Raw genomic sequence first — 52545 nt, 5'->3', positions numbered from 1 at the left:
TTTAAGATGTGATTCACATCTTTTATTAGAATTTTCAGGGTTGTTTTACTGTTCAATTATCAAGCTTCTCTCAAGCGTTCCCGCTTGTCTGTTGTTCGCTTATCTTGCGCGACAACGATATATAATTTACCACGCGTTTCGACTTTTGTCAACACCTTTTTTGAATTTTTTTTATTTTTTTGTTTTTCTTCTGTTTTCTGCCCTGATATCATAGGACAAAGTCACCACGCATACTCTGTAAATAAGCATATTGCATCACTCCTTATATGATGTGAAAGGATACTGCCATGAAACAGTTTATTTCATCTTTGGAACAGGGATCGCTTCTTCAATGTAGTCTTTTCGTATTGTCTGTGATCCTGATCTCCGGAATCTCAATTGCATATGGACAGACTAAATTAAAAAAAGAAGCTATGACAACCTCGCAGAACATCTCCGCTTCACCGGCTCCTTCTGCCACTTACAGTAAAAGCAGCAAAAAACTTCCTATATATTGCGTAGACACTTCTGATAAGAAGATTGCGCTCTCATTTGATGCCGCATGGGGAAACGAAGACACGAAAAAGATCATGGATATTCTGGATAAGCATAAGGTTCATGTCACCTTCTTTATGACAGGCGGCTGGGTGGAGTCTTACCCGGATGACGTTAAAATGATTGCTGAACGCGGACACGACCTCGGTAATCATAGCCAGAATCATAAGCAGATGTCAAAGCTTTCTCTGGAAGAATGTAAGCAGGAGATCCAGTCCGTCCATGACAAGGTAAAGGAGATTACCGGTAAAGAAATGATACTTTTCCGTCCGCCTTATGGTGATTATAATGATACGCTGATCACCGCCACGGAGGAATGCGGCTATCACGCGATCCAATGGGATGTAGACAGCTTGGACTGGAAGGATTACGGAGTCGATTCCATCATTAAAACGGTCTGTGAGCACAAGCATCTTGGCAACGGTTCAATCATTCTGTGCCATAACGGTGCAAAGTATACAGCAGACGCACTGGACACACTGATAACAACATTGCAGGAAAAGGGCTATGAGTTTGTCCCTATCTCGCAACTGATCTATCCGGACAGCACCGAAATCGATACAGAAGGACGCCAGCATCCAGCCCGGTAACCATGCTTTTCCAAATATGTTATAGCGACAAAACTTTTTTGTTGTTTGTCTCATTCCGCGGATATTATCTCTTTTCTATTGGTATTGCCGCAAAAGACGTTCTTCAAAGTCCTTCTGCGGCAGAGGCTTGTCAAAGACATATCCCTGAATGATATGGCACCCCACCTTTTCAAGATAGTCGAGCTGCTGCTTTGTCTCTACGCCCTCTGCAACCATTTCCTTTCCAAGCTGGTGCAGAAGCTCGACAATGCTCCACAGCATCATCATATCTTTGTCTTTGCCGGCATACTCCTCCTCCAACGGAATAAAGGACTTGTCAATCTTTACAATATCTAAGTCTACCTTCTTCAACATATTCAATGAAGAAAATCCGGTTCCGAAATCATCAATAGCGGTATGGATCCCATATTTTTTAAAGCCTTCCACAATCCCCGACATGATCCCATACTGCTGGAAATCCTCACTCTCTGTGAGTTCCACCTCAATATAATGATGCGAAATGCCAAAATGGTCAATCACCCGGATAACATGCTCTACAAAATCCACCTCTTCCAGATGCTTCCGCGAGAAATTGACAGAGATGCATACGTTCTCTTCCCCTCGTTCTTCTCTTGACTTGATCAGGCGGCAGACCTGCTCAAGCACATAATAATCCAGCCTGCAGATGCTTCCCTCCTGCTCTAATTGCGGAATGAACTTAACCGGCGGCACCAGCTTTCCGTCCTGCACCCAGCGGACAAGTGCTTCCGCGCCACAGATTCTGTCGGTACGGCTGTCTACCTTGGGCTGATAATATACAACAAAGCCGCCCTGCTCCATAATAGAAGCAAAATTGGAGATCACATTCTGGCGTTCCATCATTTCCTGATAGATCTGATCGGAATACCAGACAACGCCGCCCACACCACAACTTCTTGCCTCCTGATAGGCAATGCTTCCTCTCGACATAACCTCTCTTACAGTAAGAACCTTTTCAAGACGGCTGACACCGATCGTCGCACCGAAGATAAAGGTTTGGGATTTTAGTTTATTGCTGAAGAACACCTTCATTTCCTGCAGCTCCCGAATAAACGCATCCGTATTCTCTGTCCGGACCAGAGCAACAAAATTATCACCTCCCAGTCTGGCAAGTTTTTCCTCCTCCTGCAAAAGAGCCTGGATCTGCGAAGTGTACTGACGCAGGATCAGGTCTCCCTCCGCGTAGCTAAAGACTTTATTGACATATTTAAAATTATGTATATTAAAAAATACCACACAATATCGTTCCAGTATGCCGCGTGCCATCAGCATCCCTGCAAAGCCGGTAAATGCATATGGATTGGCAGCCCCGGTCTCCATATCGGTATTTAGGATCTGCTCCAGAAAATTCTGTCTCATATTTCTGTCATACCAGAAAAATACGTCCCGAAGAAGGATTTCCAACTCGTCACGTCCGTAATCTGTCTGTTCCTCGTCCCATACAACATGAAACACCACATTTCCTCCGGTTGTAAAGGCAAACGAAAAGTCCGTGCTTTCTCCGAAGCCCTCCTTTGCTGCCAGCATGACACTGCGCTGCTCTCCGTGAAGCTGATAACGGTTCGGCGGGATCGTAAGTTCCATTTCTACCTTGATCAACCCAAACTCATCTGACACCAGAGCGATTGCATCCACAATATACTTCTCGCACTGCTTTAAGTCCACCGCCTCCTGATAAAGACAGTTCCAAAACTTCTTTATTGTAGGATTGAAAAATCCCCCGTTTTCCTTTTCCATCGCTTTCTCTTCTCCTTCCAGCCCTTCTGTATACCATTTTCTACTTATTTCATTTATTATATATGATATCTGCATTATCATTTAATGTCAACTAAATGTATTCTCATTTAGAAATCCGACACATTCTCATTTACTATTTTACTTTATCTGCAGAATGGTGTAGTATGTAATATGTGGCTTTTGCCACACAATTTATGTTATGGGGGATTTTATCATGAACAATAGAGATTCATTTAAGAATAGATGGGGGTTTATTCTTGCCTGTATCGGCTCAGCAGTGGGCATGGGCAATCTTTGGATGTTTCCAACCCGAGTCTCCATGTACGGAGGCGGTTCCTATCTCGTACCTTATTTCATTTTCGTTGCACTGATCGGCTCCACCGGAGTGATTGGGGAAATGAGCTTTGGACGTGCCACCAAATCCGGACCTGTCGATGCCTTCGGCACAGCCTGCGAAATGCGTGGTCACAAATGTATCGGACGTATCCTCGGATACATTCCGGTTCTCGGTTCTCTTGCCATGGCGATCGGTTACACCGTTGTGATGGGATGGATTCTCAAGTATATGATCGGTTCATTTACCGGAACGACACTTGCCCCGGCTGACGCAGAGGGCTTTGGCACAGAATTCGGCAGCATGGCAACCGCCTTTGGTAACAATTTCTGGCAGCTCCTCGCACTGGCTGCAGGAATGTGCATTCTAATGTTTGGCGTCAGCCTTGGTATCGAAATGGCAAACAAGATCATGATGCCTGTTTTTTTCTGTCTTTTCGTGATCCTCAGTATTTATGTGGCATTTCAGCCCGGTGCTGTGGACGGCTATAAATACATCTTCCGGATCAACCCAAAAGCTTTCGCTGATCCGACAACATGGATCTTCGCATTGGGACAGGCGTTTTTCTCCCTGTCGGTTGCCGGAAACGGCACTCTGATCTACGGATCTTATCTCTCCGATTCTGAGGATATTCCGGCTGCTGCAGGCAGAGTTGCCCTGTTTGATACACTTGCCGCCCTTCTTGCTGCAATGGTGATCATTCCGGCAATGGCGACAACCGGTGCCAGATTAAATCAGGGTGGACCGGGACTGATGTTTATTTATCTTCCTGCGTTATTTAAATCAATGCCGGGCGGACATCTGATCGCGATTATCTTTTTCGTTGCTGTCTTTTTTGCCGGTCTGTCCTCACTGATCAATCTGTACGAAGCACCGATCGCAACAATACAGGAGCTGTTTCATCTGAATCGTAAAATATCCTGCGGGATCATCGCTGTTATCGCACTCGCAATCTCCATCTGTATTCAGGGAATCGTATCCGACTGGATGGATATTCTCTCTATCTATATCTGCCCGCTTGGTGCCGGACTTGCAGGCGTTATGTTCTTTTGGGTTTGTGGTAAGAAATATGTAGAAACACAGGTAAATACCGGGCGCGAGAAACCGTTCACCAATAAGTTTCTTCCGATCTGCAAATACATCTACTGCCCGATCTGTATTCTTGTTCTGATCCTTGGCATCGCACTGGGTGGTATCGGCTGATATATGATTTTACTTTGTAAAAACTTAAAATACCCAGAAGACTGTGATCTGGAAATTGACTTGTCACTAACGGTTGGATGAACGTGCCTTCCCGTATTTGCCTCTGGGTGAATCCAGATGTTTCGAAAGGCACTTGCGCTCGCCACTACTACTTACGCCTTGTTTTGTAAGGCGTTATGTAGTGCTGCGTAGCGCATTGTAGCGCAAGCGTGCCGACCGAAATAACTGGATTCACCCAGAGGCCTAAACGATCCAGACACGTTCATCAATCCTTTGATTCTACAACGATCAAAACACCGGTGCGAAGAAGAATTTCTGCCTTATCCGATGTCTCATCCATCTCATTGCTGATTGCTCTGGCAATCCCTACTTCAAGCGTATAGTCCTCGATCAGGTATTTCAGCCCTCGCAGTGTCACTCCTGTCACGGTACTTGTCAACGGCAGTAAGGACAGATATTTTCCATACATATCCTGTCTTTCGATTGAAAGCGTACTGTCGGTCAAACGTATCCTGTTACGGCTGTCCACGATATATGCCGGAACCTTCTGCTTCAATGCAAGCATTAATATATTAATATTTGCCAGAAAATGATCCAGTCTTCCTCCGGTTGCTCCCAGAAAAGTGATCTCATCCGCTCCCTTTTCAAGGATCCACTCAAGAACAAGCTGCGTATCCACATAATCCTTCTCCTTGGGATAACGAACCCATTCGCAATGCTCGGAGCCTTCCACCTTTCCCTCACGGTATGCCTCGAGGATTTCAGGGGATACACTGTCAAAATCTCCCATAAAATAATGAACCGGCATACCAAGCCGGTATGCCGTGTTTAAACCGGAGTCCGCACAGACAACCGTATCATATTCTTGGGAAGCTGTGTACTCCTCCGCAAAATCCATATTTACTTTTCCACCTGTTATCAATAAAACTTTTCCAAGCATATTACTTCTTCCGTTCTTTCATAATCTCTCTTACTGATGACTCAAACTCTCTGCGGTCGCGCTGTTTCTGAATTTGCTTACGCTGAATATCATAAATATAACGGATCAGCTTCTGATCAGACTCCTCATAAATGCAGCCGTAATAATAGCGGTACTTGCGGTTTCCTTTGACTTGATCGTCCACCCGCACGACAACACATCGAACCAGCAGCGGACCGTAATCCGACGGAATCCTTGTGTAGAAGCGGTTATCCTTTTCCAAAAGCTCGTTGCTGTAAAATCCCATCCCCGTCTCACTGATATCATGCACAAAGCCGCGCGCCTTCTTCTCAACGGCTTCCTTCATCGGAACCATTCTGAGACGCTTTTCGATGAATATCTTGCCGGATCTGGAATCCTCTTCCCGCTCCAGCTCCACACCGTTCACGTCCACAAGTGCTTCGTACTCTTCCTTCACCAACGGAGCATACGACAGACGCTGTCTGTTGCCCGGCACCTGATAAAAAACGATATCCACATCCGCATCAATGGCTACCCGATACGCCTGACGACGATTAAACGACTGACCTTTGTTGACGATTTCAAAATAATGAACCGGTTCATCGTCCAGTTTACCAAGACCAGCCTTGACATTCAGCCATTCCCACATCTGATCCTCACTGCGGTAAACCAGACGTATGTTATCCTCCGGGCGAAATTTAAACGCTCTTCCCCCCGCCATGATTGCGGTCAGACACACTCTCTTGACCCCTGTCTTTTCCACCTTGCTGACAAGTCGATAACGGTATCCGTCACGATCCACATAGACCTCCAGCGTTTTGCCAAGTGCGATATTTTCAAGAAGCACCGGCGATCACCTCCTGTAAATCCCATACATTTTCTCTTATGTTACCACGAAAAACAGCCGTCCCGGCTACGGCAAGATCAGTTCCGTTCTGTATGATCTCGCACAGATTATCGCGTGTCACTCCTCCATCAAACTCGATCAGATAGTCATAACCATTCTCACGACGAATCTGATCCAGTTTCTTTACCTTTTCCAATGTCTCCGGTATCAGCTTCTGCCCGCCAAATCCCGGCTCTACCCCCATAACAAGAACCATATCGATCTGATCTAAATACGGCATCAGCACGTTAACATCCGTTCCCGGATTCACGCTGAGCGCTCTTTTGACCGGATACTGCTTCATAACAGTAATAGTCTCACCAATGTCACTGCACGCCTCGACATGAACCGTAATGCTGTCCGCTCCTGCCTCGACAAATTCCTTTATATATCTTGCCGGCTCTTTAATCATCAAATGCACATCAAACATCATCTGACAACCTGTACGGATTGATTTGATCACGGGCATACCAAAGGAAATCGATGGCACAAACACTCCATCCATCACATCCACATGAAGAACCTTCAAACCGCTTTCCTCGAGAGTATGCAGCTGCTCCCCCAAGTGCATAAAATCAGCCGATAAAATTGACGGTGCTAATTCGCTCATATAGTGATACCATGCCTTTCTTTGATTATACCCTAATATTTTTTCTGCTGGCGCAGTTCCTCATAAAACTGCTTGTAATTGTCGTAACGATCCCTGGATATCTCCTGCCGTTCCAGTGCATTCTTGACACCGCAGTCCGGTTCATTGATATGAACGCATCCCAGAAAACGACACTCTTGAGACGGCTCCGCAAATTCCGGATAATAATTTCGCAGCTCTTCCTTCTCAATTTCCGGAAGACGCAGCGAGGTAAAACCCGGCGTATCCATAATATAGGTCTGACCGCCAATACAAAACAACTCTGTATGACGCGTCGTATGGCGTCCGCGTTTGATCTTGCGGCTGATCTCTCCGGTCTCCATCTGAGCCTTCGGAAATAATATATTCATCACGGAGGATTTCCCCACTCCGGAAGGACCTGCCATCACGGTTGTCCTGCCCTCCAGAAGCTCTCGAAGCTCCTCCATACCTGTCCCATTTATGGTACTCGTCACAAGTACTCTTGCACCACAGGCCCTGTACTGGGAAACAATTCTTTTCGTCTCCTCTTCCTCCTGGTCATCTGATTTATTAAAGCAGATGATCACCGGAATATCCTGCGTCTGCATCATCAGCAGAAACCGGTCAAGAAGATTTAAGTTCGGCTTCGGAAAAGACAGTGCAAACACAACGACCGCCTGATCCACATTGGCAGATGCCGGACGGATCAATGCGTTCCTGCGCGGCAGTATCTCGGTGATATTGCCGGTTCCTGCCTGCTCATCCAACATCTCAAACTCCACATTGTCCCCGACCAGCGGTTTGATATTGCGGTTGCGGAATATCCCCTTTGCCTTGCATTCGATCAGTACATCGGCTGCTGCAGACTCTGGATGGATATAATAAAAGCCTCCGACCCCTCGTATAATCTTTCCTCTCATCATTTCGCCGTCTTCTGGAAGTCCACGGTATAGGTACCGATCGTCTGTCCGTCTTTTGTTACAGTAATCGTTCCGCTGTTCTCACTCCAGCCCTTAACAGGAAACTCCTTCGGGAAATCGTCGTAGCTTAACGTTCCGCTCCATACCGGCTGTGACTTGCCATCCTGTGTCAGTACCACCTTGATCATCGCCGGATCATCGTCCGGACTACTGAACGGATTATCCGCTACTGTAACACTTCCCTCATAGCTGTAGGAGGTGCTGTCACTCTTCGGTGTCGAGGTCGGCTCAACTGCCTTCGTTCCAAGACTGACGGAATATTCGACCACGCTACCCTTCTCTACCTTCGAACCCGACTTCTGTGTCTGACTGATTACGGTTCCTTTTGTTTTATCGGAATAAATATAAGTTACTTTTGACTTTAAGCCGGCGGAAGTCAGACGCTCCTGCGCTACAGACTCCTTCTTGCCGACCAGGTTTGGCACAACTGCCTGATTGCCCTCTGCCCCCATACTGAGTACGAGATTGACACTGGTTCCCTCATCTACACTGGAGCCGATTACCGGATCCGTGCTGATCACGTTGCCCTTTGCAACGGTGTTGTTATATTCCTCGGAAACAGATCCTACCTTGAGCTTTGCATTCTCGATCATAGTACGGGCATCTGCCTCTGTCTTATTGGATACATCCGGAATCGTCACACCGGAATCACCCTGACTGTAGTAAATAGTCACACGGGCACCCTCGTCTACTATCTCCCCCTCAGCAGGCTCCTGATCCGTAACGATGTTCGGATCTTCATCTGCCTCGATCGGCTTAAGCTGCCAGTGAAGATTCTTGTCGGTGAGCATCTGCTCCGCATCCTCCAGGCTCTTACCAATGATGCCCGGCACAACAACCTGACCATCCTCCGCAACAACTGCCGTTGCTGTCGGTGTCGCTGTCGCACTTGCCACATCCTTATCCTTGCCGGAATGTCCCCACCAGCCGGCGAACTTGCCGATGATCAGGACAACACCGATAATGATGATCACTGCCACTACGGCACTGCAGATTTTTAAGATCTTCTCCAACTTCGGATCGATCGCATCATCCTCATAATACGGTTCTTCCTCAAAATTATCATCTGTAACCGGATCCACTGCCCGGGATGCTTCCTTGATCGCATTTAACTCGATATCAGAAATCTTCTTGGTCGGAGAAGGATCTACAACCATAGATTCCAGCTTGACATATTCTCCATCCGGCTCGCTGACCGCACGCTTCAGATCAGCGATCAGGGCTGCTGCATTCAGATAACGCAGCTCCGGCTTCTTCTGCATACACTTGCGAACAATCTTGGATAAGCTCATCGGGATCTCCGGATCCAGTTCATGAAGAGGCGCTGCCTCCTCCTGAATGTGTGACAATGCCACTGCTACCGTGCTGTCCCCCTCGAAAGGAACATTGCCGGAGAGCATCTCATACATTGTAACGCCCAATGAATAGATATCGCTCTTCTCGTCACTGTAGCCGCCTCTTGCCTGCTCCGGGCTGATATAATGCACAGATCCCATTGCATTTGAGGTAATCGTATTGGAGGTGGCTGCCTTGGCGATTCCAAAGTCTGTCACCTTCACCTTGCCTTCCTTGGAGATAATGATATTCTGCGGCTTGATATCACGGTGGATAATATGATTGTCATGTGCAGCCTCCATCCCCTGTGCGATCTGCACAGCGATACCGACAGCTTCGTTGACCTCCAGTTTGCCCTTTTTCTCGATGAACTTCTTGAGCGTGATTCCCTCAACTAACTCCATCACGATATAATTGTAATTCTCATCCTCGTCAACATCATATACATTCACAATATTCGGATGAGATAATCCTGCTACCGACTGTGCTTCCGCACGGAACTTTGCCACAAATTTTGCATCACTGCTGTATTCCTGACGAAGTACCTTGATCGCAACAAAACGGTTAAGACGATGATCCTTCGCCTTATACACATCTGCCATTCCGCCGGATCCTACTTTATCTATAATCTCATAACGATCACTTATCATCATACCTGGACCTATCATGCTTTTCCTCCAATCTATACCTGAACGAGTACGGCTGTAATGTTATCGCTGCCGCCGTTATAATTTGCCTGATCAATCAGCTGATCTCCTGCTTCCTCCAGAGATCCTGCATGATGGATGATATATTCTATCTCCTCATCCTCCACCATATTCGTCAATCCGTCACTGCAAAGAAGGATCACATCTCCCTCTCTGACCTGAAGCTCAAAATAGTCTGCCTGCACCATCTCATCAATACCGAGTGCCCGCGTAATAATGTTCTTCTGCGGATGGACTCTCGCCTCGCTCTCGGTGATATTGCCTATCTTGACCATCTCCTCCACCAAAGAATGATCCGTGGTGATCTGCTGCAATTCATCTCTCAATAAATATAAACGGGAATCGCCAATGTTGGCAACATAAAGAGTATCCTCCTGTAATGTACATGCCACCATCGTGGTTCCCATGCCTTCAAATTCAATATCTTCCTTCGCCGACTCATAAACAGCGCGGTTAGCATATGTGATTGCCTCCTCAAAGATTGTAACCGGCGTCTTGCTGGCGCTTTCTCGAACCTGTGCTACCATATTCTCAATACATAATCTCGATGCACGGTCGCCTGCCTTGTGACCACCCATTCCATCGGCAACGATAAACAGATTCCGGAAACTACCCACTGGGCTGTCACTGCAAAACAAGCTATCCTGATTCATGGTCCGCTTAATGCCGACATCCGTTTTTGAATATGACTTCATGTAGTTTCCCCTCCTTTGTCTTTATTTGGTAACTGACTGCAGACGGTTCATAAGGCCGTCTGATTGTTTTCATTCGTATTTAATCATTAATATACATATTACATTTTACTATAGTGTCCCCAAAAAGGCAAGTAAAATCAGGGAAGCAGCAATATCAGCGATTTTTATTGCGCAATTGTCCACATGCTGCGTCAATATCGCTTCCCATTTCTCTCCGGATCGTCACATTAATATGGTGGCACTCAAGCACACTCTGAAACTGACGGATATTCTCAGGAACCGAGCGGTGTCCCATCCTTCCCTCCACTGCATTCAGAGGGATCAGATTGACATGACACAGCATACCGCGCAGCCTTGCGGCAAGCTCCAGTGCATTCTCTCTGCTGTCATTGGTTCCCTGTACCATTGTGTACTCAAATGTGATACGTCTGCCCGTCTCCTCAATGTACTTACGACACGCATCCATGATCTCGTTCATCGAGAAACGGTTTGCTACCGGCATCATTTCCCGGCGGATCTCATCGTTCGGTGCATGAAGCGAGATTGCCAGTGTGATCGTCAGCTCCTCCCTCATCAGATCATAGATCTTCGGCACAAGACCACACGTAGAGAGCGTAATGTTACGCTGACTGATATGAAGTCCGTTTTCATCGGACAGCATCCGGATAAAACGGATCACGTTCTCATAATTGTCAAGCGGCTCTCCAATTCCCATGATGATCACATTGGAGACTCGCTCTCCGATATGACGTTCAATCTCGTAGATCTGATCTAAGATCTCCGAGGTTGCCAGACTTCTTGTCAGTCCTCCCACGGTGGAGGCACAGAAACGGCAGCCCATCCGGCAGCCAACCTGCGAGGACACGCAGACACTGTTGCCGTGATGATATTTCATCAGCACCGTCTCCACCATATTGCCATCGGAAAGCTCCATTAAAAACTTGCGGGTACCGTCCTTTTTCGAGATCTGCTCTCGCCGGATCTGCACGCCGCCAAGACTGCATTTTTCCTTTAACCGGTCTCTGAAAGCCTTTGAGAGATTGGTCATCTCATCAAAATCTGTCACCAGTTTCTGGTGCATCCAGGAATAAAGCTGTTTTGCACGAAACTTCTTTTCGCCCATGGCTTCGATGAAGCTCTGCAGCTCCTTCATATCCATGCTTTTAATATCAATCCGCTCCATCACGCCTGCTCCTTTCTCCGAAATGCCGCCAGAAAGAATCCGTCTCCACCGGCAAGATCCGGCAAAACCTGCAGATATCCTTTCTCAGCACATTCCCCTAATACGCTCTCCGGCAAAAGTGTTTTCAGCATCACCGGCTCTAACGGCAGCTTTTCTGCGATCCATGCCGCCTGCTCCTCATTCTCTTCCGGAGCGATCGTACAGGTGCTGTATAAAAGCGTTCCGCCCGGCTTTAAATAACGGTATACATTCTTCAGTATCTTGCGTTGCTGCACAGCCAATGCCCGGATATCCTCCGGCTTTGTCTTATATTTGATATCTGCCTTGTGTCCGATCACACCAAGACCGGAGCATGGCAGATCCGCCACGACCACATCAGCGGTCTCTTCCCATTCCGGGATAAATTCCATCGCGTCATGCTTTTTGAGCTTCACATTATGAAAACCTGTCCGGATCAGATTCTGACGGATCAGTGTAACCTTTTCCTTGGTGAGATCGCACGCACGGATCAGTCCTTCCCCATGCATCTTGTCGGCAATGTGGATTGATTTTCCACCCGGTGCGGCACAGACGTCGATCACAACGCTGTCTTCGTTTACCGGTGCTGCCTCTCCCACGATCAGCGAACTTTCATCCTGCACCTGAACCCAGCCCTTCTCAAATGCCTCCAGTTCATTTAATCTGCCATAGTCACGGATACGCAGTGCATTCGGAAACAGTCTGCCCTCTTCTACCGTAACGCCCTGTTTACGCAAAGAAGCTACGATATCCTCCTTAGACGCTCTGGACAGATTACATCGCAGACTGATGCCGCGTTCCTCATCCAGAAAGCTTCTTAATATCGCCTCTGTTTGCTGTGGACCGTACTGCTCCATAAAACGTGTCACGATCCATTCCGGCATGGAGTACCACACACTGAGATGACGCACAAGATTCTCCTTTGCCTTCGGGTACGGTGTATCCTCATGAAAACGGACCACGTTGCGCAAAACACCATTGACAAAGCCCTTGAGCGGGATCAGATGATTCGTGCAGGCAAGCCTGACCGCTTCGTTACACGCTGCACTGTCCGGCACCTGATCCATATACATGATCTGATAGACCGCCAGACGCAGGATCTGCCGTACCATCGGCTTCTGCTTTGCCACCGGAAGTTTGGAGTAACGGTCGATTACATAATCGATCTCCACACAGCGCTCGATCGTTCCCTCGACAAGACGCATCAAAAACGCTCTGTCTCTCCGGTCAAGTCCCGTCTGTTGCTCCAATATGCGGTGCAGCACTTTATCACAGTATTCACCGTTATCCATTACTGCTGTCATCGCCTCCAGCGCAAGCTGTCTTACACTTCTTATCTGCCCGCTCCGGCTGCCCGCTCCGCCTGTCTTCTTTCCCGTGTACTGATTTTGTCTTCTCTCCTGTGGCATTCCGTCTGAATCCTCCATCTCTGTATTCGCATCTTTCCCGATGCCCTAACGATATACACAAACGAAAGAACCCTTAACGGGTTCTTTCACAAATAAATCCTCTTATCACGAAAGAATACTTTCCTCTGTCAGAGAATATCCCCGCAGAAACGCTTCTGTATCCATGCGTTTCTTACCCTCTAGCTGCAGAGAACGGATCACCAGAAGATCTCTTCCGGTCTGCACCGTAAAGTAATCCTTTCCAACCTCCACGATCTGCCCCGGCTTCGCTACCGGTGTCTGCTCCTGAGCCTTCACATCAGCATCCCAGAGCTTAAGCATTTTGCCATCCAGATGCGTATATGCACTCGGCCACGGATTTAAGCCACGGATCAGTCTTTCTATCACAATCGCATCCTTTGTAAAATCAATCTCCCCCAGTGCTTTGGAAAGCATTTTGGCATAGGTATGTTTCTCATGCTCCTGCGGTACCGGAGATAAGGTTCCCTGCTCCGCCTGCTCTAAAGCCTGTAATAAAAGTGGTCCTCCAAGCCCGGAAAGCTTGTCAAACAGACTTCCTCCGGTCTCCTTCGGATCGAGCGTATACTTCTCCACCAGAAGAATATCTCCGGTATCCAGTCCCTTATCCATCTGCATGATCGTCACGCCGCTTTCTTTGTCACCGTCGATCACGGACCACTGGATCGGTGCAGCACCGCGCAGCTTTGGCAGCAGTGATGCATGCACATTCATACAGCCGTATTTCGGAAGGTTTAATACGCTTTCCGGCAGAATCTGTCCAAACGCAACGACAACGATCACATCCGGTACAAGCTTCTCAAGCTCCGGCAAAAATGCCGGATCCTTTACCTTTTCCGGCTGCAGCACCGGCACATCTGCCTCCAGCGCCTTCTCCTTTACCGGGGATGGCTGCAGCTTACCGCTTCGTCCTTTCGGACGATCCGGCTGCGTGACAACACCGACCACTTCGTGACGGCTTTCTAACAATGCCGCAAGTGTCGGTACGGCAAAATCCGGAGTTCCCATAAATACTACTCTCATACTCTGTCACCTCTCCACAAGTCTATTCTTCTTCCAGATCAGAATTGTTCAGAAGCTCTCCCTCGACCAGAGAAACATAAAGCTCTCCCTCCAGATGAGCGATCTCATGCTGAAGTGCCCTCGCCAAAAGCTCCTCTCCCTCGACAATGATCTCTTCCATGTTCTCATTTAACGCCTTTACCTTGCAGTAATTGGCTCTTGTAACAATGCCCGTTTTACCAGGCACACTTAAGCATCCCTCGTAACCGGTCTGCTCACCGGACTTTTCGATGACCTCCGGATTGATCAGAATGATCGGCTGATCCCCCTCCGGTGACACATCGATCACAACGATCCGTTTCAAAACACCCACCTGCGGTGCCGCAAGACCAACGCCCTGCGCATCATACATAGTCTCTAACATATCCTCGATCAGTGTCTGTATTCTCGGGGTCATTTTCTTAACTTCCCTTGATTTCTGATATAATAATTCATCTCCAATGGTTCGTATTGTACGAATTGCCATAGTATTACCTGCCTTTCTCCGGGAAATGCTCCCTGACTTAAAGATTAAAATCAAACTGCAGTCTGCAGTCCCTGTATGTTTCCTGTGCCTTCATATATTGTTCCAGTCCATTCTTGATCTGACGCAGAATACGGTAATCTGCGCATTTAGCATAGATCACATACCGGTATACGTCCTTCGCTTTGGACAAGGATGCCGGTGCCGGTCCCAGTATGACTACCTGCTCATACCGTCTCATCTGCTCTGCCAGCCTGTCCGCAAGCTCCTGCGCATGTCCACGCTGTTCGGAAAGCACCAACACCCCTAGTATATTAGAAACCGGCGGATAATGCAAGATTTGTCTCTGGATCAGTTCCTGCTCGTAAAATCCAAGGTAATCCTGCTTCGCAGCCGAAACAATACTGTAATGCTCCGGCTGATATGTCTGAAGCACGACATCTCCCGGCTTCTCGCCGCGCCCGGCTCTTCCTGCTGCCTGTGCAAGAAGCTGATATGTTCTCTCTGCTGCCCGGAAATCCCCCACATTCAGGGAAAGATCCGCCGCAAGGATCCCTACAAGCGTTACATTCGGAAAATCATGTCCCTTCACGATCATCTGTGTTCCGATCAGAATATCGGCACTTCCCGCAGCAAAATCCCGAAGGATTTTTTCATGCCCTTCCTTGCCGGTTGTTGTATCCGCATCCATCCGTAGCACACGCGCCTGTGGGAAATGTTCGCGGACAAGCTGCTCCACCTTCTGCGTGCCGATGCCAAAGGTTCCGATATACCTCGACCGGCATTTCGGACACAAAGCCGGCATCGTTGCCTGATAGCCGCAGTAATGACACACCAGATGCTCGAGTCTGCCATAATGCATATGTGCTGTCATCGACACGGAGCAGTGCGGGCATTTGATGACCTCACCACACTTCCGGCAGGACACGGAACCCGCATAGCCGCGCCGGTTTAAAAACAGGATGATCTGTTCCTTTTTCGCAAGCCGGTCCTGCATAAGCTCCATCAGCTTTCCGCCAAAGATTGACCGGTTCTTCCGTTCCAGCTCCTCGCGAAGGTCCGTCACCCAGACCTTCGGAAGACTGGCTCCTCCCGCCCTTTTTGTCAGTGTAAATAGCGTATAACGCCCCTTTTGTGCCCGATAGTAGGATTCCAGAGAAGGTGTGGCAGAGCCTAAGATCACACTCGCACCGACCATAGACGCCCTATGTACTGCCACCTCTCTGGCGTGGTATTTCGGCGGCATTTCACTCTGATAGCTTGTCTCATGCTCCTCATCTATCACGATCAGTCCCAGATGTTCAAACGGCGTAAACAGTGCCGAGCGTGGTCCGATCATAATATCAATCTCCCCCGCCTTGGCACGTTCAAACTGATCAAACTTCTCTCCCTGGGAAAGTCTGGAGTGCATGACCGATACGCGCTCCCCAAACCTCCGGTAAAAACGGCTCACGGTCTGGAACGTCAACGCGATCTCGGGGATCAGCACGATCACCTGCTTATGCTCTGCAATCACCTTCTCAATGATTCCCATATAGACTTCTGTTTTGCCGCATCCTGTCACACCATGGATCAGGTATGTTTTACGGATACCCTGCCGGTAATCCCCGGTCACGGTATCTACAATCCTTCGCTGCTGGTCATTTAACACCGGTTGTTGATCTCTTTCACCTGCCCTCATGACCGGATTGCGGTACTGCCTTTCCTCCGTCACGGACACGATTTCCTTTTCCTCAAGCCCGTGCAGGACTGCCATCGTTGTACCAGCCTCCTGCTTCAGCCTTTCATAAGGAATTCCCTGCTCAAAATCCTCTTGATTAAGAAGTGCCTGCAGCACCCGGACTCTCGCCTGATTGTGCTTTTTTGCAAACTCCTGCATGGTCTGTTCCAGTTCACTGCGCGTCTGACAGGGATATACGGTTTTGCTTACTTTCTTTTTGATCTCACGCCGCACCGGAAGCACCGCTTTGATCGCATCGTTCATTGTGGAGCCGTAATTTTCTTTGATCCAATAAGCAAGGGAAAGCAGGTGTGATTCTGCAACCACTCCCTGCTTCACGATTTCCTTTATTGCTTTGGTTCTTTCCACGTCAAACTTTGCCTCACCGGACAGACCGATGATATAGCCCTTAAGCTCCCGGTTGCCGCTTCCAAAGGGGATGATGACCATCGCACCGATCACGGCATCATCGATCATCTCCTCCGGCACAATATACTGAAACGGACGATCCAGGCTTTTGACCGATATATCCACTATCACGTCAGCAAAAATCATAAATCTTCTTTCCCTTACTTAATAAAATTACCATCACGGACAACGTCAGCTACCAGCTCACGCTCATCCATATGATGCTTCTTTCCTTTGATCTCCTGATAATCCTCATGCCCCTTGCCGGCAAGCACGATAACGTCACCCTCCTTCGCATTCTCAATTGCGTAGCGGATTGCCTCCGCACGGTCAATGATCGTTACATACTTGCCATCTGCCTTCTGCACTCCGGTCACAATATCATCAAGGATCGCCTGCGGCTCCTCGTTTCTCGGATTATCTGATGTAACGATCGTCAAGTCTGCAAGTCTTGAGGAAACCTCGCCCATCTGAAATCTGCGGTCTCTGGAACGGTTGCCGCCGCATCCAAACAGGCAAACAAGTCTCTTTGGATGATATTCCTTCAAGGTTGACAGAAGGCTCTCAAGACTCATCGCATTATGTGCATAATCGATCATCAGTGTAAACTTTGATGATACGGGAACGATCTCTACACGTCCCTTAACACGGATCTTTGACAGAGAATCCAGAATTGTCTCCTCCTTCACGCCAAAATGTCTGCAGATTGCGATCGCCGTCATGGAATTATAAACGCTGAACTTGCCCGGAATATCGATCTCGACATCCATATCAAGCTTGCCGTTCATATGATAAGCCACACCGAGTGTACCGCCCTTATCCATCAAATGTACATTGGAAGCACGCAGATCTGCATCCTCTGAAAATCCGTATGTCTCCACCTCACAGGTATGTCCCTCTAATATCTCCTGCAGATGGGAATCATCGGCATTGAAAATACCCTGTCGGCACTGTTTAAACAGCAGGCTCTTACAGTGGATATAATCTGCCAGATCCTTATGCTCGTTTGGTCCGATATGATCCGGCTCCAGATTCGTAAAGATACCATAGTCAAACACAAAGCCGCTGACTCTGTGCAACATCAGTCCCTGGCTGGACACCTCCATGACAACACATTTACAGCCGGCATCCACCATCTTCCGGAAGGATTCCTGCACCACATAAGACTCCGGTGTAGTATTGGCAGACGGGATCTTTTCCTCTCCGATGATCGTCTCGATCGTACCGATCAGACCTGTCTTATAGCCGGAATGCTCAAGAATGGAACGAACCATATAGGTCGCTGTGGTCTTTCCCTTGGTGCCGGTGATACCGATCGTTGTCAGCTCTCTTGCCGGATGTCCGAAAAATGCTGCCGAGGTCTGTGCCAGTGCCAGTCTTGTATCCTCCACACGGATCACTGTCACATCCTCTGCCACATCCACGTCCCTCTGCACGATCAACACCGGGCAGCCGTTCTGTGTTACCTCCGCCGCAAAATCGTGTCCGTCTCTTACCGCACCACAGATGCAGACAAAAACAGCTCCCGGTGCTGCTTTTCTGGAATCATAGATCAGCGCAGAGATTTCCTGCTCTACATTTCCCTGTACAAGCTGATAGTCTACATCCTCCAACAATGTTTTTAATTGCATGATATCTCTTCCTTTCCATCTATCCTATTTTCTTAATCGATTCTTCGCTGAGCTCTCCATCGAAAACAACTGATGCCGGACCGGTCATCCATACCGTATCATTCGCGCGGTCATAGAAGATCTCAAGATCTCCTCCCAGCAAATGTACGGTCAGATGCTCATCGGTCTTTCCGTTTAATACGCATGCCACTGCAGACGCACAGGTTCCTGTTCCGCACGCAAGAGTCTCTCCGGAGCCGCGCTCCCACACTCTCATATTGATCTCATGGCGGCTTAATACCTGCACAAACTCGGTATTGATCCGGTTCGGAAACAATTCATGATTTTCAAAGGACGGTCCGATCTTTTCCAGATTGAGTGATGCCGTGTCATCCACAAATGTCACGACATGCGGATTCCCCATGGAAACGCCTGTCATACGGTAAACCTTTCCGTCTACCGTAACCGTTTCATCCACAAACTGCTCTTTTTCGGAGCGGATCGGGATCAGGGAAGGCTTTAAGATCGGAGACCCCATATTCACCTTCACAAGAGATACCTTTCCCTCCTTCACAGTGAGATCCAGATACTTAATACCACCTTTTGTCTCCACGGAAATACTTGTTTGGTCCGTCAGACCATAATCATAAACATACTTTGCCACGCAGCGGATACCGTTTCCGCACATCTCTCCTTCGGATCCGTCCGCATTATACATTGCCATCCGAAAATCCGCCTGATCCGACGGACAGATCAGGATCAATCCATCAGAGCCCACGCCGAAATGACGGTCGCTGACAAACCGGGACACTTTATCCGGATCCTCAAGCATTTTCTCCATACAATTTACATATACATAATCATTACCACACCCATGCATTTTCGTAAACTTCATAAATCCCCTTCCTTTCCGTCAGGTTTCCCTGCCGCATAAACAATATATTTTGTGTACACTCATTCTATATAACAATATACGCAACAAATATTCATTTATTGTCCCATACTTTGCAAATACTGCCATCATTGACCGACTGTGATCTGATACCCCATGCCATACCGGTTCACAATCTTAAACGGTGTTCCCTGTAATTTTCCACGAAGCTTGCGAAGCATTGTATTTAATGCATCTGTGGCCTCTTCCTTCTGATTCCATACCTGCCGCAGGATCTCCTGCAGCGTCACAACCTCCCCGGCATGAGTGAGCAGAAGATGAAGCAGCTGGTATTCTTTGCCGGTAAGACAAAGCGGCTTTCCCTGCCATTCATAGTCTCTTTTGTCCCGGCATTCCAAAAGACCATTCCGGTAATAAAACGGTCCGTTCTGTCCCCGGTACAGGCGAAATAATCTCTGCAGACGAAGAAGCAGTACATTGGACGCAGTCCCTGCCGGAACATAATCGTCCGCACCAAGCTCCAGACTTCGGATCTCCTCATAGCAATAAACACGCTCTTCATGCCCGACGACAACCACCGGACACTGCCACTTTATACGGAGTGTCTCCAGTCTGCGAAAGCCACTCTCCTGTCCATTCAGAAAAAGTACCACCGCATCTGCATCCTCTGTCTCCTCACGGACCACCGTCACGCCCTCCTGCTTCACCGCCCGGATCAGCCGCTCACCGCTGTCCGATTCGTCTGTGTATATCTGCAATCTCATAATGTGCCTCCTGCAGGCTCCTGCGATACTTCTCCAGCTTCCCTGCTCCCGTCTGACCACGCATTAACCGTCCTTTAAAGCAGTGATACTTCCTACGAAGCGGCTCCGGTGTCAGATCCGCCAGTACCATATCTGCTCCCGCCTGCACACCGCGCAAAACGCCTTCTCTGTCCGTAAGCTCTACCGTCTGTGATACCGGCAGATAAATATCCGGAAACGACAGACGCAGCAGGGACAGTATCAGATAGGTCAGATCCGGCATACCGTTACGCTCCTGCTCAAACGGCGTCCCGTTCGCCGCCAGAAAGGTATCGACCATCATGATATCCGGTGCAAGCTGTCTCAGAAACGCAAACTCGTCCGCCAGCTCTGCCACACGCTGATACGGTGTGCCGATCATAAAACCACTTCCCACCAGATAGCCAAGCTCCTTTAGCTCCCACAAGCATTGTTTCCGGCGAAGAAGGGACATCTGCGCCGGATGAAGCTTCCTATAAAAGCTGTCATTGGCGGTCTGATGACATAAAATATACCCGGTCGCACCGGCATCCCTCCATTTCTGATAAACTGCTCTTGACTTCTCGCCGAGGGACAAAAGTACCGTCACATCCTCCGACAGACTACAGATACGCCGGATCATGTCTGCAACCACATCCGGTGTATACCACAGATCCTCGCCACCCTGCAGCAAAAAGCAGGAAATTCCATGCTCCAATCCTTCCAGGCAGCACGCCACCACTTCCTCCGTGCTCATCCGGTAACGCTCAGCAAACCGGTTATCTCTGCGCATGCCGCAATAATAACAGTTATTCTTGCAATAGGAGGTCAGGTCAATGGTTCCCACCCACATAATGGATGAATCCGGTCTGCTTTTGCGGATCTGCTCCGTATAGCTGCACAAAAGCTGTAAGAGCTCCCCATCCCGGAAACGGATAAGCTCCGCATACTCGGCACTGCTTAACTGTCCCATCACACGCAGACGGTGTGCATACTCCTGCAGACCTTCATTCACTGTTCCAACGCCTCCTCTTCTTATGTTCTTACCTTTCATGATGCCATATTTTCTACAGAAACGCAAGAGGATACCCGGTCTCATCAACCCGGGTATCCTCTTCTTTTATTGTATGCCCCTTTATTCTTCAAACTGCTTCATCAGTCCACATATTGCTCTGTCTAACTCAGGCTTTAACTCCTCCAGACTACAGGGTGTTCCGTTTAAGATCACACTGTAGCAGGATGCACTAACCAGCTCCACGATCATATAGATCATCAATTCCCTTTGTCGGAAGTTCCTGTCGGATTCTCCCAGAATATCATCAAAGATATCCATACAGTTCATATTCCCCATATTGGAAATACGGATATGGGAAAACATCGCCCAACTGAGATTTTTGGAGATAAAACGCATCAGTGCCTTATTCTCATTTAACTGATCTACGACATGATTGACCAGAAAAATAACTTTATCTTCCAAACCGGAAAATTCCTGATTCTCCATTGCTTCCTTGGCACATTCAAAAAGCTTACTTGCTTTGTTGGCGATCAGACGATCCCTGATATCGTATTTGTCTTTGAAATAAAGATAAAAGGTTCCCTTCGCCATCTTTGCCTGCTTGGCAATATCGGAAATGGAGGTATTATTGATTCCCTTGGAGGTAAACAGCTCGAATGCCGACATCAGCAGAGCTTCCTGCTTCTGCTTCTTTTTTTCTGCAACACGCTCAGCCATATCATCCCTCATTTCTATCTGCCCGGACGTCATCTGTCGCCGGACATCTGAAGTTCTTTGATTAATCTTCGTCTGCTGTCAGCTCTTCGGTTGCCATGATGAACTTCACACTTCCGTCCATTCCATCCGCATTGCCGCTGAAGCTTGTGTAATCACCGGAGATACTGCTGATCTTGGAAAGTCTGTCGTTCAGATCATCTGCACTGTCTAACATTTCCGTTACCGCATCTGCGATCTTGCTGATACCCTGCTTATCGAACTCGTTCATACCGTTTTCAAGAGTAGAAGCACCATCATTAAGGGAAGAAATGCCATCTGAAACGGCTCCTGTTGCATTAACAAGCTTTGTCATACCGGCAAACAGTGTGCCGGTTCCCTGCTGAAGCTGCACTGCTCCCTTGCGAAGCTTGCTGCTGTTGCCAGTCAGTTTCTTTGCTCCCTTTGTAATCGTGGATGCATTCTTGATCAGTCCGGATGCACCATCGTTAAGTGCCTTGTTATTGTCCGTCAGCGTTCCTGCCGCTGTGTTCATCTGATTGATGCTGTCAGATAACTGTGTCACGCCTGCCTTCATCTGTGCATTTCCATCGGTCAGAGCCTTGGAGCTGTCACGAAGCTGTGATGCATAGCCGGACATTGTGCCGGCTGCCGTCTCCAGAGAAGCTGCACCTGTGTACAGATTCTGTCCGGTTGCAGTCTTGTCGGTTGCTGCCTTCATAGTTGCAAGAGCGACTGCCAGATCTGTCTGACCATTCTTATCGGCATCTCCATCTGCCTTGCCGTTTGTTGCTGCATCTACAGCATCGGCCACCTGCTCGCCGCCCTGAATATACTGGATCGCGCCCTGAAGTGCTGCGGCTGCCTGCTTTGCACTGGCATCACCGGCTGCTGCGGCTGCCTCGTACTGCTTCTCCATTGCCTCAAGACCTGCAACACACTGATCCAGCTCGTCTGTCTTCTTCAGCTTGTTCGCTGCTGCATTCAGGGCAGTAACACCCTGCTGTGCCTGACCAAGACCATCATCCAGCTGACCAATGCCCTCCTTTAAGCTCTTGGTTCCTGTCGTCATCTGATCCATATTGTCCTTTGCCAGAAGTTTATTAACAGAAGCCACATAGGTATCTACACCGCTCCCGAGCTTCTCATACTGTGCCGGAAGATCCTTTGTTGCGGTACGAAGCTGACCAATTGCATCAACCAGCTGGCTTGTTCCTGTCGTATACGCCTGCACACCCTTTGAAAGTGTCTTGGCACCCTTTACATAAGTGGTCACGCCATTAAGCAGCTTATCGGTTCCCTTTGTATAACTTACGATACCGGTCTTTAATGTACCGGCACCATCCTTAAGTGTACCTACGCCATCCTTGGCTGTCTTAACCGCATCTGCATATTCGGAAAAGCTGTCACTTAACTTCTCCGTACCTTCATGAAGCTTCTTACTTCCATTGACAAGCTGAGAAGAAGCATCGGTCAGATCATCAATCTTATCCGTAAAATCGTCCATATCATCAATCTTGTCAAAATCAAGCTCATTGAACAGCTGATTCGTTGCTACTGTATAAGTGGAATTCATCTCGAAATTCTTGACATCCGCCTTGATCGTAACAGTGTCGGTAATCTTGTCACTGATCTTTGAGGTATCGATATCCATATCATCACCAAAGTCAAGGTTATCCAGATCAAGACTTTCTGCCAGACCCGGGAATCCATAAGCAACAACAACATCATTGTCACCCTCAGATACGAGTGTACCATTGTCAATTGTTACATTTTCAAACTTATCAACCGGAAGGATCATTCCTGTCACCATCATAAACGGTGTATAAATATCTGTCTGCTTTCCCCCCAGTGAAACGGTCTGCTTAGAGTGGTTTGTATACTTGATCGTCATCTCGACCTTACCACTCTTACCGATCAGATCCTTCGGTGCTGTCTCCTTACCATCCAGCTTATAAGTAATATTCATGCTTACCGGCAGATTCTTGTCTGTCTTACCCTGATAATAAATATCCTTATCACCGGTATTCCATGTCAGGGAATCACCGCTCTGTGTGAACTTCTCATCACCCTTAACATTCTCAATATCCGTCAGATCAGATACATCCTTTACGGTTCCGTTAATGCCGGAGTTTTTCAGCCAGTCAGATACTACAACATCCTTTACCTGACCTGCCGCATCTGTATTGACATATACTGTTTCCTGCTTGGATACATCCTCCTTATCCAGTCCGCCTGACTCGCTTGTCTTAACCTTCTCTGTGCTTGACACACTTGCTGCCATGGCATCTACTGCGAATGTATGACCGGCATACTCCACACTGCCCGTCAGAAGACCTGCTGTCAGAAGACCTGTTAAGCCTAACGCTAAGATTCGTTTCATATTCTTTCTCATAACAATACATCCTTTCTGCTAATCCTCTTTACGATAACTTTTCTTTCTTTGCTGCCTTGTCTCGCTGAACAATTCCTGCCTTGCGCATATCCCAAGAAGTCCGCACGATCACTCCGTCAAACAGCCAGAGCATTGCAGGAAGGATGCAGATAACAACGATCATACTGATCACTGCACCACGTGCAAGCAGGGTTACAATTGATTTGATCATATCTATCTGTGAATACAGACTCACACCGAAGGTTGCGGCGAAGAATCCGAAACCACTTGTCAAAATGGACTTGATCGAAGTTCTGTGGGCAATTCCAACAGCCTCTGCTTTTGTCGCTCCGTTGATCCTTTCCTTGTGATAACGGCTCGTCATCAGAATCGCATAATCGACGGTCGCACCAAGCTGGATCGTTCCGATAACGATACTCGTTACAAACGCAAGCGATGTATTCGTGTAATACGGAACGGACATGTTGCAGGCAATTGCAAACTCAATAACCGATACGAGAATGATCGGAATTGAGATGGATTTAAAGGTAATCAAGATAATCAAGAAGATCGCCGCGATGGAGATCGTATTTACATTTTTCAGATCGACATCCGTTACATCCTGCAGATCCTTCATCAGCGGTGCCTCACCAATAACCATGGCACCCTTCTGATAGCTCTTTACGATCTTATTGATATCCGCGATCTGCGCATTGACCTCATCCGTCGCCGACTTGTAATCCGAGCAGATAAACATCAGCTCGTAATCCTTCGTCTGAAGGATATCCCGCAGGCTGTCCGGGATCATGCTCTCCGGCATGTTCGGTCCGATCAGCGAACTAAGACCGATCACCCATTTTACTCCATCAACCTCCTCGATCTTATTGCTCATGTTCTTTTTGTCCTTTGCGGACAGGTCGCCGTTTTTCATCAGAACGATATGCATATTACTCATATCAAATTCTTCGGAAAGCTTATCATTGGCGATTGCACTAGGGATCGTCTTTGGAAGAGACGAATCAATGTTATAGTAAATCTTGTAGTTGGCATTACCATAAGCTGCAGGCGCGATCAGCACAACAAACAGTGCCAGTGCTACCCAGTGATACTTCACAATTATCTTAGACAGACCGTCCAGATTTGGCAAGAGTGATTTATGAGAAGTTTTCTCAATTGCCTTGTCAAAAGTGAGGATCAATGCCGGAAGAACAGTTACACAGGCGATCACACCGATGATAACACCCTTTGACATAACGATTCCGATATTCGTACCAAGACGGAAGGTCATGGAGCAAAGTGCCAGGAATCCGGCGATCGTTGTCAGGGAGCTGCTCGATACGGATACGAAGGTATTCGTGATCGCATGCTTCATCGCACGCTTGTTATCGTCAGGGAATCTCTCCTTGTTCGCCTCATAGCTTTCCAGCAGGAAGATGGAATAATCCATCGTGACCGCCAGCTGAAGCACCGCCGCCAACGCCTGTGTGATGTACGAGATCTCACCCAGCATAAAGTTGCTTCCAAGGTTATACACGATCGACATACCGATCGTCGCCAGGAAAATTAACGGTGTCACAAACGACTCCATCGTGATCAGCAGCACCACAAGCACCAGAGCTGCTGCGATCATAACGTATACCGGCATTTCCTTGAGCGCCAGATCCTTGATGTCGGTAACGACACCGGACATACCGGCGGCAAATGCACTCTTTCCAACCGTCTTACGGATATTGGCGATCGCATCCATCGTATCATCCGCCGACGTCGTATTATCAAAGAGCGCGATCATCATCGTCGCATCTCCGTTAAAAAATGCCTTCCGAAGCTTATCCGGCATCATCTTGGTCGGCACGGAGATATCCAGTGCATCGTCATACCAGAGGACATCCTCCACATGATCGATCGCCTCGATCTTCTTCTCCAGGGCTGCCGCATCCTTCATCGACATATCCTCCACAACGATCATGGAAAAGGCACCCATACCAAACTCATCTACCATGACATCCTGTCCCTTAACCGTCTCAAGACTGTCCGGGAGATAACTCAGAATATCATAATTCACTCTCGTAGAAACATAACCGATCCCACTTGGAATCAGCAGGATCACAGCAAGCAAAATAATGATATTTTTATGCTTGGTGATAAATTCTGCAAGTTTCTTCATGACTTTCCTTCCTTTCTCTTTTCATTTTTCAAAAAATGACCGGTAGTCATTTTCTTTAATCTAAAGGGTACTATATCACAAAAATGACCATTGGTCAATATTCTTATTAACAAAAAAATGTCAATTATTTATCACTTATCCCGCAATCCTTTGTGCATATTTTCAACAAAAGAAGCCGGATGCTCTGGGATGCCCCAAAACACCGGCTTCTTGGTACAATTTATGCATATCCGGTCTGCACCGGACATTATATTACTCCTGTGTCAGAAGAAGCATGATCTCATTGCTGCGTGCAACAAAATCCGTCATCTCCTCTGCAGGAAGCGGCTTATTGGCAAGCATTGCCAGATCATAAAGCTGCTTGCAGAACATATCGACATGCTCTCCCTCTGTATGCTCAAGGATATACTTGACCAGAGCGTTGTTGGCATTTAAGATCAGAGTCTCTCCGCCGCCAAACATGCTCATATCCATGCCCATGCCGCCTGCGCTGTACATCTTCATCATATCCTGCATACGGCGTGTCTCCTCGGACAACGTGATCATAGAAGAGATATTCTCATTCTTCAGATTCTGGACCTGCACCTCAAGCTGATCCTTGCCGAGCGCTTTCTTGAAGACATCACTGAGTGTCTCTGTCTGCTTCTTTAATGTCTCCTCATCGCCTTCTTCCTTCATGGAATCGGAAATATCGGAATCAATTCTCTGGAAGTGTACCTTGACATCCTCACTCTGCTCTAACTGTGTGATGAATGGCTGGTCAATCGTATGCGCAAGGATCAGAGCATCCATTCCCTGCTCCCTGAACAGATTGATATACTGACTCTGCTGCTGTACATCCGTCACATAGTAAACGGTCGTCGGCTCCTCTTCCTTCGTCTCGGTCTCCTCGCCGGCTTCCTCCTTTGCGACATCCTCAGCATCCACAACCTCCGGCTGCTCCTCATCATTGCCCTTGACATTCTCCACATACTCCGGCAGGGTAATGAACTTATCGTCCAGATTCTTAAAGATGATAAAATCCTTCATCTTCTCCTGGAATTTCTGATCCTTCAGGCAGCCAAACTTGATGAATGGACTGATATCATCCCAGTATTTCTCGTAATTCTCGCGGTCAACCTTGTACATACCGGACAGCTTGTCCGCAACCTTCTTGGTAATGTAGTCAGAAATCTTCTTAACAAAGCCATCGTTCTGCAGTGCGCTTCGTGATACATTCAGTGGCAGATCCGGACAATCGATCACACCCTTTAACAGCATCAGAAACTCCGGAATAACTTCTTTGATATTATCGGCGATAAATACCTGGTTATTATAGAGCTTGATCACTCCCTCAAGATTATCATACTGTGTATTTACCTTCGGGAAGTATAAAATGCCCTTCAGATTAAATGGATAATCCATGTTCAGATGAATCCAGAATAAAGGCTCCTTGTAATCATTAAATACCTTACGGTAGAAACTCTTGTACTCCTCATCGGTACACTCATTCGGATGCTTCATCCACAGAGGTGTCGTATCACTTAAGGATACCGGACGCTTGTTGATCTTTGCCTTTTCCTTAGCCGGTGAGATCTCAACGGTCTCTTTCTCGCCGTTTTCATTCTCCTTCTCCTCGGTCTTTGCCTCCTCGGTAAACTTCTCAACAACGACATCATCCTCACGGATATCTGCTGCGTCGATCGTCTCGTACTCCTGCTCGGCTCCTTCCTTGGAAAGATAAATATTCACCGGCATGAAGGAGCAGTATTTCTCAATGATCTCCTTGATACGGTACTCATTTGCAAACTCTACACTGTCCTCGGACAGATACAGTGTGATCTTCGTTCCGACTTCCTTCTTATCTCCGTCAAACATTTCGAAATTGATGCCGCCCTCGGACTCCCAGTGAACCGGAACCGCATCCTTCTGCCAGGAAAGGGTATCGATTGTTACCTTGTCTGCAACCATAAATGCGGAATAAAAACCAAGACCAAAATGACCGATGATCTGATCCTCATTTGTCTTGTCCTTATATTTCTCCAGGAAATCCGTCGCACCGGAAAATGCAACCTGATTGATATACTCCTTAACCTCAGCCTCCGTCATGCCGATACCGGTATCGGTAAATGACAATGTCTTATGCTCCGGGCTTACCTCAACCTGAATGCTCGCCTTATAGTCCTCCGGGAAATCATACTCTCCCATAACCTCCAGCTTCTTTAACTTCGTGATCGCATCACAGCCGTTGGACACCAGCTCGCGAACAAAAATATCATGATCCGAATATAACCATTTCTTAATGATCGGGAACATATTCTCTGATTCAATTGATAAACTGCCTTTTTCCATCTGCATAATTACAACCTCCTGTTTCTTCCTTTATATGCATTCTGTCTGAAATGCAAAAAAATCTGCCATTTTGTCAATTAGCAATCACTCTTATCGACTGCTAACAATCATTCTGGTAGATATCTTAGTACGAAATAAAATAATTGTCAAGAAAAATTTAGCACTCTTTCATAAAGAGTGCTAAATTATGTATCTGATATTCTTCTGTGTCTACCGTGTTACTGCACCGGCGCTTGTCACTGCTGCACCGGAAGAAGGCTGTGCCGGTACCGGCGTATTCACTGCTGCCGGAACAGCTGTAGCTGTAGCCGCAGCTGCCTGATCGGCCATCACTGTCACCTGACAGACTGCACGTTTTCCATTCAATGTTGTAAATATAACGGAAACTGTTCCTTCCCTGTGTGCAGTAAGAACTCCCTTCGAGGATACGGACACCGTCTCTGTATCTGTACTTATCCAGGATCCCTTCTTATATACTTTCAACATCTTTGCAGGACTGACCGATGCCTTTAAGGTCTTTTTCTGTGCAACCCTCATCTTCAATGAAGAAGACATCTTTACCTTTGTCGGAACCTTGTCTGCTACAATAACCTTGACCAACTTTCTAAGTTTTTTGTTTTTCTTTGAAGTAACACGAATTGTTGTTACTCCTATTTTCTTTCCTTTGACCACACCCTTTTTGGATACGGTTGCGACCTTTCGGTTGGCGATCTCATACTTCACCGCCTTACTTGCTCCATTTGGCGCAATCGATGAAACACCCAGTGTCTGTTTCCCATGCACTTTCACCAGAACTGTGCTGTAGTTCAACGACATCATGATCGGCTTTGCTGCCGCAGCTGCTTTCCCCGGCATCTGTGCAGTAAGAACTGCCACGATCATTACAATTACCATCATTCGCTTCATAACGGATCTCATATTATTCCTCCATTTCTATCCGCCATCGCCCCATTTAATCCATTCTCCTGTCACAGTTCCCCTTGTTACTTCTGTGACGCTGCACATGCCAGAGCAGATGCGATCACCTTGTCCATATCAAAATACTGATATTGTCCCAATCTTCCCCCAAAGATCAGACCGCTCTCCTTCTCTGCCAGTGCATGATACTGCTGATACAACTCCGTATTTCTGGAATCGTTGACCGGATAATATGGTTCCTCGCCCGGCTTCCATTCGGAAGAATACTCTCTGGTGATCACCGTCACCGGCTGTGTGCCAAACGTGAAATGCTTATGCTCGATAATACGCGTGTATGGCACATCCGCCGCCGTATAATTCACCACGGCATTCCCCTGGTAATTCTCACAGTCTAACTTCTCTGTTTCAAACCGCAGAGAACGATACTGCAAATGTCCCAGACTGTATCCAAAATATTCATCAATCGGTCCTGTATACACCGTTGTATCCGCTTCAATCTGTTCACGAACCTTAAAATAGTCCGTATTGCACCGTACCTCGATTCCATCCAGAAGGCGTTCTACCATCTTCGTATAGCCATCTATCGGGATTCCCTGATAACGGTCATTGAAATAATTATTATCGTAGGTAAAACGCAGCGGCAGTCTCTTTATGATAAATGCCGGAAGCTCCGTACATTTCCTGCCCCACTGCTTCTGGGTATACCCCTTGATCAGCTTCTCATACACATCCGTTCCCACCAGACGGATCGCCTGCTCCTCAAGATTTGCAGGTTCACCGATCCCGGCATCCATGATCTGTTTATCAATGATCGCCTTTGCTTCCGCCGGTGTCTTAATCCCCCACATCTTACTAAACGTGTTCATATTAAACGGAAGATTGTAAAGCTCGTCCCCGTAAACAGCAACCGGTGAATTAATATACTGATTAAATTCCGTGTACCGGTTTACATATTGCCAGATCTTTTTGTCAGAAGTGTGGAAAATGTGTGCACCATAACGATGAACATGAATCCCATCGACCTCTTCGGTATAAATGTTGCCTGCAATATGATCTCTCTTCTCAATGACAAGACATTTCTTTCCCTGATCCGTCATCTCTCTCGCAAACACCGCGCCAAACAGACCTGCGCCCACGATCAAATAATCATACTTCATATTTCCCTCCTGTGTGACGGTTCCGGCTTTTCTGCCGGTCTTAACCGCATCTATTATCATAACGCACTAAATTATAAAAGTAAAGTATTGCTCTTACCCAAAAAATAATATTTTCCAAAAATATTCATGCCCGGATTGCCATGCGGGTCTTCCTTCTTCAGCATGCGATCCCACATCGCAAAAAACAGATGCCAGTGCTCCTGACTCGCCTTTGAGCATCTCTGCTTCTGGCGCCAGGTCAGCCCCTGCAGCTTCGTAAAGGATACATACGGCGTATATACGCAGTCTCCCCAGCGCTTTTTCGCCTTGAGGCAAAAAGAAAACCAGGTCTGATCTGAAAAGGCACCCCAGCCGTTCCATTTCTTGGTTCCCACCTCCAGATTTTCCTCCACCCAGTCACTGTATACCTCTTCCCGGACAGCAAGCACCGCACCTCCCACCAGAGAAACATTCTGCCTGAATGCAAGGCGGTACATATAGGAGGGATCCTTTCCCGGCACGCCCCGGTACAGGCTCATGATCTGTTCCGGACGGTCCGGACGATAACCATAGCCCGCATGAAAGATCCTTCCCCGACCGTCATAGACAACCGGCGCTGCGACCATATTCTCCCTTGGCACAAGGCAGGACAAAAGCTCCGTCAGCCATGCCCCGTCCGGCTGATCCGGGCGGTATCCGGCACGCACCATCACGATTACATCAAACTGCTTTTCATCCACATCAAACCTCGGCTGCACCACCGGGTGGATCTCAATCTCATAAGGAAGCCCGGACAACTCCTTTTTAAGCTTCTCCGCCAGCCGCTCCGTCTCTGCCATTACAAGCACCTTTGTATCCTGCGGCACATCATAATGTACCCGGTAAAACGGTCCATAGCCCTCTGCCGCCTGCACTCTGCCGACAATCCCGCGGCGCATAAGATGCTCCTCCAAGGCCCGTTTCCCGGCATCTATCGTATACGGCTTTGCCGCAGAGGAGGATGCCACAGAGCCGGCATGAATCCTCCAGTAATAACGAACCCTTGATACATGACAGATATTGTCCGCTTCATCCGTCAGACGAAGCAGCATATCATAATCCTGACTTCCGTCAAATTCACTCCGGAAGCCTCCCACCTTTTCCAGAAGGCGTCTGGAAAATACAGAAAAATGACAGATGTAATTGTTGCTGCGAAAACTTTCCGGCGAAAAATCCGGTTTGAAGTGGATATTCTGCACACGGTTTGTTGTTCCGTCGAACGAAAGCTCATCCGTATACACAAACTCTCCCTGATGATAATTGATCTGCTGCATCACATCGTAAAGTGCTGACGGATGCAGAAGATCATCATGATCCAATAACGCAATATAGTCGCCTGTGCTCATTTCGATCGCACGGTTGGTATTCTCCGAAATTCCCTCGTTGGACGCAAGTCTCTGATAGCTTATGCGCCCGTCCTTTTCCTGTGCCTTATGCACAAGCTCTGCAATCCTCGCACGGCATGCCTCATCATCACTGGCATCTGCCAGACAAAGTTCCCAGTCCGCATAGGTCTGATCCATCACAGACTGCAGCATCTGCACCAGAAACTCCTCGTTTGTATTGTAAAGCGGTACCACAATGCTGATCTTTACCTTTCTATCCGGCACCCAGGCAGACTGCTTATTTCGCTCCTCCTCCGATATTGCAAACGGACAGTATCTGCCCCCCAGATAATATTTGATGTAGGTGCGGTAAAGTACCTTTCTTGCAGTATAAATGACACCGTAATCCCGGCAGAATCTGCCAACCTTTGCCAACATGCTCATGAACTGCCTGTCTCCTCCGATCCTTTCCTGTATTAATAGTTACCAAGCAGCAATATAATATGAAAGATCCGATCATCCTCCGGACGCTGTCTGTAAATCCCTGACTCCTTTAAGAAACGGCTTCTTGCCACGAAAGACTTGCGAACCTCCAGAAATTTTACTGCGAGTTTAATATTTTCATTGTCCGGTTCCGTCTGCCCGAAAATACGGACAAACTCCTCCAGCTGATGACTGATATTCCCACGATTGCCCCGGAATCTTTTCAGGCGCATTTTCCATTCATCCATGCGCTTTGTCTTGGTTCCGAGAACATTGCCCTGATGCTGTCTGTAACAAATATGCGGCGTCTCATCATAATAAATCTCACCAAAGCAGACTGCTGTCAGATAAAGCCACCAGTCATGCATCACCGTAAACTGCGGAAGTTCCCTGGCTATCATATCACGCATCACCCGGTTAAATACCGCCGTACAGCCTGTCACAATATTCTCGATCATGGCATTGCAAAAGCCCGGACGCATCGGCGGCCGTTCAATCTCTGAGGTAAGCGGCTGCAGCTTTTGATCGACAAGCTTTGGCCTACAGCAGTAAAGTGCCGGTTTCTCCTTTGTCATTGTCTCCAGACGTTCGATGGCACTTGTCATCTTATCCGGCATCCAGTAATCATCCTGATCGCTGAACGCATAATAATCAGCCTCGTCCGCCCGCGAAAGCAGTTCAAAAAAGCTTCGGATCACGCCGACGTTCTCTCCCTGATACCAATGGAGCTTCCCGGGATATCTTACGGCATATTCCTCCAGAATATCCTGTGTTCCATCTACCGAACCGTCATCCCGGATCTGTATCTGAAAGGATGCCTTCGCATATTTCTCACAGTCCTGCTCCAGAAGCGAATCAAGCTGCTCTCTGATATATTCGGCTCCATTATAGGTTGACATCAGTATTTGTAGTGTTTTCATTGATCTCCTCCATCACGGACTGATAAATCTCACGCATTTTGCGCTCTACCACCGGAAGAGCAAAGTCCCTGACTCTTCTGCGGTTCCATCGTCCCATCTCACCTCGTCTCGTCTCGCGGTCTGTCTCACTTTTGCCGCCCCGTTCCGAAAACATACGGCGCACCTTCACGGCGTAATTCTCCGGCTCCCAGTCATCGACCAGATAACCGCCCTGCGTATGTTCCAGAAGATCAGTGATTCCGCGGATCCTTGTGGCGATCACCGGCAGTCCCACTGCCATTGCTTCCATCACAGCTACCGGCAGTCCCTCCTGAAAGGACGGAAACACAAAACAATCTGCCTTGCGAAGCATCGCCGGCACCTCATCCACATAGCCGGCAAACTTGACGCGGTTCTCAAGCCCCTGCTCCTTCACATGCTCCTTAAGCTTGTCCTCCCACGGTCCCGATCCGCAGATCACATAGACCAGAGGAAGATCCAACAGCTCTTTCATCGCATCGATCATCACAATATGATTCTTTCGCTTCGTCAGCTCTCCGACGCTGATCAGTATTCCATAATTGTCCGGAATGCTGTAGCGTTCATAAAGATCCACCTTTGCATCGGTCTTCCCCATGGTATAATCGGTCTTCCGGCTGTCCTGCAGTGCATCCAGCCGCATGCCGATTCCCATGATCCGCTCTACGCTCCCACGCACCGGAAAGCTCTGCGCTCTGCGGTAATCCTCGTCATTGATCAGGATCAATCTGTCCGTAAATCGGGACAGATAACGCTCCACCGGATAATAGATCCAGTTCTTCCACGGTGCTCCCTCATAAAAATGAAGACCGTGCGCCGTATAAAGAACAGGCACCTTGCGTCCTGTTTTCCTACGTACCGCCTGTGCTGCCAGACGTGCCACAACACCACTCATCGGCATATGACAATGGATCAGGTCAAAATTCTCCTGCTCTAAAAGCTTCTTTAACTGCCGGTATGCTTTGCTTACGCCCGGCGAGAACGGTGAACGCTCAAAATCGATCTGATGACAGGTCAGACCCATCCCGTCCAGACGATGATTATCCTTTCCGTATACAACCGTATTAAAATTAGCAGCATAATGAACCTCAAAGCCCATCTCCTGCAGTATCTTCACATTATTGGCTTCAAACTGCGGCAAAAATCCGCTCACCCTTGTGACTATCAATGCCTTCATATTCCAATATCCCCGCTACTTTTTCACGATTTCCTTCACAATTTCTTCGACTGATTCCGGATCCTGATCCGCCACATCCTTCTGCGCTGTCACCTGTCCCTCGGCAATGCCCTCCGTAGCGTCCTTTTTCAGGACTGTTTTCACGGTCATCAGGATCAGCTTGAGATCCATCCAGAAGGAGTAATTCTCAATATAGAAAAGATCCAGCTTCAGCTTATCGTAAGGAGTTGTATTATATTTGCCGTAGACCTGAGCAAATCCGGTGAGTCCCGCCTTCACTCTGGTACGGAATGCAAATTCCGGCATATTCTCACAGTATTCTTTAATGATCTCCGGCCGCTCCGGTCTTGGTCCCACAAAGGACATATCCCCACGAATGATATTAAACAGCTGCGGCAGCTCATCAATACGTGTAGCGCGGATAAAATGACCGACCGGTGTGATACGGCTGTCATTCTCTGAGGCTAACTTCGCCACGCCGTCGCTCTCTGCATTGACGATCATACTGCGGAACTTGATGATCTCAAACTCCCGGTTGTTCTTGGTGCAGCGCACCTGCCTGTAAAATACCGGTCCTCTGTCATACAGCTTGATTGCAAGAGCCGTCAGCAGCATCACCGGCGATAAAAGTACCGTAAGCGGTACGGCAATGACCAGATCAAGTGTTCTCTTGGCAAAACGCTGGTCAAAGCTTAACGTATATCCCTTCGACAAAAGAAACGGTGTATCAAATACATGGATCCGGTCCGCTCCCATCAGAATAATATCAGACACCTTCGGAATCACATATGCACGAATCTTATGCGCATAGCAGTATTTCAGAATATCATTTCGCTTGATGGCAGAAATATCACCGATGATCACCGCCTGAAACGACTTCATCTTCTCGGCGATCGCATCAATGCCCTCATCCACATTGATCGCATCGTAGATCGCATACTTGTCTCTTCTTGCCTCCACCTTATACACCAGATCGGCGGCCGGACGTTCCCCGTAGATCAGCAGGATCTTCCATGGCTGGAAAATACGGTTATAAAAATAGATAATGATCACATTCCATATTGTAGAAACGATCATCTCTACCAGAAATACCAGGCAAAGCTGCCCCGGATTTACAAAGCCAAACGCCAGAAGGCAGATCACCATATATGCTACTATATTCGTAAACAAAAGACTCAGATACTGAGACAGCATCACCTCGATCCGGCGAAGCTGTCCGATCTTGAGTCCGCCGTACATGGTCGAAAAGAAGAACATCAGCAGCGCATACAAAGCAAGCAGTGCATAATGTCCTTTGCGGTAGAAGGTCAGCTGGTACATGGTCGATGCATAGTAACCATACCAGGCATACGCAAAAATTGCTGTCATTAATATAATATTGACCAAGGATGCAAAAAATAAGATTGTCCTTTTATAAGGGTCGTAATTTTTCATTTCTTTTTCCATTGATATCTTTCCCCTGTTTCTCCCCTGTCATCGCATTAAGAGCCCTCGCAGGCTCTTTGTCTATTTCATCAGATTTTCCATGCCCTGCTTCTTAATATTTTCCAGGGAACGGTAAATGTGCTCATTGGCAAGCTTCTCTGCCAGCTCCTCGTTCTTCTCGCGGACTGCGTTTAAGATAGCCTTGTGCTCTTCGGCCGCTTTGCCGGCACGCCCCTGCGAGGACAACGTATTCTTACGGACACGCTCCACATAATGATGATAGTCCGACAGAATATGCTCCAGCACCGTACTGCCGCATGCCTTGTACAACAGCAGATGGAAACGGTTATCCAGTTCAAATATCTGTTCCCAGTGTTCTCTCTGGATATGAAAATCACTCAGATATGTGATCTCATCCAGATTGTCAAGCTGCTCCTCCGTAATATTGCGGCACGCCCACTTGGCACAAAGCCCCTCCAGATAAGAGCGGATCTCATAAATATCAAAAATGTCCTTCGCGGTGATGCCATTAACGTAAGCTCCCTTGTTGGGAATGATCGTCACAAGCCCCTCCAGCTCAAGCTGTCTTAATGCCTCCCTGACCGGCGTTCTGGAAACCCCCATGGACTTACTGATCGCCGCCTCTCTCAGCTCATCATTCTGTGCATACTTTCCAGACAGTATATCCTCTCTCAGGCGATGAAAGACCTTACCTCTCAGCGAATATCTGTCCGGCATTTCTCGTTCTCCATTATAATTATCCATATCTATCCTCACTCCGAAGCCTTCTGTCCGGCTCCTTAATTCTTAACCATTGCCGTTATCATAACATATCTTATCACAATTTAAAAGGGGGCAATCCTATACACATAAGAAGACGCACATAAGAAGAGACTCTCACTGTTTTTCCTTTTTCGGTTGAGAAATCATAAGAAAACGTTTATAATTAGAAAGAGTTACTTTACGAAGTAAATATAATATTATCTGGAGGAAATTATGTCTTACAACAAAAACAAACGAAAACAGCCCCAGAAGGAAGAAAAGTTCCCTCTTGGTCTGCTGCTTCCAATTATTGCATTTCTTGCGATCATTCCGCTGATCACGATGATGCATAACTATAACAACAATCTTGGCCAGTTTGAGTGGTTTACCACCTACACGGATGTCACAGACTTTTTCTTATATTTTAAAATGGTCTGGATCATCATCACCTGTGGCTATCTGGTCTTTTGCCTGATATATCTTTTCTTTGCCGTTGAGAAGAATCCAATCTGGATCAAGCAGCTCATTCCGATCGCTGTTTACTGCGGACTGTCTCTTCTCTCTGCGATCGCATCCAAGTATTCCTATTTCTCTTTCCACGGAATCTTCGAGCAGTTTGAATCTGTCTGGGTACTTCTCGGGTACGGTCTGATGGTTTACTACAGCTTTTTTATCATGCAAAGTGAATCGGCTTTGAAGCGAACCATGAACTGGTTTATGATCGGTATTGCCATCATGTCATTCCTCGGTCTTTCCCAGGCGTTCGGTCATGACTTTTTCCAGACTAAGTTTGGTCAGAGCCTGATCAAGCCGTCTACTTACAAGGAAGAGCTCGTTTTTAACTTCGAAAAGGGGCGTCCTTATATGACCTTATATAATCCAAACTATGTTGGATTTTATGCTGCACTTACCATTCCGGTTCTTTTGACACTGATCTTTGCCGTCAAAAAGTTCTGGCAGCGTATTGCAAGTGCCGTATTACTTGTTGCCGTCGTTATTATCCTGTTTGCATCCCAGTCCCGTGCCGGTATCATTGCGCTTGCCGTTTCACTGATTGTAATGCTTCTGTGCATGAGAAAGGTTTTCATCAAGAACTGGATTATCGCGGCAAGCGGTATCGTTCTGATCATTGCCGCCTTCTTCGCCGTCAATGCGATGAACAACAATGTTTTGCTGAATCGTCTGCAGGGGATGTTTACCTCTGAGGCAGAATATTATCCGCTCAAGGAGATCCAGACAAACGAGAATGACGTCACGGTTGTCTACCAGTCTGCCGAGCGAAACGCCGCAGAGAATGGCAAGACCACCAAAAACGATCAGCTTGTGATCAAGATGCTGCAGGACAAAAACGGAGCCGACTATTTTGAGCTGACAGACGGCTCTGGCAAGGAAGTTGGTTTTGCACTTGCAGAGGACGGTGTGACCAACAATATCACCGACCCACGTTTCCCATTCAGCTTTGCAGCCGTTCAGGATGATTCCTTCCATGGTTTTGAGATTACGATCGATGGCAATGCATGGTATCTTTCCAACCTGATGAACACAGAGGGACAAAGCGGCTACTATTGCCGCGGCGGCAACAATGCTATGATGAAGCTTGCTACGATCAAAGAGAGCGTTCCTTATCTTGACAAGCATTATAAGCTTGCCAACATGCGTGGTTACATGTGGGATCGTTCCATCCCTCTTCTGAAAAAATATTTCTTCCTCGGAAGCGGTCCGGATACCTTTATCATTGCATTTCCAAATAATGACCTTGTCGGCATGTATAATTCCGGTCATATCAACGAGCTGATCACCAAGCCGCACTGTATGTATCTGCAGGTTGGTGTGCAGACCGGTGTGCTTTCACTGATCGCACTGCTGATCTTCTTCGGCTGGTATCTGATCGATTCGATCCGTATCTACTGGAGATGTCATTATTCCGAATATATGACCTTTATCGGCGTCGGTGTGCTTGGTGCAGTGATCGGGTACCTGATCCTCTGCCTGACAAACGATTCCTGTGTTGCTTTGTCACCAATCTTCTACACACTGATCGGAATCGGGCTCGGCATCAACTATAAGCTCCGAAAGGACATGGCGTTTGTATTTGAGACATCAGAACCGGCAGCGAACCAGCCGTCAAATAATAAAAGTAAAAAGAAGAAAAAGAGAAAATAATAACATTCCGCATAATGATCGATCAGAAAGGAAGATGCCTATATGAATGCGCAAAAAGTCAGTTTTATTATTTGCACCGACAGTGAGTCCGCTCTTCACGAGTGTGAGATTTATATCAAACAGCTCACGGTTCCTGAGGAATTTGTTGTCAATGTTCTGCCGATCCGCGGTGCAAATTCCATGGCAGAGGGCTACAATGCCGGTATGCTTCAAACCGACGCCAAATACAAAGTATATCTTCATCAGGATGCTTTGATCCTTAATAAGAACTTCCTTCAGGATACACTTGCAATCTTTCAGGAAAACCCACAGATCGGTATGATCGGTATGGTTGGAACGAAACAGCTTCACAAAAACGGCTGTATCTGGACAAATCCAATGCGCACCGGCGCACTGCGTTCCCACCTGCTGACAACCTCCGATGATTATTTTGATGTGCCGATTCCGTCTAACCGCAGCTTCGCTATTGTTGAAGCGATCGACGGACTGCTTATGATGACACAACAGGATTTCCTCTGGCGGTCAGATCTGTTTACCGGATGGGATTTCTATGATCTGTCCCAGTGTCAGGAATTTGCGCGTGCCGGATACCGCATTGCCGTTCCACACCAGGAGACACCGTGGGTACTGCACGACAGCGGTGCACAGAATCTGAAAGATTATCATACCTACCGTAAGACCTATCTCGAAGAATATTATCCGGATAATCAGGTCGAGATTGACGCCTGTAAACGCTTTATTGCGACACAGACAACGGATGGCAGCACTAATACCGCAGTCAGCAGAGACAATGCGGTCAGCACTCTGATCTCGATGATCGACTTCCGCGACTACGAAGAGGCACTTCATTTCACACAGGAGAATCTGTCCCAAAATCAGGACAATGAACTTTTCTGTATCCTTACGGTATTTTTACAGATCTATCAGCAGGAGACAGAAGCCGGTCTTCACGAAGTATTCCTTCCATTGGAGAACGGTTCCCAGACCGCAGGCTGGCTTCCTCTGCATTACCAGAGGATCTGCCGCTACATCTGGCGTATCGAAAACGGACTTCCTCAGGAATATCTGGATGAAGCTCATCAGTATTTCAAACGCTGGCATGTATCCCGGACAGCACAGGATCGCATCCGCATCCTCTGTCTCCCGGAGTAGCATTAAAAGCCTTCCCATGCCCTATCCGCTTTGTGATCAATGCAAGTTCTTTAACAGAGTTACCTCAAAACGGGTAAAGCTTGGTGCATCGGTGCTGCTGTATGCCACAAGGGTTCCTCCCTGCCGCTCCACGATCTCCTTTGCAAGTGCCAGCCCAATACCTATACCCTCCGGACTGCCTTCCTGACCACTCCGGTGAACCCTGTAAAAACGGTTGAATATCTTTGGGAGCTCGCCCTGCTCGATGCCCGGTCCCTGATCGCTGATCTGCACAATATATGCCATCTGCGTCTCCGACCACAGGATCTGTAGCGTTCCTTCCTGCGGACTATACTCACAACAGTTTTTGATCAGATTCTGAAACGCCTCTGTCATCCATTCCCTTTCACACCATACCCTGCAATCATGCGCTCCGTGATAATGGATTTGAAGCTGTTTATCCCGGAACCCATCTGCCACCAGCTGACCACATTCCCGCAACATCATTTCCAGGTTACAGACTTCCTTTTCCATCGGAAGCATCCCGGATTCAAGCTGTGTCAGCTTCAAAAGCCCCATCACCAGCCTGTGAATTCGGTCTGCCTGTCTTCGTGCCTGCACAACCATATCCGACATCGGCGGCTTCGTGAGCTCCTTCTCAAAGATGTCCAAAAACACCTGAAGCGATGCCAGCGGGGTTTTGATCTGATGAGAAATATCTGTCATCATCTCTTTTAAATATCTCTGCTCTGCATGATGCGACACTTCTCTCTGTCCCAATATATGAACACATTCCAACAGATGGCTTTCCAGCCGTCCGACAACGCCTTCCTGATATCGGTGAAACAACTTCTCTTCCCACACCATTTCCGGCTGACGAATTTCCTCCTCCCTAGCGCTGTCTGCGAGAATCTCCTCCAGCACATCCCCGGTCCGGTCCACTTGTCTACTGAGTCTGCTAAGACTCCAGCCCCCGTATATCCATAATACAATAAGACCCGCCAGCAAAGTAATTCTCTGACAAAGATCCGTCTGCATATTTCCCACCATCACACGACATATCAGATATACTGCGCCACTGCATGTCCCGGTCAGAAGGATACTGCTCCATAAATAAAATCTGACTGCTCTTTCCTGCATTTTATCCTGCCTTCAATCCTTTCTTTCATCGTTGTCCGGCGTCTTCCTCTGCCTTCCAATTCCTTCTTCCATCGTTAGCTGCACCTTCGGGACCTGTCCTCCGGTTCTTTACTCCTTCAGTGACTCCATCCGATACCCCACACCGCGTATTGTCGTAATGCAGGATATCTCTCTTCCTGCATCAAGCTTCTGCCGCAGTCTCCTCATATAGACGGACAGCGTATTGTCATCCACAAAGGCCTCATCGACTGACCACAGGCGTTCCATCAGCTGCTCTCTGGTCAATATCTGTCCGATGTGATGCATAAACACCTGAAATAAACGATATTCACTTAAGGTCAGCTCCATCCGCAATTGTCCACGGTACGCACTCATCGTATCCTCATCAAGACGAAGCTCTCCATTGTTATATCCTCCATTGAATGTCCCCGTCTCCTTTTGTACCGGCACTAATTTCTCCCGACCTGCTTTCCTGGTGTTTGCGTAGATCCTTGCGATCAGTTCCTTCGTCCGAAACGGCTTCGTCACATAATCGTCACCATACTGCAGTCCATGAACCACATTGCCCTCATCCTCCAGTGCCGTCAAAAAGATCACCGGGATATCCTCTCTCTCTCCCTTGAACCACTCACATAGGGCAAAGCCATCACCGTCAGGCAACATCACATCCAAAAGCACCAGATCAAACTGATCCCCCTGTCTTCTCCAGCACGTCTTCGCACCGGCACAGTCAGACACACGCGTCACATCAATCCCCTCGCTCGACAGAGCGTATGATGTCCCCATCGCAAGTGTATCATCATCCTCAATAAATAAAACTTTTCTGCTCTCTTGCATCATCATTCCCCATTTCTGAACATCGTCTGCTCATAACCGGCATTTTCCTTTTCCCATACATTAAAGAAAAGAGCATGTGGTCTTCTCCGGCAATCCCAAACAAGACTCACATACTCTTATTAACATATCATTATTCGCCGTCTCCTGCAACAACCAGACGCACTGTTTTAAGGATAATACGGATATCCTCGCTGACAGACCACTTCATAATGTAATCTGTATCAAGCTCCACGATTTCCTCGAAATCCGTGATCTGATTGCGACCACTGACCTGCCAAAGTCCGGTGATACCCGGCTTGGAGGCGAGACGTCCCTTATGGTGTACATGATACTGCTCGTACTCATCCACTGTCGGCGGTCTTGTACCAACAATACTCATATCTCCCTTCAGTACATTGAAAAACTGCGGCAGCTCATCAATGGAATACTTACGGATAAACTTTCCGATTGGAATGATTCGCGGATCGTCCTCCATCTTAAACATCAGACCATCCATCTCATTCTCTTTCATCAGCTCTTTCTTACGTTCCTCTGCGTCCATATACATAGAACGGAACTTATAAATTTCAAAGGTACGACCATTCTTACCAACACGGGTCTGTTTAAAGAAGATTGGTCCCGGAGACTGCAGATAGATCACCGGTCCAATGAAAATGCTGATAAGCACGGTGAGAAAGCTTCCCACCAGTCCACCTGCAATGTCCAACAAACGTTTCATCATTACCTGACGCGCACTCGCCAGATGAAGACCTGTTGTAAGAACCGTGTAATTGCCCAGACGCTCCACTGTGCGGTTTGGAATATCATCCGGCACACGAACCAGATTTATATGAACCGTAACACCGGCACGGATCAGCTCATGATTCAGACGGCGGCTTTTGCGGCTGTCAAGCTGCACATTCAAAAAAACGCTGTCTACCACATGCTCCATCAGATAATCTCTGACACCATGGTAATCAGAAACAACCGGCACTCCCTCGATCTCTTCTGTTGCCGCCGCTTCCTGCATAACCTTTAATGCATCCTGATCAGCTCCGGACACTGCAGCAGTCTGATCCGCAGATTCATAAATATCATCCATCAGCACAACACCGATGACCTGATAATTTCTGTATTCGTCTTGTGAAAGCTCACGGACACACTGCTCAGCCCCATCACGGTTCGTAAAGATCAGCATCTGCTCGACATTCGGATTGCATGTCATCTTCTTTCGAAGCATATGCTTGCGCACACAGCGCAGAATATATGTAAAAATAACATGTAATACAAAATAAATCAGAAGACTCTCTCTGGAATAAATTCCTATCTCCTGCATCAGGAACAACAAGAATAACGCCATACCGTCAATCGACACACAATGTGTCACAGACTCTAACATCTCCCGAAGATAGCTTCTCCGCACGATTGCGGTATGACTGGATCTGATCAAGGATACACAGATATCCAATACAATCAGGATACAAAGCAGTCTGACATAATAGTTTGCCATACCACTGTCAGCACCATGCCTGCAGACATATCCAATATAAAATGCCACAATAATGCTGATGACATCCAATATACCGAAATCCAAATGTTTCAGCCAGCTTTTTTCTCTTCTCACATACATGTGATCACACCTCCCACTTTAATTGTCACACACAGCACATCTGCCACTTACGCAGAATTTATTATCCTGCTGTATATCCCCCTATCGTACGCAACGCTATGGGAATCTTACTTATCTTCATGACCATATGAACCATACTCCCCATATTGCCCATACTGACCGTACTTCCCATAACCATACTTTCCATAACCGTATTTGCCGTAGCCATATTTACCATATCCGTACTTTCCTCCACCCATCGGAACCTTGTTAAGCACTGTTCCGAGAATCTTAACCTCGCTTTTTGCAAGCTGGTTCTTAACATTCTGTACGAAATGATAACTGATTGCATCTGCCTCAACTACGATGATTGCTCCGTCACACTCCTTGGCAACAATCGCACTGTCGATGACAGAGCCAAGAGGCGGCGTATCGATCAGCACATAATCATAATTCTCTCTGCAGTATTTAATCAGATCATGAAAATGTGTACTCTCTAAAAGCTCTGCCGGATTTGGCACAAACGGACCGGAAAAAATAATATCCATCCCATCGATATCTGTATTCAGACATACTTCATCAAGCGTCTTTTGTCCGGATAAATAATGAGCAAGTCCGGCATCCACACTTCCGACCTTATATCGTCCTGCCAGCACAGACTTTCTCATGTCGGCATCGATCATGATAACACGTTTGCCACTCTCCGCAAAGGATACGGCAAGATTGAACGCCACACTACTTTTACCCTCGTTTGGCGTACAGCTTGTAAAATCAATTACCTGAACGCCTGATCCACTGAACTGGACATTGGTACGAAGTGATTTATATGCCTCATCGACACGATAATCTAACTTCTTTCGTCCTTCAAACTTTACCTTTGCCAACCTTCTCACCCATTTCCTTTCCTGGAACGCTGTCCTAACAGAAGACGATTCCAAATTCCACCGGAATGACCTTTACGTTTTCTCTTATCCTTCATCATCTGTTCCATTGCGCCCTCCTCGATCGGAATGACACCCAGATTATTCAGACCAAGATACTTCTCAACGTCATCCTCGCTGCAGATCGTATCATTTAACAGATACATCAGCACGATAAAGCCGGCACTTGCCACGAGACCTAAAAGACCGCCGATAGCAATATTCTTCTTGGTATTCGGACTGCTTGGACTGTTCTCCAGATGACCGTACTCTACTGTTGTCGGCTCATCCACATTCATGATTGCTGCGATTCTGGATACAGATACCTCGCTGATCTCGTCCACGATCTCCTTTGCCATATATGGATCATCTGCTGTCACGGTAATATCAAGAATACGTGTATCGGACTGATTATTCAGTGATACCATACCCTTGAGTGTCTCATATTCCATATCCAGTCTGAGATTGTCAATCACAGTCTCCAACACCGGACGGCTCTGTACGAGCACCATATAATCCTGTGTCAACTGGGCTCCCGCCTGCAGATCGGTCAGTGATGTGAGTGCCGATGTCTGTCCTACGATATAAAGCTTTGAAGTGGACTGATACTTCGGCGTGATCAGAAACATGGTTCCGATCCCGGCTACTGCTGCAAGGATGATACCTGTCATCAGTATGCTGAACCATCTGGCGCGCACTACCCCAAAAAGTTCTAATAAATCAATTTCGATTTCTTCATCTTGCTGTTTTTCCATAGATTCCCTCTTATCTTTCTAATCTCCCGATTAATCAATATATTTGTCAGACAGCATTGTCTCCGGATATTTGTTCAGAATCTTTTGAAGAATGCGTTCTGCATCCGGATTCTGCCCGAAATATCGAAGAGCATCTTTCATCAGCGGCTTACGATAATCCATTCCATGACAGTCACTTCCCATAAACTGGATGTAGCCATCCAAAATCAACCGACGATGGTAAGCAGCTCTCCGCTGTAAAAAGCCACCCACAATACTTTCCGTATTCATCTGGAAATAACATCCCATCTTGGCAAGCTCCTCGATATGGTCATAGTTCTTATACAGTGCTTCATAGCGTTCCATATGAGCAATGATCGGAATATATCCGGCCATAATGTACTCATGCAGTGAATGGTAAAGCACCTGATACTTGTCAGATGGAAGAAATTCTACCAGAATATAGCGTGTTCCAGCCATCGTCAATGCACGACCCTTCTGCAGCTCCTCCACCATCCCCGGACCGTTTAACAGTTCATTACCAAGCGAAACAGTAAAGGAATGATCAATTTCGTCCGCCTGCTTCTGAAGCAGGGCAAGTTTTTCTTTGAGTTCATCTACCGGATGATTATCTCCCTTCACAGAGAAATGTGGTGTTGCCACAATATGGCGTACTCCCTGATCATATGCCATCTGAAGCATGTGCTTTGATTCATCCGGACTTTTGGAACCGTCGTCTACTCCTGGTAAGATATGCGTATGTATGTCATAAAACCCGGTTTCCATGAAATCTCCCTCCCTACTCTGCATAGATCGTATGCAGATAACGTTTCCATATCATCAGCGCGATCGCAACAAGAATGCCGAGACATCCCATATACATCAGTACATTGATGCTCCACGCAGCATATTTCTGTAAGAACTGCAGATAATATACCGGCGTTGCCTCAATCTTTGCGGTCACCTTTAATAATTTTGCAAGCACTGCACCTCCTGCAACAAGACAGGATGATATCAGAATGGAAATGCACATAATGCGTGCCGCCTTATGCGGATAACCATACAATCTGCATGCAAGTATAAAAAATACTAACAGCATAATAATGCTGACAATACAGGTCAGATAAAACCATCCAAGGAATGATGTGCGACTCTCATAGATCACTCTGCCCAGCTTGAACTGAAGCATGTTCTCATAGGTATCCTTCAGCGTCTCAATCATCTGCTGATTACTCTCATCACTCTTGCCTGTCACCTCAGTTTTCAGGGCATTTTCAATGCCATCTGTTGAAACAGCAGCATCCTTTTCTCCGGCAAGAACCTTGCTGATATACTGCTTCTCCTCAATATATACACTGGACAATGTATAAACCTCAGAGGCAATCTTTCCATCATAGCCTGCTTCCTCAAGCTGTCCCTGTGCCGTTTCGCGGATCATCTGAGTCACCCCGAGGAAATAGTCACTCTCCATCAACTGGCGCTGAATGGAATTATTATTGTATGCTCCAAAATATAATCCCAATGCAACCATCAGAAGAAGCGTCCATCCACCGGCAGAAACACCTACTCCTGCTGCAATAATTCCACGAAGTCTGCGGTTCTTTTTGTGCTGGCGCTTGATCATAACAATATAATATACGACAGCAGCAATTGCTGCAACTGAAATTCCTGAAATCACCCAGAAAAGAATTTTCCATAATGAAATATGAACAATCTTACTTAAAAAGTTATCCTTCACATCCTGTGCTTTACTGTTGTCGTCTTTAGAATCGGTATTGTTATTCTGAACAGTAAAAGCTGATCCATTTCCTGAGATCGTCACTTTGCCCTGCTTTGCCTGCTCTCTGTCCACATCCTCAAAGCCGATGGAATTGCCAAGATCCTCTTCCTTACCCCAGTTATTCACACCGGTAGAAGACTGATCCGCTGCCGGTGTGGCCGTGGCAGTCTGAGCATCCATCTGCTGTGTCTCTGTCTTATCACTTTTGCTGTCGTCAGACTTTGTCCCCGGCTTTCCTAAGATTGTCTTTAATAAAAGCTTATTCTTCGCCTCTTCCTTCTTGGAATGCTCCGGTTCCGGTGTTGCTGTATCATTACCGGATGCCGGCGCCTCTGAGATCAGATCACAATATCCTTCCTGTACCAGCTCCTGATAACTTCCATGGAACTGTGAAATGTATCCCTGTGCCTGTGCCGCCGAAAGATCTACACCGTCCTGCGCAAGCTTTGCCTGTCCCTGCCCAATATAGGAGCTCTTCACAACATATGTGGCACCGTTATAAGAAAACGACTGGGACACCGCAGAGATCAGACTCTGCTCATTTGCATTGATCTCCCCTGCCTGTACACTGACAGCACTTAGGGCAAAAGCCGCTATTCCAATTATTAATCCTGTTAATCTGCGTTTCATAACTTCCCTTTCCTACTGTTCATTTGTATATATTTGCACATCAGAACGAACATCCCCCTGAACATAAACAACTCCACAGTCTGCCACAGAAGGATCTATGGCATTCTGCAGATCGCCCTTCAGATAATATGTCTTCTGAAGTTCCAGATCCTCTACTGTCCAGTACTCCAGATCGGTACTTTCCCTGCTGACACGGATCGTGCCATCGTGATTCACCTCCGGAGTGCCACCGGTTGCCCCGGTCGCAAGCGTGAACAGAAGATTTCTTCCACTTGTTTTCTTGGTATACGTCTTTCCATTTAAGCAAACGGTAATATTCCCATAATATTGCTTATTGATCAAATACGCTGTCATCGTCATACCGTCCTTTTCCACCAGACTGGTAGAAACCACCAGAGTGGAGACATCTGCAGGCACCGGTGACACGGTTGCTGTCGGAGCAGCCGGCTCCTGTGTTACCTGTGGTGCTGACGATACACCTGCTGTCGCTGTCGCTGCCGCCGGTGACGTTGATATCGGCGCCGGTGCTGCAGACGAATCCGGCTTACTGCTTTCCGTCGGTACAGCCGTCTTTTTCTTTTTCACCGTCACGGTACAAACAGCCTTTAGCGATGGCTTCTTTACAGACTGAACCGTTATTTTCACCTTGCCGGTCTTTTTGGCGGTCACTTTACCCTTCGCTGTAACAGAAGCAATCTTCTTATTACTGCTGCGCCACTTTAATCTGCCCTTTGCCGCTTTTCCTTTTGCTTTAAGCCGGAAGCTTTTTCCTGCCGTGATCGTCTTTTTAGTGGTATTAAACCAAAGAGCTTTCTTGCCGGCATGGCAGACCGACGAAGCAGCATTAAACTGACAAAGCAATGCAATCACCAAAAGAATACATCCTGCTTTTCTGCTAACCCTCACCATATTCTATCCCCATTTCGAAGTTTAACAATCATCATTTCATGAAAACAGGATCGTTACAAACGTAACGATCCTGTCATGTTTACTTATTACGCTTGGATATTACTTTGAGATAACGAATCCGTACTTCTCCTGAACTGCCTTTGCGATATCCAATGTTACATTACCATTCTGAACAGTCACTGTGCAAGCACCTGCTGCGCCTGTGATAGTAGCTGTAACAGTTCCATCCTCTGCAACGGCTACGGTAGCTGCGTATGCACCATTACCCTCTACAGAACCAACCTTAAGGTCACTTACTGTATAAGATCCGTTTGCACCCTTAACTGTCAGAGAGAACTCACCCTCAACAGCAACCTTAGCAACATCTCCGTCAGCCTTAACAGTCAGATTGTAGTCCTTACCATTGTAAGAAACAACTGCTGTATCCTTTCCAGCTTCCTTATTTACAACGAATCCACCAAACGCCTTGTTGTCATATGCCTTTGATACGAATGACTCAGCTGCCTTAACAGCATCCTTCTGGGCACTTGCCTCAAATCTGTCGCGGATTGTCTCGATTGCTGCAACAGCGCCTGCTGTAATCTCAGCATCGTTACCCTCTCCAAAGCTTACCTTGTAAGAAGATCCCTCAGCAAGAGCCGGAAGATTATAACTCAGATCACCATTATCCTTAACAACAGGAGCGATTGTCTCAATCGGTGCTGCTGTTGGCTCTGTAGATGGCGATACTACCGGGCTGGTAGACGGTGACACTACTGGGCTTGTAGATGGTGACACTACCGGTGTCTCTGTAGGTGCTGCTGTTGGAGCAACAGTAGGAACTGTTGTAGGAGCTACTGTAGCTGTAGGTGCTACTGTAGGAGCTGTTGTTACGGAAGGACCTGTTGTAATTGCAGGATTAGATGCGATAGCTGCACCTGTGACAAGAACTGCAACAGTTGCTTTCTTCTTGCTTCCGTCCACTGCCTTTACAGTGATCTTAGCATTACCGGCCTTGATACCTGTGATAACACCCTTAGCGTTAACCTTAGCGATCTTCTTTGCATTTGATGTGAATGCAAGAGCCTTGAGTGTAGCCTTCTTAGGCTTTACAGATGTCTTGATCTTCTGCTTTGCACCAACATTAACTGTAATGTTCTTTGTTGCTGTAACCTTTGTTACTTTCTTCTTGATTTTCTTAACAACAACCTTTACAACAACTTTCTTGCTGCCAGACTTGATTGTGATCTTAGCGTTACCCGGCTTCTTAGCCTTTACAAGACCCTTCTTAGATACAGAAGCTACTTTCTTCTTGTTGATCTTGTATGTAACCTTTGCCTTCTTAGGCTTTACAGTTACCTTAAGCTGCTTTGAACCATAACCTGCAGCTGCGCCCTTGTAAAGAACGATCTTCTTTGTCTTTACTGTGAGCTTCTTTGCCTTAACCGCTGCCTGAGCCGGTGCTGCAGGAACGATTGATGTGATTACCATTGCTGCAGCGGCTACTGTAGCAATCGCTTTCTTGATTGTCTTACTTCTCATCGTTTTGCCTCCTAACATTTATGCCCCTCACCCTGATATACCAGACTGAATCTGATAAATCTCATCTCTTCTCCATCGGTATTTTAATGATAGGCATTTTGTTGTTTAATATAACAATTTTCGAAACTTATTTTAGTTGATCGAATATCAATTGTCAAGATAACACCCAGCCAATTGATTCGTTTTGTGAATTTCATCTATTTTTTTCTTTTTTTCTCAAAAAAAACCAACAAACTGCACATTATGACCAATTTCATCTGACACATATATGACATATTTTATATAAACACGCTTACTATTTGTTGCTTTTCCACAACAACGACTTCTATTTCAGCTTTTCCAGAGACATCAATACAAAGCTGACCACCAAAAGAACACAGGAAATCCAGATCACATGAATACCGTAATACGAGGAAGTAATTCCTCCAATACCGGCTCCAATCGCAAATGTCGCGATCACACCAAAATAATATCCCATCTGTCGAAGCTGCTCCTTCTTATGTTCCCTTGCATATAAAGATAACGCCGCCATACCGCTCCGCAGATTACCGATACACATCGTGCTTGCATACGAATATCCACCGACCTTCCGAAACGACTGCACCTGCATGGCACAGGCAAAGGAAACTAATATTGTCGCCGCCATATTATACGTCTGCGGTATAAAACCGACCACTGCCAATATCACAATCTCTGCCAGCAAAATTCCCTGTCTCCAATGAATCCGCTTTGCATTCCGGTAACGGTACTGAACATTTTCCGCAAGAAGCACTCCTGCCGCAAACGCGAGAAGCGGCAACAGATAACGCAGCCCTTCGTACCATCTTCCTTCCATAAAATGCTGACTCATAAGAACAACATTTCCCGTCTGTGCATTCGAAAAAACCTCGTCCCTGCAGTTATATGTATATGCGTCCTGAAATCCACCGGACAATGCCAGAAAAAATGAATTGATGAACGCCTCCGACATCTGCCTCTGCGGCAGAAATTCCGCAAGCTTGAACTCCTTCTTTGCCACTTGGCAACAACCTCTTTTCTTTCATGATATAAAAATGACTAATTACGCCTATAGAAGTATAACTATACAAAATCTCACTGTCAATGCTGCCACTGATACTTTCCGCCTATGGCAGGATACACAGAAGTTATTTGTATGATTGATGAATTCATGGTATAATTTATGTAATTATGCATAAATCACGCATTAAAGGAGGTCAATATGGATCAATATATTTTAAGTTGCTGCTCAACGGCTGATCTTTCCAAGGAACAGTTTGAAGCACGCAATATTTCTTATATCTGTTTTCACTACGAGCTGGACGGAACCGCTTACGCAGATGATCTGGGACAATCCATGGATTTTAAGGATTTCTATCACCGCATGGCAACCGGTTCGGACACCAAAACATCGCAGGTCAATGCAGACGAATATGAATCCTATTTCCGCAAATTTCTGGAGCAGGGTCTTGATATTCTCCATCTGACCCTTTCCTCCGGCATCTCCGGCTCGATCAATTCCGCTAACATTGCTGCCGAAATTCTCCGCGAAGAATTTCCGGATCGTAAAATATATGTTGTCGATTCTTTATCCGCTTCTTCCGGCTACGGACTGCTGATGGATAAGCTTGCCGATCTGCGTGATGAGGGAAAGGATATTGATGAGGTTCGCCGGTTTGCGCTGGATCACCGTTTAAACGCACAGCACTGGTTCTTCTCTACAGATCTTTCCTTCTATGTAAAAGGGGGACGTATCTCCAAGACCTCCGGTGCTGTCGGAACGGTTCTTGGCATCTGTCCTTTGCTAAATGTCAACAACACCGGTCATCTGATCCCGCGCTACAAGATCCGCAGCAAGAAAAAGGTCATCGCAGCGATTGTGGAACGTATGAAAGAAAATGCAGAGAACGGTCTGGATTATGCCGATAAATGTTTTATCTCCCACTCCGACTGCTATGAAGATGCCAAAACCGTTGCCGACAAGGTTGAGCAGACATTTCCACATTTAAAGGGACATGTTGAGATCAATTATATCGGTACCACGATCGGAAGTCATACCGGTCCGGGAACCGTAGCTCTGTTCTTCTGGGGAAAGGAACGTACCGAATAAGTCTGTGAAAACGATATTTTCAAAGAACGCCTCCGAGCAAAACAACTCGGAGACGTTCTTATTTTCATTAAACTCAAACTTCGCACACCGATTAGTTGATTGCGCCCATACTATTTCTTATGTCCGAGGAAAATTATTATAGATTTTTGCCTCAGTATATCTGACGAAACC

At 47.1% G+C, this 52545-nt stretch carries 42 protein-coding genes; 5 read left to right on the top strand and 37 right to left on the bottom strand.

All coding sequences use genetic code 11. From position 1 onward, the window contains the following. The first annotated feature begins 413 nt into the window (after positions 1-413). On the top strand, positions 414-1124 hold the full coding sequence (locus ACZLMD_RS06650) for a polysaccharide deacetylase family protein (RefSeq protein WP_489495390.1): 711 nt from the start codon (positions 414-416) through the stop codon (positions 1122-1124). Positions 1125-1199: 75 nt separating this feature from the next. On the opposite strand, the gene ACZLMD_RS06645 is transcribed toward ACZLMD_RS06650, so the two are convergent. Further along, positions 1200-2879, bottom strand: a complete 1680-nt coding sequence (locus ACZLMD_RS06645) for a putative bifunctional diguanylate cyclase/phosphodiesterase (RefSeq protein ID WP_022307049.1) — start codon at positions 2877-2879, stop codon at positions 1200-1202. A gap of 214 nt (positions 2880-3093) precedes the next feature. Here ACZLMD_RS06645 and ACZLMD_RS06640 point away from each other — a divergent pair, with 214 nt between their 5' ends. Next, positions 3094-4416 (top strand): sodium-dependent transporter, encoded by a 1323-nt coding sequence (locus tag ACZLMD_RS06640; RefSeq protein WP_489495389.1) that lies wholly within the window; start codon positions 3094-3096, stop codon positions 4414-4416. A 265-nt stretch (positions 4417-4681) separates the two neighbouring features. On the opposite strand, the gene ACZLMD_RS06635 is transcribed toward ACZLMD_RS06640, so the two are convergent. From ACZLMD_RS06635 to ACZLMD_RS06510, 26 genes are all read right to left on the bottom strand, one after another. After that, positions 4682-5356: a thiamine diphosphokinase gene (locus tag ACZLMD_RS06635; RefSeq protein WP_118561138.1), complete on the bottom strand. Its 675-nt coding sequence runs from the start codon at positions 5354-5356 to the stop codon at positions 4682-4684. A 1-nt stretch (position 5357) separates the two neighbouring features. After that, the gene (locus ACZLMD_RS06630; RefSeq protein ID WP_022307053.1) at positions 5358-6203 is read right to left on the bottom strand and encodes a PilZ domain-containing protein; all 846 of its coding nucleotides are present in this window, start codon (positions 6201-6203) and stop codon (positions 5358-5360) included. Beyond that, positions 6193-6852, bottom strand: a complete 660-nt coding sequence (gene rpe, locus ACZLMD_RS06625) for a ribulose-phosphate 3-epimerase (protein ID WP_486818546.1) — start codon at positions 6850-6852, stop codon at positions 6193-6195. Before rpe ends, ACZLMD_RS06630 begins: the two co-directional genes overlap by 11 nt. A 32-nt stretch (positions 6853-6884) precedes the next feature. Continuing rightward, the gene (gene rsgA / locus ACZLMD_RS06620) at positions 6885-7772 is read right to left on the bottom strand and encodes a ribosome small subunit-dependent GTPase A (RefSeq protein WP_482523083.1); all 888 of its coding nucleotides are present in this window, start codon (positions 7770-7772) and stop codon (positions 6885-6887) included. Beyond that, complete coding sequence (pknB, locus tag ACZLMD_RS06615) at positions 7772-9835, bottom strand: Stk1 family PASTA domain-containing Ser/Thr kinase (RefSeq protein WP_484106888.1); 2064 nt, start codon at positions 9833-9835, stop codon at positions 7772-7774. Before pknB ends, rsgA begins: the two co-directional genes overlap by 1 nt. A gap of 14 nt (positions 9836-9849) precedes the next feature. After that, positions 9850-10569, bottom strand: coding sequence for a Stp1/IreP family PP2C-type Ser/Thr phosphatase (locus ACZLMD_RS06610; RefSeq protein ID WP_482522002.1), 720 nt, complete (start codon positions 10567-10569; stop codon positions 9850-9852). Between the two features lie 154 nt (positions 10570-10723). After that, complete coding sequence (rlmN, locus tag ACZLMD_RS06605; RefSeq protein WP_118561140.1) at positions 10724-11752, bottom strand: dual-specificity RNA methyltransferase RlmN; 1029 nt, start codon at positions 11750-11752, stop codon at positions 10724-10726. Beyond that, positions 11752-13179: a 16S rRNA (cytosine(967)-C(5))-methyltransferase RsmB gene (gene rsmB / locus ACZLMD_RS06600; RefSeq protein ID WP_158577230.1), complete on the bottom strand. Its 1428-nt coding sequence runs from the start codon at positions 13177-13179 to the stop codon at positions 11752-11754. The genes rlmN and rsmB overlap by 1 nt, the downstream gene beginning before the upstream one ends. A gap of 105 nt (positions 13180-13284) precedes the next feature. Further along, on the bottom strand, positions 13285-14220 hold the full coding sequence (gene fmt / locus ACZLMD_RS06595; protein WP_118561144.1) for a methionyl-tRNA formyltransferase: 936 nt from the start codon (positions 14218-14220) through the stop codon (positions 13285-13287). 22 nt (positions 14221-14242) lie between these two features. Beyond that, positions 14243-14725, bottom strand: a complete 483-nt coding sequence (gene def, locus ACZLMD_RS06590; protein WP_118561146.1) for a peptide deformylase — start codon at positions 14723-14725, stop codon at positions 14243-14245. Between the two features lie 37 nt (positions 14726-14762). Next, the gene (gene priA, locus ACZLMD_RS06585; protein WP_489495387.1) at positions 14763-16997 is read right to left on the bottom strand and encodes a replication restart helicase PriA; all 2235 of its coding nucleotides are present in this window, start codon (positions 16995-16997) and stop codon (positions 14763-14765) included. Between the two features lie 14 nt (positions 16998-17011). Beyond that, on the bottom strand, positions 17012-18481 hold the full coding sequence (locus ACZLMD_RS06580) for a UDP-N-acetylmuramoyl-L-alanyl-D-glutamate--2,6-diaminopimelate ligase (protein WP_482523075.1): 1470 nt from the start codon (positions 18479-18481) through the stop codon (positions 17012-17014). 19 nt (positions 18482-18500) lie between these two features. Further along, the gene (dapF, locus tag ACZLMD_RS06575; RefSeq protein ID WP_482523074.1) at positions 18501-19355 is read right to left on the bottom strand and encodes a diaminopimelate epimerase; all 855 of its coding nucleotides are present in this window, start codon (positions 19353-19355) and stop codon (positions 18501-18503) included. Positions 19356-19480: 125 nt separating this feature from the next. Then, positions 19481-20116, bottom strand: coding sequence for a winged helix-turn-helix domain-containing protein (locus ACZLMD_RS06570; protein WP_022307065.1), 636 nt, complete (start codon positions 20114-20116; stop codon positions 19481-19483). Next, complete coding sequence (gene hydE, locus ACZLMD_RS06565; RefSeq protein WP_489495386.1) at positions 20076-21212, bottom strand: [FeFe] hydrogenase H-cluster radical SAM maturase HydE; 1137 nt, start codon at positions 21210-21212, stop codon at positions 20076-20078. Before hydE ends, ACZLMD_RS06570 begins: the two co-directional genes overlap by 41 nt. Positions 21213-21248: 36 nt before the next feature. Continuing rightward, positions 21249-21845: a TetR/AcrR family transcriptional regulator gene (locus ACZLMD_RS06560; protein WP_022307067.1), complete on the bottom strand. Its 597-nt coding sequence runs from the start codon at positions 21843-21845 to the stop codon at positions 21249-21251. Between the two features lie 61 nt (positions 21846-21906). Next, positions 21907-24237 (bottom strand): hypothetical protein, encoded by a 2331-nt coding sequence (locus tag ACZLMD_RS06555; RefSeq protein WP_118561158.1) that lies wholly within the window; start codon positions 24235-24237, stop codon positions 21907-21909. Positions 24238-24265: 28 nt separating this feature from the next. After that, the gene (locus tag ACZLMD_RS06550) at positions 24266-26380 is read right to left on the bottom strand and encodes an efflux RND transporter permease subunit (protein WP_118561160.1); all 2115 of its coding nucleotides are present in this window, start codon (positions 26378-26380) and stop codon (positions 24266-24268) included. 252 nt (positions 26381-26632) lie between these two features. Next, entirely contained in the window at positions 26633-28717 is a 2085-nt protein-coding gene (gene htpG / locus ACZLMD_RS06545) for a molecular chaperone HtpG (protein ID WP_482523071.1), read from the bottom strand. A 204-nt stretch (positions 28718-28921) separates the two neighbouring features. After that, positions 28922-29629 carry an Ig-like domain-containing protein gene (locus ACZLMD_RS06540; RefSeq protein WP_482523070.1) on the bottom strand — a complete coding sequence of 236 codons (708 nt, stop codon included), beginning with the start codon at positions 29627-29629 and terminating at the stop codon, positions 28922-28924. Positions 29630-29694: 65 nt separating this feature from the next. Further along, a complete protein-coding gene (gene glf / locus ACZLMD_RS06535) occupies positions 29695-30786 on the bottom strand; it encodes a UDP-galactopyranose mutase (protein ID WP_118561194.1) in 1092 nt (363 codons plus the stop codon). Positions 30787-30857: 71 nt separating this feature from the next. After that, on the bottom strand, positions 30858-32573 hold the full coding sequence (locus ACZLMD_RS06530; protein ID WP_482523525.1) for a glycosyltransferase family 2 protein: 1716 nt from the start codon (positions 32571-32573) through the stop codon (positions 30858-30860). 32 nt (positions 32574-32605) lie between these two features. Continuing rightward, complete coding sequence (locus ACZLMD_RS06525; protein WP_482523524.1) at positions 32606-33532, bottom strand: glycosyltransferase family 2 protein; 927 nt, start codon at positions 33530-33532, stop codon at positions 32606-32608. Continuing rightward, entirely contained in the window at positions 33498-34727 is a 1230-nt protein-coding gene (locus tag ACZLMD_RS06520; RefSeq protein ID WP_482522385.1) for a glycosyltransferase family 4 protein, read from the bottom strand. Before ACZLMD_RS06520 ends, ACZLMD_RS06525 begins: the two co-directional genes overlap by 35 nt. Positions 34728-34742: 15 nt before the next feature. Next, complete coding sequence (locus ACZLMD_RS06515; RefSeq protein WP_482523523.1) at positions 34743-36173, bottom strand: sugar transferase; 1431 nt, start codon at positions 36171-36173, stop codon at positions 34743-34745. A 60-nt stretch (positions 36174-36233) separates the two neighbouring features. After that, positions 36234-36917, bottom strand: a complete 684-nt coding sequence (locus tag ACZLMD_RS06510) for a GntR family transcriptional regulator (RefSeq protein WP_118561174.1) — start codon at positions 36915-36917, stop codon at positions 36234-36236. Positions 36918-37148: 231 nt separating this feature from the next. On the opposite strand from ACZLMD_RS06510, the gene ACZLMD_RS06505 reads away from it, so the two are divergent. After that, positions 37149-39077 (top strand): O-antigen ligase family protein, encoded by a 1929-nt coding sequence (locus ACZLMD_RS06505; RefSeq protein WP_482522293.1) that lies wholly within the window; start codon positions 37149-37151, stop codon positions 39075-39077. 42 nt (positions 39078-39119) lie between these two features. Further along, a complete protein-coding gene (locus ACZLMD_RS06500; protein WP_482523522.1) occupies positions 39120-40229 on the top strand; it encodes a glycosyltransferase family protein in 1110 nt (369 codons plus the stop codon). A 36-nt stretch (positions 40230-40265) separates the two neighbouring features. Here the strand turns inward: ACZLMD_RS06500 and ACZLMD_RS06495 are convergent, their stop codons facing one another. The 10 genes from ACZLMD_RS06495 to ACZLMD_RS06450 all read right to left on the bottom strand — a co-directional run bounded on the left by ACZLMD_RS06495 (position 40266) and on the right by ACZLMD_RS06450 (position 51237). Continuing rightward, positions 40266-41348: a sensor histidine kinase gene (locus ACZLMD_RS06495; RefSeq protein WP_489495385.1), complete on the bottom strand. Its 1083-nt coding sequence runs from the start codon at positions 41346-41348 to the stop codon at positions 40266-40268. A gap of 108 nt (positions 41349-41456) precedes the next feature. Then, a complete protein-coding gene (locus ACZLMD_RS06490) occupies positions 41457-42191 on the bottom strand; it encodes a response regulator transcription factor (protein WP_482523520.1) in 735 nt (244 codons plus the stop codon). A gap of 124 nt (positions 42192-42315) precedes the next feature. Further along, positions 42316-43794, bottom strand: coding sequence for a sugar transferase (locus ACZLMD_RS06485; protein WP_489495384.1), 1479 nt, complete (start codon positions 43792-43794; stop codon positions 42316-42318). A 107-nt stretch (positions 43795-43901) separates the two neighbouring features. Next, on the bottom strand, positions 43902-44666 hold the full coding sequence (locus ACZLMD_RS06480) for a CpsD/CapB family tyrosine-protein kinase (RefSeq protein ID WP_022307084.1): 765 nt from the start codon (positions 44664-44666) through the stop codon (positions 43902-43904). Continuing rightward, positions 44663-45448, bottom strand: coding sequence for a YveK family protein (locus tag ACZLMD_RS06475; protein WP_118561184.1), 786 nt, complete (start codon positions 45446-45448; stop codon positions 44663-44665). Before ACZLMD_RS06475 ends, ACZLMD_RS06480 begins: the two co-directional genes overlap by 4 nt. A gap of 30 nt (positions 45449-45478) precedes the next feature. Further along, entirely contained in the window at positions 45479-46213 is a 735-nt protein-coding gene (locus ACZLMD_RS06470; RefSeq protein WP_022307086.1) for a CpsB/CapC family capsule biosynthesis tyrosine phosphatase, read from the bottom strand. Positions 46214-46226: 13 nt separating this feature from the next. Next, positions 46227-47837, bottom strand: coding sequence for a hypothetical protein (locus tag ACZLMD_RS06465; RefSeq protein WP_489495383.1), 1611 nt, complete (start codon positions 47835-47837; stop codon positions 46227-46229). Positions 47838-47849: 12 nt separating this feature from the next. Further along, positions 47850-48707, bottom strand: coding sequence for an Ig-like domain-containing protein (locus ACZLMD_RS06460; protein ID WP_243100648.1), 858 nt, complete (start codon positions 48705-48707; stop codon positions 47850-47852). 138 nt (positions 48708-48845) lie between these two features. Then, entirely contained in the window at positions 48846-50267 is a 1422-nt protein-coding gene (locus ACZLMD_RS06455) for an Ig-like domain-containing protein (protein ID WP_482522479.1), read from the bottom strand. Positions 50268-50592: 325 nt separating this feature from the next. Further along, complete coding sequence (locus ACZLMD_RS06450; RefSeq protein WP_118561201.1) at positions 50593-51237, bottom strand: YoaK family protein; 645 nt, start codon at positions 51235-51237, stop codon at positions 50593-50595. Positions 51238-51486: 249 nt separating this feature from the next. On the opposite strand from ACZLMD_RS06450, the gene ACZLMD_RS06445 reads away from it, so the two are divergent. Then, positions 51487-52374 carry a DegV family protein gene (locus ACZLMD_RS06445; RefSeq protein WP_118561192.1) on the top strand — a complete coding sequence of 296 codons (888 nt, stop codon included), beginning with the start codon at positions 51487-51489 and terminating at the stop codon, positions 52372-52374. Positions 52375-52545 lie beyond the last annotated feature (171 nt).

The organism is Jutongia sp., assembly GCF_057878315.1.
This window is presented reverse-complemented; position numbering and strand designations above follow the sequence as displayed.

What these genes read in the sequence shown, in the direction of transcription:
- ACZLMD_RS06445 (WP_118561192.1), top strand. Translation starts at nt 51,487, where the DNA reads ATGGATCAATATATTTTAAGTTGCTGCTCAACGGCTGATCTTTCCAAG.
- ACZLMD_RS06580 (WP_482523075.1), bottom strand. Translation starts at nt 18,481, where the DNA reads ATGCAATTAAAAACATTGTTGGAGGATGTAGACTATCAGCTTGTACAG.
- priA (WP_489495387.1), bottom strand. Translation starts at nt 16,997, where the DNA reads ATGATTTTTGCTGACGTGATAGTGGATATATCGGTCAAAAGCCTGGAT.
- rlmN (WP_118561140.1), bottom strand. Translation starts at nt 11,752, where the DNA reads ATGGAGCGGATTGATATTAAAAGCATGGATATGAAGGAGCTGCAGAGC.
- ACZLMD_RS06570 (WP_022307065.1), bottom strand. Translation starts at nt 20,116, where the DNA reads ATGAGATTGCAGATATACACAGACGAATCGGACAGCGGTGAGCGGCTG.
- fmt (WP_118561144.1), bottom strand. Translation starts at nt 14,220, where the DNA reads ATGAGAGTAGTATTTATGGGAACTCCGGATTTTGCCGTACCGACACTT.
- ACZLMD_RS06485 (WP_489495384.1), bottom strand. Translation starts at nt 43,794, where the DNA reads ATGTATGTGAGAAGAGAAAAAAGCTGGCTGAAACATTTGGATTTCGGT.
- rpe (WP_486818546.1), bottom strand. Translation starts at nt 6,852, where the DNA reads ATGAGCGAATTAGCACCGTCAATTTTATCGGCTGATTTTATGCACTTG.
- hydE (WP_489495386.1), bottom strand. Translation starts at nt 21,212, where the DNA reads ATGAGACCGGGTATCCTCTTGCGTTTCTGTAGAAAATATGGCATCATG.
- ACZLMD_RS06555 (WP_118561158.1), bottom strand. Translation starts at nt 24,237, where the DNA reads ATGAGAAAGAATATGAAACGAATCTTAGCGTTAGGCTTAACAGGTCTT.
- ACZLMD_RS06475 (WP_118561184.1), bottom strand. Translation starts at nt 45,448, where the DNA reads ATGGAAAAACAGCAAGATGAAGAAATCGAAATTGATTTATTAGAACTT.
- dapF (WP_482523074.1), bottom strand. Translation starts at nt 19,355, where the DNA reads ATGAAGTTTACGAAAATGCATGGGTGTGGTAATGATTATGTATATGTA.
- pknB (WP_484106888.1), bottom strand. Translation starts at nt 9,835, where the DNA reads ATGATAGGTCCAGGTATGATGATAAGTGATCGTTATGAGATTATAGAT.
- glf (WP_118561194.1), bottom strand. Translation starts at nt 30,786, where the DNA reads ATGAAGTATGATTATTTGATCGTGGGCGCAGGTCTGTTTGGCGCGGTG.
- ACZLMD_RS06645 (WP_022307049.1), bottom strand. Translation starts at nt 2,879, where the DNA reads ATGGAAAAGGAAAACGGGGGATTTTTCAATCCTACAATAAAGAAGTTT.
- ACZLMD_RS06470 (WP_022307086.1), bottom strand. Translation starts at nt 46,213, where the DNA reads ATGGAAACCGGGTTTTATGACATACATACGCATATCTTACCAGGAGTA.
- ACZLMD_RS06465 (WP_489495383.1), bottom strand. Translation starts at nt 47,837, where the DNA reads ATGAAACGCAGATTAACAGGATTAATAATTGGAATAGCGGCTTTTGCC.
- ACZLMD_RS06515 (WP_482523523.1), bottom strand. Translation starts at nt 36,173, where the DNA reads ATGGAAAAAGAAATGAAAAATTACGACCCTTATAAAAGGACAATCTTA.
- rsgA (WP_482523083.1), bottom strand. Translation starts at nt 7,772, where the DNA reads ATGAGAGGAAAGATTATACGAGGGGTCGGAGGCTTTTATTATATCCAT.
- ACZLMD_RS06450 (WP_118561201.1), bottom strand. Translation starts at nt 51,237, where the DNA reads ATGTCGGAGGCGTTCATCAATTCATTTTTTCTGGCATTGTCCGGTGGA.
- ACZLMD_RS06520 (WP_482522385.1), bottom strand. Translation starts at nt 34,727, where the DNA reads ATGAAGGCATTGATAGTCACAAGGGTGAGCGGATTTTTGCCGCAGTTT.
- ACZLMD_RS06540 (WP_482523070.1), bottom strand. Translation starts at nt 29,629, where the DNA reads ATGAGATCCGTTATGAAGCGAATGATGGTAATTGTAATGATCGTGGCA.
- ACZLMD_RS06505 (WP_482522293.1), top strand. Translation starts at nt 37,149, where the DNA reads ATGTCTTACAACAAAAACAAACGAAAACAGCCCCAGAAGGAAGAAAAG.
- ACZLMD_RS06640 (WP_489495389.1), top strand. Translation starts at nt 3,094, where the DNA reads ATGAACAATAGAGATTCATTTAAGAATAGATGGGGGTTTATTCTTGCC.
- rsmB (WP_158577230.1), bottom strand. Translation starts at nt 13,179, where the DNA reads ATGCCACAGGAGAGAAGACAAAATCAGTACACGGGAAAGAAGACAGGC.
- ACZLMD_RS06525 (WP_482523524.1), bottom strand. Translation starts at nt 33,532, where the DNA reads ATGAAAACACTACAAATACTGATGTCAACCTATAATGGAGCCGAATAT.
- htpG (WP_482523071.1), bottom strand. Translation starts at nt 28,717, where the DNA reads ATGCAGATGGAAAAAGGCAGTTTATCAATTGAATCAGAGAATATGTTC.
- ACZLMD_RS06455 (WP_482522479.1), bottom strand. Translation starts at nt 50,267, where the DNA reads ATGAGAAGTAAGACAATCAAGAAAGCGATTGCTACAGTAGCCGCTGCA.
- ACZLMD_RS06530 (WP_482523525.1), bottom strand. Translation starts at nt 32,573, where the DNA reads ATGAGCATGTTGGCAAAGGTTGGCAGATTCTGCCGGGATTACGGTGTC.
- ACZLMD_RS06650 (WP_489495390.1), top strand. Translation starts at nt 414, where the DNA reads ATGACAACCTCGCAGAACATCTCCGCTTCACCGGCTCCTTCTGCCACT.
- ACZLMD_RS06495 (WP_489495385.1), bottom strand. Translation starts at nt 41,348, where the DNA reads ATGCAGGAAAGAGCAGTCAGATTTTATTTATGGAGCAGTATCCTTCTG.
- def (WP_118561146.1), bottom strand. Translation starts at nt 14,725, where the DNA reads ATGGCAATTCGTACAATACGAACCATTGGAGATGAATTATTATATCAG.
- ACZLMD_RS06490 (WP_482523520.1), bottom strand. Translation starts at nt 42,191, where the DNA reads ATGATGATGCAAGAGAGCAGAAAAGTTTTATTTATTGAGGATGATGAT.
- ACZLMD_RS06560 (WP_022307067.1), bottom strand. Translation starts at nt 21,845, where the DNA reads ATGGCTGAGCGTGTTGCAGAAAAAAAGAAGCAGAAGCAGGAAGCTCTG.
- ACZLMD_RS06635 (WP_118561138.1), bottom strand. Translation starts at nt 5,356, where the DNA reads ATGCTTGGAAAAGTTTTATTGATAACAGGTGGAAAAGTAAATATGGAT.
- ACZLMD_RS06550 (WP_118561160.1), bottom strand. Translation starts at nt 26,380, where the DNA reads ATGAAGAAACTTGCAGAATTTATCACCAAGCATAAAAATATCATTATT.
- ACZLMD_RS06610 (WP_482522002.1), bottom strand. Translation starts at nt 10,569, where the DNA reads ATGAAGTCATATTCAAAAACGGATGTCGGCATTAAGCGGACCATGAAT.
- ACZLMD_RS06500 (WP_482523522.1), top strand. Translation starts at nt 39,120, where the DNA reads ATGAATGCGCAAAAAGTCAGTTTTATTATTTGCACCGACAGTGAGTCC.
- ACZLMD_RS06510 (WP_118561174.1), bottom strand. Translation starts at nt 36,917, where the DNA reads ATGGATAATTATAATGGAGAACGAGAAATGCCGGACAGATATTCGCTG.